Origin of the sequence: Gelidibacter maritimus (assembly GCF_014062315.1) — a bacterium.
Taxonomy (GTDB): Bacteria; Bacteroidota; Bacteroidia; order Flavobacteriales; family Flavobacteriaceae; genus Gelidibacter; species Gelidibacter maritimus.
Genome location: NZ_JACGLT010000017.1, coordinates 1 through 57,671, shown reverse-complemented (window position 1 = coordinate 57,671; position 57,671 = coordinate 1). Strand labels below are relative to the sequence as shown.

Below are 57,671 nucleotides of genomic sequence, written 5' to 3'. Positions count from 1 at the left end.
TCAAGTTTTAAAGATTTTGTTTGGTTCCCGCCGCCTTCTTTAACAATGGTAAGACCTCCTAAAAGTGTATCCAAAAAAACAACAGGTACTTTTACTGGTGTTGCCCACGCTTCACGATAATGTTCGCCTTGCATCAGTTTTTTTAAGGCGTTGGCTTCGTATAGCGAGCTTGCAGAAATTGTCAGTGAGTCATACTCCTTAAAATTAATTGAATCAACGTTGTCAAGATTGACGATGGTTGAGGTTCCATAAACTTTAGGGGTGCTGTTTAACGACCAATACAGCAGAATGATAAAAATAACAAGCACCGCGCCAATTATTATGAGAATTTTTTTCATGCCTGTTTATTTTATGAGGTTTAAAGGCGTTAGATTAATCAGTTCAGTGATGGGATGCTTGTGTTTTTATGAGGTGCGCCATTTGATATTGCAGCCAATACTGGGTTTTTGATCTTCAGAAATAGGCTGGTTGTTCAACAGGGCGTTAAGGGCATTTACAATATCTTTTCCTGTTACCGGAATGTCGTTGCCGGGTCTGGAATCGTCAAGCTGACCTCTGTAAACCAATTCCAAATGCGAATCAAATACATAGAAGTCAGGGGTACAGGCCGCATCATAAGCTTTGGCTACATTTTGGCTGCTGTCATATAAATAAGGGAAAATATAAACTTCGTCTATGGCTCTTTCTTTCATAAATTTAGGACCGTCCTGAGGATATTTTTCAACATCATTACTGGAAATAGCAACAAAATTAATGCCTTTTGATTTATATTCTTTAGCCAATTCCACCAATTTGGAATTCACGTGAATGACAAAAGGGCAATGGTTGCATATAAACATGATGACCGTGCCTTTTACGCCTTTGCAATCATCTAAAGTCAGCTGTTCACCACTAACTGTATCCAATAATTTAAAACCTGGTGCCTTGGTTCCGAGAGGCAACATGTTTGAGGGAGTTTGTGCCATATTTATGTTTGTTTATCTTGTAGATGAGTATAAGTTTAACTACATTTTGAGCATGGAAAAGATAGTAACTTTTGAGGAGTTCACCAAAGTTGATTTACGTATAGGAACTATTATTGAGGTCAATATTTTTCCAGAGGCAAAAAAGCCTGCTTATCAATTGGTTATTGATTTTGGGACCTTAGGGATTAAAAAATCGTCAGCACAAATCACTTCACTTTATACTAAGGAAGAGTTGCTAAACAGGCAAATTGTGGCAGTTGTAAATTTCCCAAAAAAGCAAATTGCAAAATTCATGAGTGAATGTTTAGTAGTTGGTGCCGTACAAAAGGATGAAGTATTTTTATTGCGACCAGAGATTCGGGTTGAAAATGGTGCAATCGTAGCTTAATTTTTTAGGACTATTGAAAGAAAACGGCAAATTGAAATTACTATGGTTGCACAGTATGAGAGCATATCTCAGGTTGGCTTTGTTTTTTTATTATAAAAAGATCGAGTGCCATTATGAACAACCACTGCCTTCAAACCAACCGACCCTCTTTTTAGGAAACCATCAAAACGGTTTGATGGATCCGCTTCTTATTGCCACCAAAAAAGGCCAGTTTTCTTATTTTTTAACCCGGGCCAGTGTTTTTCAGAAACAATGGGTGAGCACGTTTTTAAAGAGTCTTTTAATGTTGCCCGTTTATCGGGTGAGAGATGGTTGGGATAGTTTGTCCAATAACCGGGCAATTTTTAAAACCTGTTCGGCATTGCTCTATAAAAATAATGCTATCGTTCTTTTTCCCGAGGGAAACCATAATATCAAACGTCAAGTGAGGCCATTGAGTAAAGGATTCACCCGAATTATTGCCGAAACATTAAGCGAGCATCCCGATATCAAGATTAATTTAGTGCCAGTAGGTTTTAATTATGAGCAAGCTGAAGCATTTGCCGATCATGTCGTCTTGAATTTTGGAACCCCGTTATCTGTAAAACCGTATGAGAAACCAGATTCTCATGCTTCCGTGCTAAGATTAAAGAAAGATGTATATAATGCCCTTACCAAACTCACAACTCACATTGAAGGTGAGGACTACGATACGGTACTCAATAAGTTAAACGATTTAAACGCCGATTTCCTAAACCCGAAAGCTGTTAATCAATGTGCAGCATCAGACTTTAAAGACTGCGAAATAAAATCTGAAAAAAAACAAAATCCCATAAAAGCAATCGCTAAAATGGGATTATGTACGGCTCTTTTTCTGCCTTATCTGGTTTGGAAATTAATTCTTGAACCAAAAATCAAGGAGCCAGAATTTATTGCTACGTTTCGCTTTGCAACGGTCATAAGTTTGGTGCCATTATTTATGATTGTCATGGCAGCTTTTTTATGGCTTAATTTTGGAATAGCTTATGGGCTGCTATACCTTGCTTCAGTTCTTGTTTTGGATTTGATTGCCGTCAAGTTATAACTCCTCTCTAAAAAATATAGCATTCATCATCAGTTTATTAGTCCCAAACCAAAATGCCCTGAAATTGGTATTATCAGTAAATGCTACTACTTTTCCACGCTTCATACGTTCCATTTTGTAAGGCACTGTCAAAGCCAGGCTGTCTAAGTTTTGTTTAGAAATATAGCCACTCAACAATGGGTTTTTAGTGTATTGTATTGGATTGTTGTAGCTCTGCTTGTCTGGATTGACAAATAGTGTGGAATTTCTGAAGATAGGAAGTGTCGCGTTTTTATATCCAAAATTAATAGGATGGGAGCGGTCTAACTTCACTTCAAAAATAGAACCTCCAATCACTTGTGCGCCACTATAATCGCGACGTTGCTCAAAGGTTATGTTTTTAGCCACACGTTCAGATTTTTTAATATCCAATTTCATGAATTTGTTCGTGTTCATCCAACGTAAAGCATTTTTAAATCCAATGAGGGTACCGCCATTTTCAACCCAAGTTGCCAGCTTTTCAGTATTTCGCTTGTCGAGACTTCCACTTGGCATAATGATGGTGTTGTAGCGACTCAAATCAGCTCGGCCCAGATGGTCAGTATCCAGTTTGGTTAAGATCATATCATAGCGCTGATCCAAAAGATGCCAGATTTCTCCCGCATCATAAGACGAAATGCCATTGCCAACAAGAAGCGCTGTTTTAGGAAGGGTCAAGGGTCTAAAATTATTGCTTCCTAAATTGATTCCTTCAGTTAAACCCGTTGAGACAGCGTCAATCTGTACATGGCTTTCTTTGGCCAGTTGGGTCAAAAATTGATAAAGTTGGTCAGCATTTTTAGATTGGTTTTGAACGGGAATCATTATTGTTCCATAATCATATTGCTTGCCGTTGCTACCGAACTGTTTCATTGCCACTTTAGCCCGTAGATCGTCTTTGAGAATGGCGTTTAACGCTTTCGGTGAATAATACTCATGCCATTCCATCAGATAAGCATAATCGCTTTTGGCGGATACCTTTCCGGGTTTCATTTTGAGCTCTGTAACTTGCGCACCCAGATGTGACGATGGGACACCTTCAACATAATCTAAATTAAACGCCAAGGGCAAGGTCCAGGCAGAAACGTCATAAAATAAACTGTCTTGAAACGATGTGCGCTTCTCGAACATGGCATTGATTAACCGCGTGTTTTTTTGATTTTTTGGCACTACATAACTGTAGCCTTTTTTAAATTGTTTGCCATCAATAGTGGCATCTTCTTTAAGCTCATAGATGTCAATTTGATGTCTTCTCAATATGTCAGCCAATTCGTAGGTTTTAGCAGCATCTTTAGCATCACCAAAAACGATGTTTTTGGCTTTTTCCTTGTTGCCTTCGCTCCGAGCCTCATTGAAAAAATCATGCTGGTAATTTAAGATATCCTCCCGCATATGGTAACCTGCCTCTAGAGTAGATAAGGCGGCCGTAAATTGATTTTTGATGGTAAACGGGAAAGTTAAAAGACCATTGTCACTCTCCTGAACATGACCTCTTGAGCTGGCCTGTTCAAAAAGAATGCCGATACCTCCATTAATGTCAGGAAAGGTGGAGCCTTTACCATAGTAGAAATCATCAAAACTTTCTTTAGTATAATAGAGTGAACCAATTTTATCAAAGGCTTTTGCATGATAATTGCCAATACGTTCAGTTAACTCCTGATTTAATTGTGGCGTCAATGGATGGGTTCTACTCGGAATTCCCGGTTGAAAGAAAAAGGTGCTATTGGTTCCCATTTCATGGTGGTCGGTCAGAATGTTTGGCAACCATTTGTGGAAGGTTTCCAATCTTGCTCTTGATTCTGGCAATTGAACAGGCAACCAGTCTCTGTTCATATCAAACCAATAATGGTTGGTTCTGCCCCTTGGCCAAACTTCATTATATTCACGATCGTTTGGATCTGGGTTTAGATTTTTACTTCTATTGGAATTTGCCCAAAATGCAAAACGCTGAAGTCCGTCAGGGTTAAAAGATGGGTCAAAGAGTACCACCATATTGTCAAGCATGTTTTTAACTTCGTTACTTTCTGCGGCAGCAAGATAATAGGCTGCTAAAAGTGCCGCGTTGGATCCACTGGGTTCATTGCCGTGAATTGAAAAACCTTGATTGATTACAATAGGCATGTTGCTGATGTTTACTGATGAATTATCTTCAGTGGCTGCGATGTGTTGCTCACGGATGGCATCAATGTTTTGGTGGTTTTTTGCTGAGGTAATGGTCAGCAAAAGCAAAGGTCTGCCTTCGTACGTATGGCCTCTGTTCTCAAGGGTAATCCTATCTGAACTTGCGGCCAATGCTTTCATGTATTCCACCAACTTGTCGTGAGTAATGTGCCATTCGCCCACCTCATGGCCTATAACCGATTTTGGCGTTGGAATTGATTTATCATAGATCGTATGTTGTGGCAAATAATAGGACAGGTCCGTTTGTTGTTGTCCAAAAATGAAACATGACGTTAAAAGACATAGGGTTAGTAGAAATCTCATTAGTTAAGTATTTTTAGTTAAAGCATAAATATAAAAAAACCGCTACGTAATGTTGCGGTTCTTAAAATAAATTTGTCGTGTGTTGGTTTAAATATCCTCAAATTTGATATCTGTAAACCTTTCAGCAGATTTAATTGGCTCTGCGTCTGAAGAACTGACTTCGGAATTTGAATCTTCTTTTTTGAAATCTTTTTGATGACGTTCGCTGATGACTTCGTTTCCTTTTTCATCGATGATATAGTCTGTCATTTCCCTTAAGATCTCATTAAATTCACTAAAATCTTCTTTGTAAAGGTAGATTTTATGTTTTTTGTAGTGAAAAGACCCATCGTCATTCGTGAATTTCTTGCTTTCCGTGACAGTGAGGTAATAATCTCCAGCTTTTGTAGCTCTGACGTCAAAGAAATAGGTTCTTCTTCCTGCGCGCAATACCTTAGAGAATATTTCCTCTTTCTCCATCATTCCGTGATCACTCATATTTTTTAATTTTAATTAGTAACGGTTTACGTACCAAAAATCTAAAAAAAAAGATTAGTAACCAACATTTTCCGATATTTCTTTTATTTAATGATAAACATAGATCTGACACTAATTTCCTGAAACTAGCTTGGGGCTTGGTAACAAGTAGCTTGTGTAGTGGGTACAATTTGATTATTGGTTTTCGGTAAGCTGCTTTAAGTAGAGTTCTTTGTAATAGCCTTCCACATCAATCAAGGTGTTATGATTTCCTTTTTGAATGATTTGGCCATCGTCAAGTACAACAATCTTATCGGCACTTTTGACGGAAGAGATCCGGTGGCTGACAATAATGGTGGTCTTGCCACTGGTGATTTTTCTAAGATTGTTCAGGATTTTCTCTTCAGTTTCAGTATCTACAGCCGATAGGCAGTCGTCAAACAATAAAATTTGTGGTGCTTTTATGATCGCTCTTGCAATAGAAATTCGCTGCTTTTGTCCTCCAGATAAGGTGATGCCTCTTTCGCCCAAAACGGTATCATAACCTTTAGAAAACCCTTTGATATTTTTATGAACATCGGCGTTTTTAGCGGCAGCAATGACCTCCTCTTCTGTTGCATCTTCTTTACCAAACATGATGTTATTTTTGATGCTGTCCGAAAATAGAAATGCTTCCTGTGGAACATAGCCAATATGCTCTCTTAAGCTGACCAAATTCAGTGCCTTTATTGGGGTGTCGTCAATTCTTATCTCGCCAGAAGTGACATCATACAGACGTCCAATGAGGTCTAAAATGGTCGATTTTCCAGAGCCGGTCTTACCGATAATAGCCATGGTTTCCCTTTGGTTGATCTTGAAACTGACTTGGTTCAAGGCTTGAATATTTGTATCGGGGTAGGTAAAGGATACCTCGTTAAATTCGATGGCTCCTTCAATTAGAGAAGGCTCAGTATTTTGATTCTTTATTGACGGTTCTTGCTTTAGGAACTCATTGATCCGTTTTTGTGAAGCTTCGGCCTGTTGAACAACTGAAGTGACCCATCCCACAGTAGCTACGGGCCAGGTCAATAAGTTAACGTAAATGATGAATTTGGCAATAACGCCTAAACTTTCAATTTCACCGTCTATATATTGTTTACCACCAATATAAATAACAATGATATTGCTCAAACCAATCAAAAAGATCATTAGCGGATAAAACAAGGCTTGAATTTTAGCCAAATCAATATTTTTTTGTCTGCTTTCTGCGGCAAGCACATCAAAGTCGGAATTCGTACTGCCTTCAATTCCGTACGATTTGATCACGCTGATTCCACTAAATGTTTCTTGTGTAAACGTAGAAAGCTTGGCCAACCATTGTTGGACAATAGTACTGCGCTTATGGATGGCTTTGCTTAAAATATAAATAAAATAAGAAAGAATAGGTAAGGGGATAATTGTGTATAAGGTAAGCGTCGGGGCTGACCTGAACATTAAAAAAATGGCAATAATAAAAAGCGTTACAGTGTTTATGCTATACATCAGCGCAGGGCCGGTATATTCTCTAACCTTACCTACGTCTTCACTGATCCGGCTCATCAAATCACCAGTTCGGTTCGATTTGTAAAAATCCAGAGACAATCGTTGGTATTGTTGGTAAACCTCATTTTTAAGATCATACTCAATCTCTCTTGACACATAAATAATGGTCTGACGCATGGCAAAAGTAAAGATACCACCAATGATTGCCGCGCCAATAATATATAGGATGTTTATTAGCAATTCACTTTTAACGACTGCAATATCCGTGGTGATCCCTTTTCTGTAATTATCAATAACATCTACAGAGTTCCCTATCAGCTCCGGTGTGAAAAGAAGAAAAATCCGAGCAACAATCGTAATTAAAATCCCTGCTAATAATTTATATCTGTACTTGTAGAAGTATTTATTGACGTGCTGTAATTCTCTCATTTGTTATTATTGGCCGCTTGAGACTTTCAGAATCTCATAAATTGCGACTATATTTTTGCTATTCCTCGAGGTATTGCTTTATTTTTGAAATATCTAATAAAAACGCAGAACTAATTTTAATCAAATGGATTTAAAAGTTATAAGTTCTAAAGAGCTTTCAAAATCGGACCCTGTTTTTGGCCAAATTTCTTTCGATAATCACGAGCAAATTGTTTTTTGCCACGACAAAGATACTGGTTTAAAAGCAATAATTGGCATTCATAATACGGTTTTAGGACCTGCTCTTGGTGGCACCCGGATGTGGAACTACGACACGGAATTTGAAGCCTTGAATGACGTGCTGAGACTATCAAGAGGAATGACCTTTAAATCGGCTATCTCTGGATTGAACTTAGGTGGCGGAAAGGCTGTAATTATCGGAGATGCCAAGACTCAGAAAACCCCTGAGTTGATGCGTAAATTTGCTGGTTTTGTAGATTCTTTGGGCGGTAAGTACATTACTGCAGAAGATGTTGGTATGACCACCAATGATATGGATATAGTCAGAGAGGTGACATCGCATGTGGTTGGTGTTTCTGAAGAAAAAGGCGGTTCTGGAAACCCATCTCCAAATACGGCGTATGGTGTTTTTATGGGAATGAAAGCTGCCGCAAAATATAAATATGGTTCTGATGCGCTGGAAGGGAAATCTGTACTTGTGCAAGGTGTCGGAAATGTAGGAGAGGCTTTGATTAAACATTTATTAAAAGAAGGTGCTAAAGTCACCATTTCAGACATTCACCGAGCACATTCGGAAGCTATTGCAAATACTTACAAGGTTGACGTTTATGAGGGTGACGATGTTTATAGCCATCCTATGGATATTTATGCACCCTGTGCTTTGGGCGCCACCATTAACGATGATACCATCAATAAGATAAAAGCCCAAATTATAGCTGGGTCTGCAAATAATCAGTTGGCTGAAGAGAGACATGGCCAGATGTTGCAAGAAAAAGGTATTGTTTATGCACCAGATTTTTTAATCAATGCTGGCGGTATCATTCATGTATATTCGGAAATTGAAAATTGGGACAAGCAGGAAATCAAACGGAAAACTGAGGATATTTACAATACTACTTTGGAAATTTTAGAGCGTGCAGCCAAAAATGACGTCACACCAAATGCTGCGGCTCTAAAAATAGCCAAAGAGCGTATCTCAAAACGGGATAATGAACAATTAAAATAAGCTTAAGATATCTTTATCATTTTTTTTTGAAGTTATAAAATAACCTTATTTTTGCACGGCGAAATCGCAATAATGCTTTTTCGTCTTTTTAATTTAATAAGTTCTTACAAATGCTAAACAGAAGACATATTCGTATTAAAGTGATGCAAACCCTTTATGCGTTTGATGGAGGAGAAGGTGACGATTTCAAAAATGATCAGAAATTTCTACTCCAAAGTATAGAACAGATGTATGACTTGCATCTTCTGATGTTATCACTTTTAATTGAAGTCCAAAAGCGAGCGGAAGATTATCAAGGCAAATCGCAAAAAAAGATTTTAGCAACACAAGAAGAGAAAAATCCCAATAGAAAATTTATCAATAATCAGGTTCTGCAAATCTTAAATGAAGATGTGGCGCTTCAAAATGCGTTTGAAAAGCGGAAGATTGATCATTGGTATTTGGATTTCGAATATGTGGATATTATTTTTAAAAGCATTCTGGAAAGCGATCTTTATAAGACCTATATGTCCAGTAGAGTGTCCGATTTTAAAGAGGATAAGAATTTTATTATTGATGTGTTCACAGAGATTATTGCACCAAACGATAAACTATATGAATATATAGAAGATCAGAAACTTACTTGGTTGGATGATTTGCCAGTGGTCAATACCGGGATTCAAAAGATGCTCCGTAAATTAAAAAAGGAGAATAAAGCCAACTACTTTACACCAAGCCTATTTAAGGATACTGAAGATAAGGAGTTTGCCACGGCATTATTTCAGAAAACCTTATTGAACAAATCTAAATTCAATCAAGAGATTGCCGCAAAAACCAAGAATTGGGACGCAGAGCGTATTGCTAATTTAGATGCCGTCTTACTTCAAATGGCGATATGTGAATTTCAGAAATTCCCATCTATCCCTGTAAAGGTCACTATTAACGAGTATATTGATATTGCCAAGGAATATTCTACGCCTAAGAGTAGTTTCTTTATAAATGGCATTTTAGATAAGATTGTTAAAGAATATAAGAGCAATGGCGAATTAAATAAAATAGGGCGGGGGTTGATGTAATGGGAAATAATTACTATTTTTACACCCTCAAATTTTAAGCTGAACAATTTAACCAAAAAAAATAAAACAATGAAAAGATTAATGTTAGGTGTTAGTGCCTTTTGCTTAGTTGCCTTTATGTCGTGTAAAGAAGATGCTACTGCAAAGATCAAATCAGAGAACGTTGCGGAAGCAGCACAAAGAGATGCTAATTCAGGAAATTTTGCAGCGGTATCATTTAATGAGACTGAACATGATTTTGGAACCATTAAAAATGGAACCCCTGTAGAAACTGTTTTTAAATATACAAATACAGGAAGTTCTCCTTTAGTGGTGAGTGATATCAAAAGTACCTGTGGATGTACAGTGCCATCCGATTGGACAAAGCAAGTAGCTCCTGGAGAAACTGGCGAATTTAAAGTTAAGTTTGATGGTAAAGGAAACGGTGTGGTTACTAAATCCATCACTATGACCACCAATACTGAGAAAGGTGCTGAAACCGTAAGAATCAAAGCCATGGTTGAAGGCGGTCCTAATGTATCGGGACAGCCTGCACAACAAGGAGGTGCACAATCTATCATGCAACAACCGGCGCGTAAATATAGCACACAGCCAGGTCACGAAGGCCATAATCACGACTAACTAATTATAATTTAGAATTAATGGGAGAAGGAATAAGTTCGTTTTTACCTTTCATAGCGATGTTTGCTGTAGTGTATTTTTTTATGATTGCACCACAAATGAAACGCGCCAAAAAGGAAAAAAAGTTTGCAAGTGAATTAAAAAGAGGGGACAGAGTGATTACTAAAAGTGGAATGCACGGTAAAATTGTTGACCTTAATGATAAAGATAACAGTTGTGTTATTGAAACTATGGCAGGAAAAATCAAATTTGATCGCACTGCAATTTCAATGGAATTGAGTACCAAGCTCAATGCAGATGCTGCAACTACTACAAAATAAATCTTTATATAAATATTTTAAAAAAAGTCTTTTCAATGGAAGAGACTTTTTTTTTGTGCTTTTTGATAAATTTAAGATGTCGCTGCGCTGCAGCTCTAATGGATATTGAATAATTGTTCTACAGAGGTGTCGCAACTACGTTGCTACAGAGATGCCGCAACTACGTTGCTATAGAGATGTCGCAATTACGTTGCTGTAAAGAAAGAATGATTATTTTGTTATTAAGAATGCCAATTTCGGTGATGGTGCATTTACCTATTCGAAATCGCAATTAGATACGGTGATAAAATATATCCTAAGGCAACCTGAACATCATAAAAAACAATCATTTAAGCAAGAATATGTGGATCTATTAAGTTTGTATGAGATTGAATATGAAGAAAAATATCTTTTTTAGTGGTATGAATGAACAATGTTAACGTATGATTCTGAGTGAATTTGTTATTTTAAAACATTAATTTGGCTACGGTTTTCTATATTCATCATGAAGTCCGATTCCTTTCAAAATCATAGGTTTGATCTTGTCCAACCTGGAAATTTTTGTGGTCTGGCGTTTTGCAGTTTCAATATACTCTACGTATTCCCTTTGTCTTCCTAAGGTGAGTTGTCGGAAACTAAATTCAAACGATGGATTGGTGGTAAACGCTTCATTTAAAACTGTAGGAACACTCACCATTTTTCCTTTGCGGCTAACTTGTAATCCCTTTCCAAGCTTTTGATTTTCTATCGCCTCTTTTACATAGGCCAAGACTGTCGGTCTGTTAATATCATCAATTGATTTAAATCGCATTTGACGCAATGCCTTGGTCTTTTCATTAGCACTCACCAAAATATTTCTGTCATCTTTCAGGAAGACCCCATTAAAAAACCAAATACTGAAATGATTTTTAAAGGCACCCAATCCCAAAACGTTTTTACCGTTTAAGGTGTAAACTGGGGCGTTCCATTTCAAGGTTTCAACCAGCTCTGTAGCATTGATTATTTGTCTTAAAATACCCAATGCTTCAGCAAAATGTGAATTGACTTCGAGGTACTCCTCAATGGAATTTACTTTTTGCATACTTCTTTTTACTTAAAAAATGCTATTTGTTGTTAATTTCTTAATCCCGGTCTATACTAATGGCCAGCGATAAATAAAAAAAGTAGTCTACTTTTTCAAAGCCACTAACTCCGCAATCTTACAAATAACTTGGGTCGCTTTGATCATACTTTCAACAGGAACATATTCATAACGGCCGTGGAAATTGTGGCCCCCCGCAAAAATATTAGGACATGGCAATCCCATATAACTTAATTGAGAACCATCCGTACCACCTCTTATCGGTTTTATAATAGGTTTAATATTAAGTGTTTTCATGGCTTCTTCTGCAATATCCACAATATGCATGACCGGTTCAATTTTCTCTTTCATATTGAAATATTGGTCTTTGATGTCAATTGATACGACTTCCCTTTCGTATTGCGTGTTCAAATCGAAGGTCATTTGCAGCATCGCTTCTTTCCGAGCTTCAAACTTTGCCATATTATGGTCTCTTATAATATATTTCAAAATCGTTTCTTCCACAGCGCCTTCAATACTCGCCAGATGGAAAAAACCTTGATAATCCTCAGTATGTTCTGGAGTTTCAAGCATTGGTAAGGAGTTAATGAACTCCGTAGCGATATACATGGAGTTGATCATTTTCCCTTTGGCATATCCTGGATGCACAATTTTACCTTTAACTTTTACTGTAGCGCTGGCTGCATTGAAATTTTCATATTCCAATTCGCCAATTTGGCTACCATCCATCGTATAGGCCCATTCGGCACCAAATTTCTCAACGTCAAATTTATGGGCCCCGCGACCAATTTCTTCGTCTGGGGTAAAACCAACACGTATTTTACCATGTTTGATTTCAGGGTGTTGTATCAAGTATTCCATGGCAGAAACAATTTCCGTAATGCCGGCTTTATCGTCCGCTCCCAATAACGTGGTACCGTCTGTGGTAATCAACGTTTGCCCTTTATATTGCAACAAATCATCAAATAGATCTGGCGATAAAATAATATTTTCTTCTGCATTTAAAACAATGTCCTTACCATCATAATTATTAATAATCTGAGGCTTAATATTCGCCCCAGTAAAATCAGGAGAGGTGTCAAAATGAGCCACAAAACCAATCACCGGAACTTCATGGTCAACATTCCTGGGCAACGTTGCCATGACATAAGCATTTTGGTCGATGGAAACCTCCTTCATACCAATGTCGGTTAGTTCCTTGACGAGTGCATGTGCCAAATCCCACTGTTTCTCAGTGCTTGGAGTGGTGTCTGAATTTGGGTCTGACTCAGTATCAATGGTGATATAACTAATAAATCTATCAATGATGTGTTGTTTCTCAATCATAACTTTTAATTTAATTATGCAAAATACGGCATATTAACAATAACAACAATAGACTTAAATGTAATTTTTGATGTCGGTTGAGATTAGGATTTTCATTTAAATCTTCAATATATTACCAGATTGATTATTATTGAATGTATAATTTGATATTTGGGAATTGTGGTGTAAAAACCGCGTTCTTTTTAGCTATCCATAGAAATAATCGATACTTTTAACCTACATGTATTCGTATGCTTATCAAATAATTGGTTCGCGACAAGCTGTTCTTCAACAATATATAATTTTGGCCTATGGGCCCATTATAGTTTGATCACAAAATATTAATTAATTCTTAAAACCACTCATTATGAAACAGAACTACATTCTAATTTTTTTAGCGCTCTTGTCATATTCTATTTTTGGACAGAATGTTTCGGGAAAAGTTAACGATGAAAACAATGAGCCTTTAGCAGGTGTGACAGTGATAATCAAAGGTTCTTCTGAAGGTACAATTACCGATTTTAATGGTAATTATGTAATAAAAGCAGCTATCGGTGAAATCTTGATTTTTTCTTATGTGGGATACAATACTGTTGAAAAAACGGTTGAGGGTACCACACTCAATTTGATGATGGAACCGGGTGTGTCCTTGAGAGAAATCACCTTAATTGGAAGTAGGAATCCTTCCAGAACCGCTCTTAATTCCTTATCACCGGTTGATGTAATTGACGTTACGGAACTTACCACGAGTAATCCACAGGTCAATCTTAATCAGATTTTGAATTTTGTTGCCCCCTCATTTAACGCAAACACCCAAACCATTGCTGATGGTACAGACCATATTGACCCTGCCTCCCTAAGAGGTCTTGGACCAGATCAAGTATTGGTGCTCATCAATGGTAAAAGACGCCATACTTCGTCGCTTGTCAACGTTAATGGGAGTTTCGGTAAAGGTAGTGTAGGTACAGATTTAAACGCTATTCCAACAGCATCTATCAAACGGATTGAAGTGTTGCGAGACGGCGCTTCTGCTCAATATGGTAGTGATGCCATTGCAGGTGTCATAAATATTGTTCTGGAGAATGCTACGGATGAGCTTAAGATAAATGTAACCACTGGAGCTAATTTTAGCAAAAACGCCAACGAACAAACGGGTGGTGTTGATGGTGCTACCACTAACATCAATGCAAACTATGGGATAAAACTCGGAGATAACGGAGGTTATATCAATTTTACAGGAGATTTTGATTATAGAGATTCCTACAACCGCATGAAAGAATGGGAAGGCAATATTTTTAATAGATACAATACTATTGAACGTGTAGCATCTAACGACGGCTATGACATTGCAAAACTATTGGATGATGATGTTAGTGATGTTATTAATTACGGAAATCAGGCAGGTTTCAATCTAGATCCCAATGCAACAAAAGCCGATTTGCAGGCCATACTTAGCGGCGATAATACCGAAGCTGAATTAGCCAGCAGAAATCTAAGTCGATCAGATTTTAACATGCGTGTCGGACAATCGGAAGTAAGAGGTGGCCGGTTCTTCACTAATATGGCCCTGCCTATAGATGATCAGGGTTCTGAGGTTTACGCCTTTGGAGGCTTAAGTTCCCGTAAAGGAAGCTCAGGAGGTTTCTTCCGGTTGCCACGGGAAAGCAGAACCTATACGCCGATGTATATCAATGGATTCTTACCGGAAATCAATTCGAAAATATCAGACCAATCCTTGGCGGTTGGCATTAAAGGTAAAATAGGCGAATGGGATGTTGATTTCAGTAATACCTATGGTAAGAATAGGTTTGAATATATTATTGGGAACACGTCCAATACATCTATGCAGAATGCATCGCCAACTAGCTTTGACGCCGGAGGATTTAGTTTTGCACAAAACACGGTCAACCTCGATATCAATAATTTTTATGACGACATCTTTGCGGGTCTTAACGTCGCATTTGGAGGAGAATACCGCATTGAAAATTACGAAATATTTGCTGGCCAAGAATCTTCTTATTCACGATATACGCCTAAGGGTGATTTGATTGTTTCGGTAGATCAAAACCCTGCGCAAGACTTTTTTGGAAGTGAAAGACCTGGTGGTGCACAAGTATTTCCTGGATTTAATCCGAACAATGAGCTCAACCGAGATCGTAATAGTATTGCAGGATATATTGATTTAGAAGCAGATATTACAGATTCATTTTTGCTGAGTTTTGCCTCACGTTTTGAAGATTATTCTGATTTTGGATCGACAATTAATTTCAAATTAGCCTCATTAGTGAAGGTAAATGAAAACCTAAATCTGAGATTGACCGGAAATACAGGATTTAGAGCGCCCTCTTTACATCAAATGTATTTTAACTCGACGTCTACTGTATTTGATGCTTTTGGTGTGGCTCAGGAAGTTGGAACTTTTACGAACGACAGCCGAGCTGCTCAACTGTTGGGCATTCCTCAGCTTAAAGAGGAAAAATCCAGAAGTGTGAGTTTAGGAGTGACGGTAAAAATTCCTGATGCCAATATGAATATTACGCTTGATGGATATTTTGTTGGTATCGATGATCGTGTAGTTTACACTGGTCAATTTAAAGGTCCGGGAACAGATAGTGAGTTGGATCGGTTATTATACCAAGCCAATGCTACTGCCGCTGCGTTTTTTGCCAATGCGATTGACACAGAATCTAAAGGCCTCGACTTGGTAATTACCCATAATACAAATATTGGGACCAATATGGTATTGAAAAATGATTTGGCTGCCACTTTTTCGAAAACCAAAAAAGTAGGACCAATTAAAGCCTCGCGAGTCCTTGAAGATGCAGGATTGGTGGATACGTACTTTCAAGAAAATAGCCGAGTTTATCTTGAAGAAGCGGTGCCAAGAACAAAAATCAACTTATCCAATACTTTGAGCGCTGGTAATTTTCATTTTTTCTTGCGAAATGTTTATTTTGGAGAAGTGACTGAAGCGACATCAAATGTCAATTTACAGCAAGTGTTCAGTTCAAAAGTGGTGACCGACCTTTCGGTAGGGTATCATGTGTCAGATAGTTTCTTGTTAACGGTTGGTGCGAATAACTTATTGGACATCTATCCAGATCTTGCTAAGGAATCTATTACTTGGACCGATGCCAATGGCGCCACACAATCAGGAAACAACCGTAGTACTGGACGATTTGATTGGTCAAGAAGTGCGCAACAATTTGGTGTTGCAGGGCGATTTTTATTTGCAAGATTAAGCTTTACGCTTAAATAATATAATTTAATTAATTCAATAAAAAAACTACCCTATATTTGGGTAGTTTTTTATTTTGACATCTATGTATAAACTATTACTTCGTCCTATTCTCTTTTTGTTCGATCCCGAAGCTGTGCATCATTTCACCTTCAAACTTATAAGATTTACGCATGATTTAGGATTTGCTGGCCTTTTCAGAAGCACATATCAAGTTCGTAATAAGGTACTTGAGCGTGAGCTATTCGGATTAAAATTTCCAAATCCTATTGGTTTGGCGGCTGGTTTTGATAAAAATGCCATGCTTTATAAAGAGCTTTCTAATTTAGGTTTTGGCTTTATCGAAATTGGAACGGTCACACCAAAGGCACAGGCTGGCAATGAACAGCCACGCTTATTTCGTTTAAAAGAAGATGCTGCAATCATCAATCGGATGGGGTTTAATAACGGTGGTGTTAAAGAAGCTGTTGAGCGACTAAAGGCAAACCCTATAGCAGGAAAAAAACACGTTTTAATTGGAGGAAATATAGGTAAGAACAAAATTACCCCTAATGAAGATGCCGTGAACGACTACATTTTTTGTTTTGAAGCGCTTTTTGACTATGTGGATTATTTTGTCGTCAATGTGAGTTCTCCAAACACTCCAAATCTAAGGGCATTACAAGAAAAAAAACCATTGACTGATTTATTGCAAACCCTTCAAAATAAAAATAAAACTAAAGAGCAACGAAAACCGATCCTTTTAAAAATTGCGCCCGATTTGACCAATGAGCAACTTCTGGACATTATTGATATTGTTGCAGATACTAATATAGATGGCGTTATCGCTACCAATACGACCATTTCTCGAGATGGATTAAAAAGCAGTAACAAAGATGAAATGGGTGGTTTAAGTGGTCAGCCATTAACGCAGCGATCCACAGAAGTTATTAGGTTTTTAGCTGAAAACAGTAAAAAAGCATTTCCGATAATCGGTGTCGGTGGGATCCATTCTGCTGAAGATGCGTTGGAAAAATTGGATGCCGGTGCAGATTTGATCCAACTCTATACAGGCTTTATTTATGAAGGTCCTCAATTAATAAAGGATATCAATAAAGCCATTATAGCAAAACAACAACAGGCTTAAGATAGACGGTAATCTTTTAAAATGAAAAGTAATCATTATCCGTATTCCTTTAATGTGAATCGTAAATCTCCCGTCTAATAGCGCAACGGTTTTAGATCTTCTTCTATGATAGAAACACTTATCTCTTTTTCAATAGCTACGCTCGCCTTGGCTATTTCACCAGGTCCGGATAATATTTATGTACTGACCCAATCTTTGGTCAATGGCACTAAAAGCGGAATCGCTACCACAGCGGGACTTATAAGTGGCTGTATTGTGCACACTACACTCTTAGCATTTGGTATTTCAGCTATCATCACAGCTTCAGACGAGCTCTTCTATGCGATCAAAGTTTTGGGAGCTTGCTATTTACTTTACTTGGCCTTTACCGTATATAAAAGTAATGATCAAATTTCATGGTCTGAAGATGCCCCTCAAAAATCTTATTTACAGCTTTTTAAAACCGGCGTTATCATGAACTTGGTTAACCCAAAAGTCATGATTTTCTTTTTGGCATTTTTTCCAGGTTTTCTTTGGAATAAAACAGAAAACACAGTAGTACAATTTTACATTTTGGGAATAACTTTTATGCTCGTTTCCTTTGTTGTTTTTAGTAGTATTGCATTATTGGCAGGGCGTATTTCTCAATTTATACTTAAAAGAAAAGGAGTCGGTACGTTCTTAAAATGGCTCCAGATTATTGTTTTTGTTGGTATTGCACTCTACATAATTGCAGCGTAAATATGATATCGGTTGGGATGATCCTTATCCAAGTTAAGGCCCTCGGAAACCTAAAGCCGGGGGCGGATAAGCCCAGGAGGTATTATTAGGGAAATGTCTTTTTAATGGTGACATGTCTTGAGGGATGAAAATCCACTGGTGGAAATAAAATACACTAATGAGCTGATCCATAGATGAATTGCTCGTTTTGAACGATGTAAGTTACAGTAATACCTGTAATTTATCAGTTAACCAAAATGAGTTTATTATGAAAAAAATAGCATTTCTTACAGGATTATTTTTTGTGCTTATCTCATGCAACAATGAAAAGAAACAATCTTCAGAAACCAAATCTGATAATAATTCGGAGACGGTGGCCAACAAAAGTGATGGTAAATCTTATGATTGTTTAAAAGACTATAATGACAATTACGAAACGCTACTGACAAAGGAAGAGATGGCCACAGTCTTTCCGATAGAAGAAAATGCCAAAGTGAATTTACGTTCAGGCAGCTATGGCGAACATATTTATAGATGGGATAGTGATCGGCCTACTTTTACGATGGAGGTGAGCAATATGAAAATGGATGTCCCAGACCAAAATACGATAGGCATAAAAAACCTTTCTTTTCATTCTGATAAAACAGACTTGAAATCCATTGTCGGAACTTTTGATATGGGCTATAAAAAGCTATCGGATGAGGAATTGGCGCAAATTGAGAGTAATCTTGAAAAGGCAAAGGATGAAATAAAGGAAGCAGGTAAAGATTTAATGAAAGTAAGGGCTAAATCCTCATGGGAGGCCGTTGATGATTTAGGGTCAAGTGCCTGGTACAAGTGGAGTGAGCGATGGGGCGGTGAATTGGTGGTGCTTGCCGGAAGGGCCAATTTTACAATCCTTACAAAAATCAGTAATGACCCAAATGAGAATAAGCAACTGGCCAAAGAACTTGCCAAAAAAGTCATGGCCAAATGCAAGTAATAGTGCAAACTTTTAAAATGGAATTTCGGAAAAACACCTATTTTTCCGTTGGATTAAAGTCACAAATTTTTGAACCTTCTTTTTTTTGAATGGAAAGATTTCTGCATGATTAGGAATTCATATCTTTGATGCATGCAACAGGTTAAGATCATCGAATGTCCACGTGATGCCATGCAGGGCATTAAAGAGTTTATTCCCACTGAAAAAAAAGTTCAGTACATTCAGGCATTATTGCGTGTAGGCTTTGACACGATCGATTTTGGGAGCTTTGTGTCTCCTAAAGCTATTCCGCAGATGGTGGATACTGCTGAGGTGCTTTCCAAACTCGATCTTTCTAAAACCAAGAGTAAACTGCTGGCTATTATTGCTAACACACGAGGCGCAGAAGATGCGTCTAAACATGCTGAAATAGACTATTTGGGCTATCCTTTTTCAATTTCAGAAAATTTTCAAATGCGTAATACCCACAAAACAATTGCCGAATCTGTGGTGACTTTAAATGAGATTCTTGAAATTTCAGATAAAACCAATAAAGAGGTGGTTGTTTATATCTCCATGGGATTTGGTAACCCGTATGGTGACCCGTGGAATGTGGATATTGTGGGCGAATGGACTGAGCGATTGGCAGCTATGGGGGTTAAAATTCTCTCTTTGAGTGATACGGTGGGCACGTCCAATCCAGAGAATATAAACTATTTGTTCTCCAGCTTAATTCCAAAGTATCCACATATTGAATTTGGTGCGCATCTCCACACGACCCCATCATCTTGGCACGAAAAAGTGGATGCGGCGTTTAAGGCGGGCTGTGTTCGATTTGATGGGGCTATTCAAGGTTTTGGGGGATGTCCTATGGCAAAAGATGAATTGACAGGAAATATGCCCACCGAAAAATTACTTTCCTATTTTACTACAAAACAACGTAACAGCCTCGATGCCTTGAGTTTTGAAAGCGCATACAATGAAGCGACCAAAATTTTCACATCCTACCACTAAATACTTTTCAAAACAATTATTTTTTGCAAGATGCTCATTCTCAATATTTGACTTTGATAAGCAATTCCTTATTTTAAATTAATCTAAATAAGCTTTGGAGGTTTTGAAATCCTAACTTACTTTTGTAGTCAAATCAAAACAATTATTTCTATTAAAACTAAATAAGAATGAGAAAAATTTTATTAGGAATAGCGATAACTTCAGCGCTATTTACATCATGCTCTAGTGATGATGACAATTTCAATGAAAACCCACAAGTGGAAGCTCCATTAACCTACAAGTTTATGCGAGATGGAGAATCAACTGTAAATTTTAATGGTCAGACCACCAGAATCAAAATGGCTATGGAATTTCGTTCAGCCTTAAAAGACAATACAAAATCTGCCGCTGATTTACACGGTATGTTTGCACACGTTGAAGGTGATAATGACTTTTCGGATGCCGATTTAAATGCTTCAGGAAAGAATATCCGTAGTAAAGTGGCGGCTTCCAAAGAGTATTTCTCTGCAAATACTACGGTTTCCAATCAGATTAAAGGGTTGCTGGATACTTGGATTGAAGATCAAGCCACTACAGTTTTTCCAAATTGGGAAACTATTGCAACTGCAGGTACGGCCGGTCAATTGCAACAAGCTGGTGGCGGAACCGTAAGATATGTGAATGGTAAAGGTTTAGAATTGGATCAAGCTATTGCCAAAACATTGATTGGTGGTTTGATGACTGACCAAATGTTGAACCACTATTTAAGCACCTCAGTATTGGATGAGGCCTCAAATATTCAAAACAACGACGCCGGTCTTGTAGAGGAGGGAAAATCTTATACCACTATGGAGCACAAGTGGGATGAGGCTTATGGCTATTTATACGGGAATGAAGATGAGCCTTCAGTTCCAGTTTTAGGAGCTGATAGTTTTTTGAATACCTATTTAAAGCAAGTCGATTTAGATCCTGATTTTGAGGGGACAGCTTCGGCGGTTTATGATGCCTTGAAATTGGGTAGAGCGGCAATTGTAGCAAAAAACTACGAGGTAAGAGATGCGCAAGTGGCCATCATTAGAGAGAACATTTCAAAAGTGCCTGCAGTTCGTGCGGTTTATTATTTACAAGCTGGAAAATCGAAAATGGCTGCCGAAGATATGGCAAGTGCCTTCCACGCTTTATCTGAAGCCTATGGATTTATCAATAGCTTGCAGTTTACCAGAGAACCGAATTCAAGCGAACCATACTTCAGTCATGATGAGGTTACAGCGTTTATGGATACCTTAATGGAAGGGCAAGGCTTTTGGGAGGTTACTCCGGAAACATTGGATGCGATGTCTGAAACTATTGCTGCCAAATTTGGATTTACAGTAGCAGAAGCGGCTAATTAAAAAAGACAGATTCAGTGATGGTTCGGTTTAACGGGCCATCGCTGAAACTTTCTAATTGTTTAAATAAAAGAAAATCAGTTCAAATGATTAAAAAGATAGCTTTAGTTTTTGGCCTTATACTTATGATTGGCTGTAGCTCGTCCGATGATTCAGGCAACGGTGGTGATGGTGCTTCGGACAATTTTGACCGTGCAACCTTACTGCAAAACTTGGCCGATAATATCATCATTCCTTCTTACCAAGATTTTGGTCCTAAATTGACCACTTTAAAAGCATCTATTGAAAATTTTGTGGCAACGCCAAATCAAAGCAATTTGGAAACGGCCAGGAATCATTGGCTTACTGCTTATAAAGCTTGGCAGCACGTTGAAATGTTCAATATTGGAAAGGCAGAGGCTTTAAATGAGTATTACTTTTTTATGAACATTTACCCAGTCACAGTTGCGGATATTGAGAATGGTGTCAGTTCTGGAAATTACGATCTCAACACGCCCAATTATCATGATGCACAAGGGTTTCCTGCTTTAGATTACCTATTGTTTGGTGTGGCTGAAGATGATGCTGGTATTTTAGAAAAATTCACGTCCGACCCTAACTCACAAGGTTATAAGACCTATATCACCGATGTGATCAATCAAATGGACAATTTGACGCAGCAAGTCATCACCGATTGGACCACTGGGTATCGCGACCAATTTGTAAATTCTTCAAAAAATACGGCCACCAGTTCATTGAACAAATTCGTCAATGATTTTATTTTCTATTATGAAAAAGGCTTGCGTGCCAATAAAATCGGTATTCCCGCAGGTGTTTTTTCTACTTCGCCTTTACCGGATAGAGTGGAAGGGTATTATAATAGTGAAGTTTCAAAAGCATTGACTCTTGAAGCTTTGAATGCCGTGCAGGATGTGTTCAATGGAAAAGCGTTTAACGGTACCACTTCAGGTGCGAGTTTCAAAACCTATCTGGAATATTTAAAAGTGGATCGAAATGGGCAAAATTTGAGCAACATCATCAACGCACAATTTGATGAGGCGCGGACAAAAATTCAAGCGTTAAATTCCAATTTCAATGAGCAGGTTATCACGGATAATACTAAGATGACCACCGCGTATGATGCGCTTCAAAGAGCCGTCGTGTATCTCAAGGTAGATATGGTTCAGGCTTTTAATATTAGCGTGGATTACGTTGATGCTGATGGCGATTAATTTTTAAAATAATATTTATATCAAAGAAGATTCTTTAAATGCCTTGAAGAATCTTCTTTTTGGTTAAATGGACAATCGATTTAAAACATATCTCAACACACACATACATCCGGCGCCATTGGCGGTTTTTAGGATTGGCTTTGGTGTGATGATGTTACTCAGTATCGTGCGTTTTTGGAGAAACGGTTGGATTGAAACGCTTTATGTTTTACCCAAATTTCATTTTTCCTATTACGGCTTTTCATGGATCAAGCCCATAGGCGATTATACTTATCTGATATTTGCGCTGTGTGGTATTTCGGCATTTTTGATAGCCATCGGATTGAAATATCGTCTGGCCATCATCATGTTTTTTCTGAGTTTTACCTATATCGAACTCATGGACAAAACAGCCTATCTCAACCATTATTATTTTATAAGTGTACTGAGTTTCCTGATGATTTTTTTGCCTGCAAACGCTTATTTCTCCGTGGATAATCTCATCAAAAAGAAAACCTATACAAGCATCCCCAAATGGACTGTTGATAGTATTAAATTGTTGGTGGGCATTGTCTATATCTATGCAGGTCTTGCCAAAATAAATTCCGATTGGTTGTTTAAAGCCATGCCCCTAAAAATCTGGCTTCCTTCTAAATATGATCTTCCGTTTATAGGAAACTCCTTAATGCAACAAGACTGGTTCCATTACGCTATGAGTTGGTCTGGAATGATTTACGATTTGATCATTCCGTTTTTATTGATCACCAAGCGTACCCGATTGTTTGCCTTTGGTCTCGTGGTCTTTTTTCATGTTTTTACACGGGTTTTATTTCCGATAGGCATGTTTCCTTACATTATGATTTTGACCGCGCTTATCTTTTTTGATACGGACTTTCATCTTCGTATTATAAATGTATTTAAAAAAGCGTTGCGACCATTAAACGTTGATTTCACAGCGTTGAAATCTGAAGTGTATCACTATAGGAGAAAAAATCTGGTGCTACCAATCATGACGTTGTTTTTTGTTTTTCAGATTACTTTCCCATTCCGATACCTTTTATATCCAGGTGAACTATTCTGGACAGAAGAGGGATTCCGCTTTTCATGGCGGGTCATGCTAATGGAAAAAATGGGCAATACCACATTTAAAATCGTCGATGCTGAAACCGGACAAGGTTTTTTGGTTGATAACTCCGACTTTTTAACCTCATTTCAAGAGAAACAAATGAGTTTTCAGCCCGATTTTATTTTAGAATATGCCCACTATTTAGGCGATCATTTTAAAAGCCAAGGCCATAAAAATATTCAAGTATTTGCAGAAAGTTATGTGGCGCTCAATGGCCGATTGAGCCAACCATATATTGATACAAATACTGACTTATATAAAGAAAAAGAATCATTCCGGCATAAAAACTGGATTTTACCATTTCATGATGAAATTAAAGGATTTTAGTGTAATTATAATGTGTTTGATAGGCTTTTCTGCACTGTCACAAATTACTGTTTCGGGAGTTGTCAGCAACGCACGAACGCAATTGCCAGTTGCCGATGTGGATGTTTATGACAAAGCTTCTGGCTTACTGACCAAAACTGATGGGTCTGGGTATTACGAATTTAGCACCACAAAAAGCGATCTTATTTTGGTCTTCTTTTCTTATGAATTTGAAGCGAAAGAATTGCCACTAAACCTTACTGAGAACACCAGGTTGGATGTGTCCATAAACGAATTGGGCATTGCTTTGTCAGAAGTGGAAATCACGGCTCGGAAAGCAAAACTATTTGAGTTATCCAGGTTAAAGGATGTCGAAGGCACGTCCATTTTCGCTGGAAAGAAAACAGAAGTCGTTTTGGTGGAGCAGTCCATGGCGAATTTAGCCTCCAATAACGCACGCCAAATTTACAGTCAGGTGGCGGGTTTGAATATTTATCAAAATGACGACGCTGGACTGCAGCTTCATGTTGGTGGACGTGGATTGGATCCAAATCGTACCGCAAATTTCAACACCAGACAAAATGGCTACGATATTAGTGCCGATGTTTTGGGCTATCCTGAAAGCTACTATACGCCGGCCGCTGAAGGCTTAAGCGAAATTCAGATCGTCCGTGGTGCGGCCTCGTTACAATACGGGACACAGTTTGGAGGCTTGATCAACTTTAAAATGAAATCTCCCAACCCCAATAAACCCTTTGAACTGATTACCAGAAATACGCTGGGCAGCTATGGTTTATATACCAATTTCACCAGTATTAGTGGGACAAAAAATAAGTGGAGTTATTATACTTTTTTCAATTATAAGAAAGGCAATGGCTTCCGTGAAAATTCTGAATTTGAATCTAAAAACGCCTATGCCCATATCGGCTATCAGTTCAATAAAAACACCTCATTGACTGGAGAATTGAGCTATATGCGCTATCTGGCACAGCAAGGTGGTGGCTTAACCGATTATATGTTTGATAACGATCCGTACCAAAGCAACAGATCACGAAACTGGTTTCAGGTGGATTGGCTATTATATAATTTGAAATTTGATCATAAATTTTCTGAGAACACTAACTTTAGTTTCAACGCCTTTGGTTTAAATGCTTCGCGGTATGCCCTTGGTTTCCGAACCAATCGTGTGGATCAAATTGATCCGATGGAAGAGCGTGACTTGATTAAAGGCGATTTCAAGAATTATGGTTTTGAAACTCGAATCTTGAGTAAATATGAAATATTCAATAAAGCCTCCACCTTTCTCCTAGGTACTAAATTCTACCGTGCCAATAATGCGGAGGTGCAAGGTCCGGGCAGTGATGGGATAGGACCTAATTTTGATATCCAATCGGAGCGTTTTCCAAATTATCCAAATCAGTCCAACTTCGATTTTCCAAATTTGAATATGGCTGTTTTTGGAGAAAATATTTTGTATGCAACGGATCAATTCTCAATTACGCCCGGTTTTAGATTTGAATATATAAAGACCCAAAGTGAAGGGTTTTACAAACGTATCAATACGGATGCGGCGGGCAATGTCATTTTTGAGGAATTGGTGGAAGACAATCGCGATTTTGAACGCTCCTTTGTGCTTTTGGGATTAGGTTTGAGCTATAAGCCCCACACCGCATTTGAAATCTACGGTAACCTCTCACAAAATTACCGATCGGTAACCTATTCTGATATCAATATCAATAATCCAGCGTTTGCCATCAATCCAAACATTACCGATGAAAAAGGATTTACCACAGATTTGGGCATCCGTGGTAATCTGAAAAATATAGTATCATATGATCTGGGCGTTTTTGGATTGTTTTATAACGGACGGATTGGTTTTATCCAAAAGGAATTTCCAGATGGAAGGGTCATCAGTGAACGTGGCAATGTCGGGGATGCTGTGCTCTATGGCGTTGAAAATTTATTCGATTTTAATCTGAAGAAACTATTTAAACTTAATAATGAGTTTAGCTTAAATTATTTCATCAATTCATCGTTTATCAAATCGGAATACACGGCTTCTAAACAATCAAACGTTAAGGGCAATCAGGTGGAATTTGTTCCCGATGTCAATATCAAAACAGGGTTAAAATTTGGGTATAGAAATTTTATGGCAAACGTCCAGTACACTTATCTTTCACAACAGTTCACGGATGCAACCAATTCACAATCGGCAAATATCAGTGGTGTCATTGGAGAAATTCCGAGCTATGATATTATGGATGTGTCTTTGTCATATACGTACAAGCGATTTAAACTGGAAACCGGCATAAATAATATGTTGGATAAAGCATACTTTACGCGACGCGCCACAGGATATCCAGGTCCTGGGATTATCCCATCGGCGCCACGTAATTGGTATATGACCCTACAGATTAAACTCTAAATTAGCGTCGTTTTTACGAGAATTTATTAAGAGATTTTAATGGAATTGGACTGTAGACTTTAATCTATTGTACTTAAGTGGTCCCTTCACAAAAAAATCAACCTATTCGCGAATGGTTTTGAGGTGAAATACTATCAAGGTAACTTAAATTTTACACTTATTTTAAATAAATTTTCCGTAGATTTGCACGCAATTAAACCGTAATTGCAATGAAAGCACACGAAAGCAAAATAGTAGGTGAGGGATTGACCTATGACGACGTTCTACTAATTCCTGCTTATTCAGAAGTCCTTCCTCGAGAAGTCAATATACAGACACAGTTTACACGCAACATCACCATTAATATTCCTATCATTTCAGCAGCCATGGATACGGTTACTGAAAGCGCAATGGCAATTGCCATGGCTCGAGAAGGTGGTATTGGTGTTCTACATAAAAACATGAGCATTGCGCAACAGGCCAATGAAGTGCGCAAGGTAAAACGTGCCGAAAGTGGGATGATTATAGATCCTGTAACTTTGCCTATGACGGCAACGGTGTTGGATGCCCAACGCAATATGGCTGAACACAGTATTGGTGGTATTCCTATTATTGACGATAACGGCATTTTAAAAGGTATTGTAACCAATCGCGATTTGCGTTTTGAAAAAGATGGTACCCGTCCCATTGTGGAAGTGATGACCAAGGATAATTTGGTAACAGCCCCCGTCGGGACCTCGTTGCAGGAGGCCGAAGTGATTCTTCAAAAAAATAAAATAGAGAAACTTCTTATTGTTAACGATAATTATAATCTTGCCGGGTTAATTACCTTTCGAGACATTACCAAATTGACCACCAAGCCAATTTCAAACAAAGACACCTTTGGACGTTTGCGTGTGGCAGCGGCTATTGGCGTTACCGCGGATGCGGTTGAACGGGCAGAAGCCTTGGTAAAATCAGGAGTAGATGCGGTGATTATCGATACCGCTCACGGCCATACCAAAGGTGTGGTGACGATGCTTAAAACAATTAAAAAGCGCTTTCCTGATCTTGAAGTGATTGTTGGTAATATTGCTACCGGCGAAGCCGCTAAATATTTAGTGGAAGCTGGTGCTGATGGTATTAAAGTGGGTATTGGACCTGGATCTATTTGTACAACACGTGTGATTGCGGGAGTGGGCTATCCACAGTTTTCTGCAGTTTTGGAAGTTGCCGCAGCCATAAAAGGTTCTGGTGTTCCGGTGATTGCCGATGGTGGCATTCGTTACACGGGTGATATTCCTAAAGCACTTGCGGCAGGAGCAGATACCGTGATGTTGGGCTCTTTATTGGCAGGAACCAAGGAGGCGCCAGGAGAAACCATCATTTATGAAGGTCGGAAATTCAAATCCTACCGAGGAATGGGGTCCGTGGATGCCATGAAACAGGGCAGTAAAGACCGATATTTCCAAGATGTGGAAGACGATATCAAAAAATTGGTGCCAGAAGGTATTGTAGGCCGTGTACCGTATAAAGGTGAGGTTATTGAAAGCATCCACCAATTTGTGGGCGGTTTGCGTGCAGGTATGGGCTACTGCGGAGCCAAAGATGTGGCAACCTTAAAGGAAACTGGACAGTTTGTAAAAATCACGTCATCAGGAATTAATGAAAGTCACCCGCATGATGTCACCATTACGGAAGAGTCGCCAAACTATTCAAGATAAATGTTTTATATTCTGTAGAAACAGAAATTTTAAACAAGAAAACACGACTTTATTGGGTCGTGTTTTTTCTATGAGATATTCCGTATTTTAAGTAGGATACACAATGTCCATAACTTTAAAAGTCCGATCTTCTTTTGTCAATTGCAACACTGCTGTTTCGCCAACTTTCTTATCCGTCAAAAGGCGCGCAATTGGTGAAATAAACGAGATTTTTCCTTTAGAAATATCGGCTTCATCAACACCGACTATCTGATATTGTTGTAATTTCTTTTCGTTCCCGATTTTTAAGCTGACCAAAGCTCCAAAGCGGACTTCGTCTTGTGGCTGCTTACTAAGATCAACAACTTTAGCAGATAAAATACGGTTGTTCAATAATTGTAATCTGGCGTTAATATGATTGGTAGCGATACGCTTTTCCTTTTCATCCGTAATATCAAGGCTATCCCGTTCAGCAATCAATTGATCATTTTCAGCTAATAAGGCATCCATTCCTGCTTGGGTCACATAATTAATGACACCTTCAGGCAAATCGGCTCGTGGTGCTACAAATGGAACTTCCTCTTGGTCATCTTCTTTTACGAATCCTCTGCTCATGGTTTATTGAATTTAGTTTAAATATCAATTTTAATAAAATTAAAGAATATTAAGTTGGTTGCAAAATGCTGCTAAATCCCAAAATAATAGATGCTTCAAATTTCAATCTTTAATAGGTCTTTCATAGGAATCCTGTATTGTGGAAAAAAAGAAGGTTGGTGAGCCGTTCTTTTAGGACATTGAGAGTATATTAGCCAACTCAACATTGCCTACAATAAAATAGCATAGTGCAGTCTTAAGATATGATATAAGTAATATGAAACGTTTATTTTCAAATCTATTGTTCAAGGTTTTTATAGCCATAGTTTTAGGGACGGTTTTCGGACTCTATTTACCGGAATCCATTAATAGAATATTCACCACTTTTAATGCGTTTTTCGGACAATTTTTAAGTTTCTCCATCCCATTAATCATTATGGGATTGATCATGCCCGCCATTTCTGATTTGGGTAAAGGCGCTGGTAAACTGTTGTTGCTCACCGCTGCCATTGCTTATGGGTCTACTTTATTTTCTGGCTTTATGACCTACTTTGCAACCTCAAGCATATTTCCACAGCTTTTGGAATCGAGTGTCAATAGTACGGCTGAAATTGCTGATTCCGGTCCTGAATTAATGCCCTACTTCAGTCTCACCATCCCACCTGTATTGGATGTCATGACGGCATTGGTTTTGGCATTTGTTATTGGTTTGGGACTTTCATATCAAGAAAAATCAAGTTTAAAACTGGTTGTTAAAGATTTTGAAAAAATCATTATGCAGTTAATTACTTACGTTATTGTGCCATTATTACCACTTTTTATTTTAGGGATATTCGTTAGCATGGCTTTTAGCGGACAGGTGTTTTCAATATTTACCGTATTTTTAAGTATTATAGGCGTCATTTTTGCCCTGCACATTTTATTGCTGTTGCTACAGTACACCATAGCCGGGATTTTTACCAAGAAAAATCCGCTAAAGTTATTGGCCACCATGATGCCCGCTTACTTCACGGCATTAGGAACCCAATCTTCGGCGGCTACCATTCCTGTTACGCTGGAACAGGCTTTGAAAAATGGCGTTTCGGAAAAAATAGCAGGTTTTGTCATTCCTCTGTGTGCTACTATTCATTTGTCTGGAAGTATGATGAAAATTACGGCCTGCGCCATGGCCTTAATGATTTTACAAGGCGTGCCGTTTAGTTTTACCCTCTTCGCAGGATTTATATTTGTTTTGGCAATTGCTATGATTGCGGCACCAGGAGTACCTGGGGGCGCGATTATGGCTGCTGTTGGTATTTTACAGTCCATGTTAGGTTTTAACGAGGAGATGATGGGCTTAATGATTGCTTTATATATTGCAATGGATAGCTTCGGCACCGCATGCAATGTTACCGGTGATGGCGCAATTGCTCTTGTAGTAAATAGGGTAACAAAGGAGAAAATGATAGCCTAAATTCTTTTGAAATATAAAGAGGATAATTAACACTTAATAATCCTCTTTATATTTTAAAGCTCCTGTTTTTAGATGCTTGTTGCCCCAGCTTCTGCAACGGCATGATCATTTTCAACCGAACTGCCACTAACGCCTATGGCACCAATAATTTCGTCTTTTGAGTTTTTAATTGGGATACCACCTGGGAAGGTGATCAATCCGTTATTGGAATGTTCAATATTGTAAAGTGACCCTCCTGGTTGTGATAATTCGCCAACAACGCCTGTATTCATATCGAAAAAACGCGCTGTTTTAGCTTTTTTGATGGAAATATCAAGTGAACCTAACCATGCACCGTCCATTCTGGCAAACGCTACTAAGTTTGCTCCTGCGTCAACAACGGCAATGTTCATTTTTGTGTCAATGGCAACAGCTTTCTTTTTTGCAGCTGCAATGGCTTTTTCTGCTTGATCTAATGTCATATTCATAATGTCTTTTTTTTATTCGTGTTATTATTCAAATGCAAATTTACGACCAAGGTTGAGGTATTGAGTTACTATATGAGTTCATTGACTTATGAAAACAGGTCAAATTTTAAATAGAAAATGAGAAGCTAAATTTGTGAAGAGATTTCGCTTGGGCTAAAACCGAATTTGTTTTTAAAGGCAATACTGAAGTTGGACAAATTGTTGTATCCAAAATCCGAGTAAATTTCAGAAGGCTTTAAAATACCTTCTTCCAAGGTTTCTTTGGCTTTTTGAAGTCGTTTCTCCTGTAACCATCTCCCAGGAGACACCTTATATTCACGTATAAAATGACGTTTAAATGTGGAGAGGCTCATATGGCATAAAAATGCAATTTCTTCTAACCTGAGATTGGAATGTATCTTACTTTCGACAATTTTTTTAAAGGGTGAGCGCCCATCCCCAATGAGCGATTGCAAATAGTGTTTAAATTTCCGACCATATTTTTGGATGAGGTAGAGCATCAATTCTTCAAATTTCACAGAGAGGAGGTTGTCCATGAAAATATCTGGAGCATTCCCAATCGTGTTTAAAGAATTTAAATAGGAAGTGATGTAGGCATCATTTCGAATAATAAAATAAGGAATGTCGTCGTTTACCATCGTCTCATTGTCCATATGCTTCTCTAAAAACTCTTTCAGTATTTTTTCCGAGAAGAATAAAAGCTTACAATAATAAACAGCTTCGGTTTCGAGTAATTCTGTCCATAACCAATTCCCTCTTTTTAGTAATAAGGATTGGTCCTTGTTTACGGCAACGGAGGTGCCTGCAAAGTGAACCTGCTTTTTGCCTACTTGTAGAAAACTGAACATATGCATGCTTAAATTCACCTTGCTTTTAACGACGTCACTGGTCATTTTGAAGTCATGGACGAATAAATCTGGCCGCTCAGCTGACTTCGGAAGGTAAATCTCAGGAATGTTTTCTATTGGCATGTACAGCTGTTTTCAGTTTTGGTAAAATACAATTTTATAAATTATAACTGTGGGTTTTGGAGTCCTCTCGCTGTCTTCTTAACACTATTTTGCGCCCATAACCTATATTTTCATCTCAAACAGACTAAACGGACCGGTCTTATAATGTTCGGGTAAATCGCTTGTCCATTCAATGTCGCGGATGCCTTTATGTGTAAAACCGGAGCTGATATAATAGTTATTTAATCTGTCATTTCCACTATACGTGTCCATTCTGATAAAATCGATAGTCCTTTCCTTTGCTAAGGCTTTGGACCATTCTATAATTTTTTTCAAATATGATCGGCCTCTATATTTTGGGTGGGTTGCAATCCGATGTAAGTAAATGGCCTTATCCTGATCTGAATTTTCCCAAACAATAGGATCATCAAATGTAATGACGAAGGTGGAAGCCAATTCATTGCCTTCCATAATCTTAAAATGCCGATTCTCATTGATTTCCTTTTCGATGAGTGCCCGATCAAATCCTTGCCAACTCTTATTATTTATCGTTTTTTGATAGGTGGTTGCAGCATCGTATAAAGTGAATATGTTGTCAATATCTGCGAGAGTACTTTGTGTAATATTCATTACTAAATTATTTATAGGCTCTTAAGAACCGAGTTCCATGATTAAACCACAATATATTAATTTGATTTATTTTTTCTGTGATCTCTAATTGTCAGAATCATTGAGATTATTAAAAGCACACTACAAGTAATTAATAGCCAAAATTTAAAGCTCTTTGGTTCAAATTCAAAAACGGTGTAGAAGGTGGTCGAAATAAAGCTAAGAACTATAATAAGTAATGGTGCCACAATTTTTCTCATCAGTTCAATATTTAGCGTCTAATACATTGAGATTCGACCGACATGAAAGTGTCTCTTCGTCAAGCATTAAATGTACGAAACTCTCCTGGAAAATCATAGTTTCAAACGCTTGGAAATTTCATAAAACCTGGCCCAAGCAAAGGTGTTTAAACGGTCTGCCATTATGAGCGGGCATGAACTCTTTTAAAATGAGAGAATATTAAAAGCGGAACTATTTTAGGTTTTAATTTTTGAACATAAGTTTATAGACCCAAGTTCCGAGATAATAAAATACGACCAAATAGCCAATGAAAAGCAAACTTCCCAAAATCCACCCCAAAGTGCCCAGTGTAAACACAAAACTAAAAATGTAAGTTTCAATACTTTCAATGGGTTTAAAAGATACTGGAATTTGGTCAGGTTTTGATATGGCATCAATTAGCAATATCATGATAATGTATCCGACCAATAACCCAATACAGCCTGAAATTATTTTGTTTTTATTTAGTGTCCTCCGCCTCATATTTAGGTGCTCTACTGCATCAAATGATATTAATTAACCGCTGACTTTGAAAAGACGTTCATCACAAATACTCCGGCTACAATCAGTGTGATGCCAATAATGGCAGGCAGATCTAAGGATTGTTTAAAAATGACTATTGAAATTATTGCGGAGAGCACAATCCCCAATCCGCCCCAAATGGCATAAGCAATTCCCAGCGGAATTGATTTTAAGGCATGTGAAAAAAAGAAGAAACAAATGGTATAGGCTACTATCGTTAAAATGGTGGGGATGGTCTTTGAGAACCCGTTTGAGGCCTGCATAAAACTAGTGCCTATGAGTTCAAATACGATAGCTAAAGATAAAAAGAGATACTTCATGAATGGTGATTTTATACCTGCAAAGAAACAACAAATCTGAAGGAAGTCAAACCCGAGATTTCGACAAAATAATAATGTAATCAATAGGTTTTTCAAACGAATAAGCGGCATCAACTACTGATGCCGCTATTCCTATAAACTGCTGAACCCTATTTAAAAATGCTTTGAATCCATAAGATTCCGAAGCCGGTTTAATAAAATGTGGGATACAAATTAAAGTTTTTCCTTAAAAGAAAATCGATGAGATCAGAACTATTCGTTATAGGCTTTTTCTAAAGCCTCCAAAAACACCTCTTCGGGCTGTGCTCCAGAAAGCGCATGTTTATTATTGAAAACAAAAAAGGGAACTCCAGTAACGCCTATTTGTTTGGCTTGCATCTGGTCTTCGGCAACATGTTTATCCAATGCCGAATCATTGAGTTGTTTTTCTATGGCTTCTGCTTCAAAGCCTAAGCTTTCGCCAATTTCGACTAATACCTTCATGTCATCAATATTTTTACCATCGGTAAAGTGTGCTTTCAGCAAGAGCTCTTTGGCCTCGTTTTGTTTATTGATCTTTTTTGCGGCATGCATTAACTTATGTGCATTAAAGGAATTAGCAACCACCGCATCCTTAAAGTTAAAATCTATACCCACTTCCTTTGCCATTGCGGTCGAGTTTGCCAACATTTGTGACATTTGGTCCTTGTTTGCACCTTTGTTCACGAAATAATCGATAGTAGATATGTCCGGATTGGTGCGTAAGTTGGGATCCAATTCAAAACTTTTCCATTCTATCGTGATGTCGTCCTTATGTTCAAATTGCGATATGGCATTTTCTAATTTCCGTTTTCCGATATAGCAAAAAGGACATCTAATGTCCGACCAAATTGTAATTGTCATAGTCTGTGTATTTTTAATGAATATTTTTTATCGTCATGTTAAATCCCATCAACGAAGTCCCTAAAGACTTTTTTATGAAGCTCAAGATCGACTTCCGGCGCCAATGAAACCCGTACAATATAGTCTTTGTCGCCTTCTTTGGTAGTTCCTTGCGTTGAGGTGGCGGGAATGGTCCAATAACACCCTCTAAGTTGCCCGTAACTCACACAGAACTTACTTTCATGGGGGATCTCAGTAATCATTAAATTGATTAATTTCAGGTTCAGGGCTCTTTTGTAAGCTTCCCGTTCTTCGTTAGAAGCTCCTTTGGTGGGAAGATCCAATGAAAATACCGATGGGGTAAAACCTTCTTCGGCCAATTCCTCAGATACAAAATTGATTTTCGCCGCAGGTAAGACCTCATGGATATAGTTTACAAAGTCTCGTGTGTTTTTATAAGCATCTTTAATGCGCTGATTCATTGAAGGCAATTGCTTGGCCAATACCTCCATTTGAAGGTCTGTAGCCTCATTATCGCACAGGGAAAGATGGAGTTCTATCTTGTCCATCAATGCTTCAGTTTTTTTATTTCCTACACAGTAACCCGCTGTACATAGTCCACCACTGGGGAATTTTGATCCGCTGGCGTAAGATATGGTGCGTACCGTGGAGAGGATGTCCTCGTCGCCCAAAAAGTGGACGTTTGGACAAAAGGTCTGGTCTAAAATAAACACCGGGTCGATAGCCAAGTCGCCATTTGTTGTGTGACGTTCTCGACTTAAAACCTCTTTTAATTTTTTGAGATCTGGAACTTCAACTCTTGGGTTTGTCGGAATTTCAGCAATGATGTAAGGAATGGCATCTTCTTTGGCAATATGGTCTAAAACGCTGGCGATGCTTTCCACCATATCGTTATCACCATCCACCAATAGATCAACTACATCCACCTTATCAAGGCAAGCAGCAACGCGCCTTGCTTGGTCGTTGGTGCCACCATAACAGTTGGGAGGTACAATAAATTTGATGTCTTTTCCCGGATGTTGTTCCTGGGCATTGTGAATGAGTCCCATCATAATGGCATACTGCATGGATAGTCCGCTTGAAGCCACTAATACCTTTGAGGTACTATTCGTAATCTGATTAATGGTCTTCTCAACCTGCACTTTGTTGGCTTCCACATCAGTGTTTTGCGGTATGATAAAGGCGGTATCGATCATCATATTTAAGGCCGATAGACAATTGGCAGGTGTCATGGCAATGGTTTCTCTTCGTCTGACATGCTGAATCTCTGAAATATAATTGTCGTTTTGATCCCCATTGACTAAGATCACACTACCAAGCTGTGGATGCGTAGTCATATAAAAATCGATGTTAGGGGAGAGGGCAACATTCAAAAATTGGTCGTGTTCTGAAATAAAAATTGTACTGCCCTTAAATGGCGCAATGTTCTCAGTGTTTTTTACCTGTATCAATTCAAATTGATAACCATAAACGCGTCTTAGTAGTTCAGCATCAAAATGATCAGGTAAAGTCTCGGAATAAAGAATCTGAGTGTTTTTACCTGCTAATAAGTTTTTTCTTAGAATGGCTAAAATTGGGGCTATTTTTGACGAAAAACTAATGACATTCTCGGGTTTGAGATTATTTGAGTGTGCAATTTTCCATTCCAGAATGCACGATAGCGGATGGCCAAGCCGAATATAATCGTAAGCCGTAGGAAGGTTGTTTAATGCTGATGTTTCATAATTGTTCTCCTGAAACAAACGCTCAAATTCATTCAAGAACTGAGTTTTGGCCAAATCTTCATCATAGATATCAAGGCGATGCGTGGTGGTGGTCAACCAGCCGGTGGGCATGTTTTTCAGAACATTTTTTATATAGTCACTTCTTTTTATGTCTTTCATTAATTTGTCTTTTGATAGGGCGAGAATATACAATAATTCGTCGGGGTTTGAAAAGTCTTATCGGTGGATTTGCGATAGTATTTTTCACCGTTTTGTATCGTAATAAGTGGCGCTAGTTGAGTAAGTTTTTTAAAAGAAAATCCTCTCTGTCTTATTTTTGGACAAAAAGGATTTTTGTTATTTAGTCTGCTCGAACACTTGATTATGCACGGCAATAGAACAGAAAGTCTTAGTTCTTAAATACTAATTCTCCGTCTTTTTTCAACTCAAGATTATTCCCTTTGCCTCTGAGTTCGTAGTGCTCATTTTTGTACCAAATTCCTGAGGCAGGTTTTTGACCAACCAATTCAATTTGGTCCCCACCATCTAAATAAGCCTTTACTTCATTGGTGGTGTTGTTAAAGGTCAAATCGAGTGTCTGTCCTTTTTCGTTTTTAAGCGAAGTCTGAACAATGTCATCATTATGCTCATATATAACTTCACCATCTTTGGTCAACGTGATGTCATTGCCTTTTCCTCTAAGTTCATATTGGTCATTTTTGTACCAAATCCCCGAGGCTGGGTTTTGTCCTTTTAAATCAATTTGTTCACCACCGTCTAGATAAACTTTCGCCGTATTGGTGGTATTATTGATGGTCATATCGAGGGTTTGCCCTTCCTTGTTTTTCAAAGAGGTCGTTATGATAGCGTCATTATGGATAAAGACGAGCTCGCCGTCTTTTTTCAACTCAATATCGTTGCCTTTTCCTCTCAATTCATAATGCTCGTTGGTGTACCAAATTCCAGATGCCGATTTTTCTGCAACCAATTCGATGGTTTCTCCTTTGAAATTTAAAGTGGCAGTGCCTTTTGTATTATTAAATATCATTTCTAACTTGTTGCCGTCTGCGTCGATTGAAGTGCTTGTGACGATATCGTCAGCAACTTGTTCTGAAGATGTTGTTTCAGTGTTTTCTTGTTTTGGAGATTCTTTACAAGAGCTTAAGAACAATGCGGTTAACATTGTCATTGTTAAAATGGATTTTGTCATTATATTCTAATGGTTATTTGGGTTTTTATTTTCCCGTGGGAAATTGTTAATTTAATTCGTTCCTATTTGTGCAAAATCTATGCCATTGCACCCGATTTTTAATAGTGATTTTAATTGTTTTTGTCGATTTATTTCAATCTCTGATCAGGTGCAACTTACAAGTGATTGGCGTATTGGATTGCTCACATAAGACCTATAATGGGCTCTAATTTAATTTAATGGATGTCGAATAAATTTTACTCAAGCCGTTTGGATTGTTTTGTATGTAACTTTTAAAATCGGTAATGTCCTTAAATTTCTTTGGGGTGATTGTTTCCCGTCTGCTTGTAAAATATAAAAGCTGATTATTTTCATCATAAAAAGGACAGAATTCCATGTATTTTGAGTTTATGGGAAGTCCCATATTGGTCGCTTTCTGCCATTCGCCGTTCTTATCTTTTTTTGAAATGTATAAATCACCACTGCCGTGGCCATCTTTCTCATTATATTTTGTGAAAATTAGGAAATCTTCCTTTTTAGAGATGAAGGCATTGAATTCATAGCCATCACTGTTGATGTTTTCGTTTAAAAGTACGGGCTCTGAATAGTGTCCATCTTCCCATTTCGAAAAGTAGATATCGTCTTTTCCGAGACCGTCGGGAGCGTCCATCGTAAAATACAGATTGTTATTGTCGCTTAGGGTCGGGTAAAATTCATCCAAATTGGAGTTGACCGGCTTTCCCATATTTTTAGGCTCAGACCATTCAGCATCTCTATGGAGTCTGTCAACATACCAAATGTCGAAATCCTTTTTCTCTTGGGAGGATTCATCCAAAGGACGATCAGAAGCAAAAAACAAGCGATTGCCATCACTCGATAAAAACGGTTCCAAATACGTAAACCCATCACAAAAAGGTAATAATTCAGGACCAAACCAGTCGTTGTTCTCTTTTTTAATGACCGCTATCTGTGAAATGGCTGTGCTTGGACTCTGTAAGGTGAAAAACGCTTCATCCGCATCTCTTGAAATACAAAAATCTCGCACATTAAGAAACTCATTCAATTTGTTGTCAAAATGTACCAGCCCAGGTTCAGTTTGCGCTGATAAAGAATTTAGAAATAGAAGGAATACGATAACGATGTTGACTCTGACCATGAATAAGCGCTTTAAATTGTAGTTTTATTTATGTCACCTCCCGATGAGGTGGACTTTTTGATTTTTGGAGGATAAAGATAAAAGTAATCTTATTCTGTCACATGTTTTTTCTGAATTTTCAGATCGTTTTTTCAAGCGCGACATAAAGCTATCTGTCAGGATTTGTAAGTGTGGAGGTCAGTAGTCGAGAATTTGGCAGAGTAGGTCAGAAGTGCTTCAATATCTCGGCTGTTCCGGATCCCAATTCATGCTGATGTCCAGAATTCTTTAATACGGTTTCAATAGCGCCTATGGTAGCCAATAAATCACCTTTATTTACTGATCCCATATGTCCGATTCTAAAATACTTGGATTTCAAGTCTGGCAAGAGGCCTCCTGCGAGTATAATGCCTTCCTGGTTTATTCCTTGTAGGAATGCTGAAGGATCTATTTGACTTGGATAGTACGGGGCTGATAAAGTGTTGGAAGCAATATCGTCACTTTTTGACAATACTTCAAGTCCGATAGCTTTTAGTGCAGCCCGCATGGCTTTACCTGCTCTTTGGTGTCGTTCAACGCGCTTGTCAATGCCTTCCTTTACAATAGCTTTTAAACTTTTCTCCAATGCTATGATAAGATTGACGGGAGGAGTACCAAAATATGAAGCTTGTTTGTTTTCGTAAGCTTTCATTATTGGCAACCAATTGGCCCAATCGGCATAGTAATTGGCCACGGGGCTTTTTCGTTGTTCAAAGGCTTGCATCGCTTTTTGAGAAGCGACTAAAAGTGCCAATCCCGGAGGCACACCTACGGCTTTTTGTGAGGCAGTAAGCACGACATCAATGCCCCATTCATCTTGTTTGATGTCTTCACCGGCAACCGAACACACACCATCAAGTACTGTCAAAACCCCATGTTTTTTGCCTAAGGCACCAATCTGTTTGGCATCATTCAATACGGCGGTGGAGGTGTCCACATGAGTGAAGGCCAATAATTTATAAGTTTTGGCTTGGAGCTGTTGCTCGATACGTTCCATAGAAACGATGTCGCCCACTTCAGTTTCAAGGAGGTCAATGTCAGCGCCATAACGTTTAAGGATTTCGGCAAAGCGCAACCCAAAGTAGCCCGTAGAGACCACAAGGGCTTTATCACCTGATTCTATGAGGTTGGCTGCCGCCATGTCCATGGCCAATGTGCCTGTTCCTGCTACAATGAATGCTTGGCCGGATGGGCTTTGGCATACGTCTTTGAATAACTCTAAGCAATTGGAAAAAACGGAAATAAAATCTGGGTCAACGTGGCTTGGCGTGGGGATTGCCATACTCTGTAGCACATCGTTTTCAAATTCTATTGGACCCGGTATCATTAGTAATTTTCTCGATTTCATATATTCTGATAGGATTATTAACTATGGTTTGATCGTTGAAACGTAGCGCGTTTCACTACTGAATTCCTTTGCTATTGATAAAGGAATGGTTTAACAAAAAGATTTGATTTTTATTTAATGGGTTTAAAGTCTTGATTGCTTGAAGGTGGCGTATCGGGTGTTTTTACGACAATAAACTCCATTTCTACGGCCTTATGACATGCGTTGCAAGTGTTGGTGAGTGTGTTGTAACTACTATTGAATAAAGCAGCATTTTTTTGGTCAATGGCCTTGCTAATACTATCTATTGGTGGCAAGATCATACCAATTAATTCGGTTTCTTTTCTTCCTTTATGATATTCTTCAATATCTTCAATGGCTTCCATCATTTCGTGTACTTCAAAGTCGGCAAGATCCCAGTTTTCGTTTTGCCCAGCAAACCATAGTTTGGCGTGATGTGCCTGTATGCTCCCCATGAAATCTCCGAAACCAGGTTTGTAAGTATTGGTAAGTTTGATTTCCAAACTGTTGATTTGGTCTTGTAATTCTTTGGTTTTATCGGTCTGCTGGTTACAGGATACAAGACCTAATGACAATAGGAATAAAAGTGTTTTTTTCATTGCAGTGTTTGTTTTTGGGTAGTTGCTTATATAATGACGCCTGGCGGTTGGTGTGTACTTCACTTAAGGTAAAACACCTAATGTAATAATTATAACATAAAAAGAGAAATAGATGTTACCAAAAAAATAGGCATCTGAGGTATTTGATGGATTTATGAAAATTGAATCCTATTAAACGGTTATCGGGTGGGAAGGACGATATACCATAGCGTTTTTTATTGGTTGACATATTGTGTTTTTCCACATTGGCCAAAGCTTTTTTTACGCTCAAAGTCTATCTGGTTATGGTCTATCTGGTTGTGCTATGCGAAATCTGTAATTAGCAAAGCAAATTGCTCTTATGTAGTAAAACGCGATGTGGTCACGTTTTTTTAAAACATATACTGATTTTTTTATATGATGGATAGGAGGGTGACAGGGGATAAATCAAGTCAACACAGTGCAGTTATTCTTTGATCAATTCTTAATAAACCTTCTGAAATTGGCTCACTGTACCCAGACGCAAAATCTTTTGAACATTTGCCCAGAAAGTTAATAAAGCACTGGAAGGCTTTTCAGTCAGTTTTGAAAACAATAGCAAGTCGTTTACAAACTTTTCTTCGTTTTCATTCTCCGGTCGGTAGAAGGCCATGTGCCATTCTTCAAAAAACCGGTGTTCGACCTTATTATCCCACAACAAGGTTACCGATTGGTGCCGGGCATCGGTTTTGATTTTTCCATAGACATGTAGTACGTCCTTTTTTTTCCCTTCAAGGATTTGTACAAAGCTATTGTTGTGGTAAATGAGACATCCAGAAATATTCAAGGCTGAATTTGTAGCTATCGCCTCCGCTAATATGGCTTCTAAATCTTCAAAGTTTAATAATGGACTCGCAATGGAGCGGTAGCTTAACTGATACATATCTATTTTATTCCCACCAGTGGGTTTTAATACCCCGAGGTCTTCTCCGAGGTTTTTGGTTAACCTTGTGATAACTCAGGCGTTAATATAGAACTGCATACGTTAACCTAAATCAGGGACAAAAATAAAACCTTTTTTAGAAAACGATCATTATTGAAGCTTTTTTTCCAGATTTCTGATCTTAGGACACAACACCTGCAAATCACAAATAAATGTTTTAAGTACCTTCATTTTAATCAGGAACTTTTTCTTCCAATCTATAAAACAGGAGTCGGCTCTGTTTGTTCATAGGCAATAAAAGTAACTTCTTCTCTTGTATATAAGCAATATCGCCAACACTTTGTCCCACCTGAAGTACTTGTTGGGTTTGACCTTTGGCATCAACTAAATGAATATTTCCACTGTTCCAATCCGAGATGATCAAACGGTCTTGGTCATAAGGTCTAATCCCATCCAAATTACCAATGATGGTCGTTACTGAATCAATCGATTTTGTGCTCATATCTATTTTAGACACTCTACCGCCTTGTGGTTGGCTGCCCCAAGAAGCAACATACATCATGTTGTCTTGTATCAATAGACCATTCGGACGATCTAAATCTTCATGCGCTAACCACAAACCAAAATTACCATCGGTATCCAACTGATATATTTTTGAGGTGCCTGTATCGGAGACAAAAACATTTCCAGCAGAATCAATGGCAACATCATTTAAAAACTGTAAACCTTCAAGACTATATTTTTTTATTATTTGCCCAGTCTTCAAATCGGCCTCAACGAGTTCGTTGATATCAGATACATATAATTTATCTTCAGTAATGGCAATTCCTTTTGGGTCGTTAAGATTGCCAATAAACGCCTCGTCAATGAGCGTTCCATCGATTGTTATGGTGGCAATGGAACCATCACCATTCTCAGTGCCACCGATTAAAGAAGCATAAATAACATCGTTTTTAGCATCGTAAACTGCCGATTCGCAATGGGTGAGTCTCAAGGTTTCGGTAATAAAAGTTGCCGTAGGTGGTTTAAGGATTTCTGGGGTAGATTGCGCTACTGCGCTACTGAATTTGCAACTGCTGCCAATAAGCAATACGCATACGGTGTAGATAATGTGTTTCATGATTGAGTGTGTTGACCTATTAATTTACAAATTGCAGTGCGGACCCTACTTAACGTTAGTGTTCTTATCCAAGTGGAAAAGTGAACTTTATTAGAGGAGGTTGCAAGAATTGGTATTAAAGATAAATAATTTTTATTTGTAACGACTCTTCATCTGAAATAATGGCCACTAACCTGACAATCGGTTCCATTGTAAGATGGATGAACTATGTAGCGAATTAAATTTAGAAATTATACTTTGACATACCAATCATCCCATTTAGAAAGCGCCTTGTATTTTCTACTATAACCTTTTGCTTTTAAAAGCTGGTATATTTTTTCTCTACTTTCAGTAAAATTATGTTCAACTGTAATGACTTTGAAAGCGTACTTATTGAAATCGAAATGAGAGAGGATTTCATATTCGCTTCCTTCCGTATCAATAGAGAGATAATCGATGTTATTTGGCGCATCATATTTATCCAATAAATCGATCAGCGAAATAGAATTGACCTGATAACTCTTTCCGTCGGCTCTCCTTTTTTTGTGCCGATCGCTATTGTTGAACTGCTTAATGGTCGAAAGCTCCTTGTGCTTGGTTTCGTTAAAGTTTAGCACTGTTTCTGAATCACTCCAAACGCAATCGGTTTCTATATTGCAATTTCTATTCGCTTTTAAATCGTCATGCCAATCCTTTGCAGGTTCGGCCAAGATTCCGTTCCAATTAAATTGATTTTCCAAAAGATGGGTATTGCTCAAATCAACACCATTGGTAGCACCAAATTCGACGAAAAAGCCGTTTTCCTTAAAGTCTAACTGGTGAAGCACAAAGATATCCTGCTTTAATTGTGATTTAGAATGCTCGTAAGATGAGATGTGTTTAAGGACATCTTCTTTTTTAAGATCTAAAAAGTCGCCTCTTTTGAGTCCCTTTAAAAGTTTGTGATTTTCGTAAGCTGTTGTAAGTGTATTCGAGTTTAATTTTTCAAGGATTTTTTCAATCATTTAGGTCGTTTTTATTTAGACTTGGAGTGCAATAGCCGTTAGATGCCACTGCTTTATTTAACTTTTAGAAGCACAAATTACAACCATTCACTAAGTTTTTCTATAAATAAAACTATAAATTTTTAAAAATATTATGTTCAAGATCCTAGCCGATGACCCAATGCGCGGGATATTTGGGCTTTTAAGTTTGTCCAAAAACGGTATCACGAATCCTAATTAATACTATGCGTAAAACTTTTAAGTAGCGAGCCGTAGGTAGGATAAAGTTGAGACTTCAAAATGAATGGCGGCTACAAAATTGCAATTACTCCTAATTTTATAAGATATCTTTTCGTTTTAAAAGGATCGCTAAAATTATGGGAGAAAGCAAATGATCTCCATCATAGTATTAATGATATTAAAGTATTAATTTGTTTTTTCAGAGGTTCAGATTAAATATTTGAACCCCTATATATTGTTCTAATAATTTCAAAAACTAATAATTACATATGCAAATATTAACAAAATCAGCCGATGTGCTGGCGGCAAACACAACGGTAGACTTACTTATTGTAGGCTCGGGTACTGGAATTGCTACGGCATTAGCAGGCCATGAAAGAAAATTAAAAAGCTTGATCGTTGAAAAAACACCTTATGTTGGTGGCTCCACTGCATTATCTGGTGGTGCTTTTTGGATTCCAGCCAATCCTATCCTCACTGAAAATGGCTCGGAGGATACCCTTGAAAAAGCAGAGACATATCTCAAGGCCGTCGTTGGGAACGATTCCCCTCCTGAGCGATGGCAGGCTCTTCTTAAATATGGAGGTGCCACTGTGGAAATGCTGCAACGTACCACCCCAATGTCGTTTTTTTGGTCTAAAGGATACTCAGACTATCACCCAGAAGAACCGGGAGGTGATGCTTTAGGTAGGACTTGCGAGTGTAAGCCTTTTGATCTTAATCGGTTAGGGGATGAAATCTCAAGATTTAGACCAGGTCTGATGGAATCATCCTTGCCTATGCCAGTAACTGGGTATGATTACAAATGGTTGAACCTGATGATGCGCAAACCCTTAAAGGCTTTTCCTATTATTTTCAAAAGACTTTTTCAGGGTGTAGGTGGTAAGATTGTTGGGAAAAACTTGGTGGCGGGAGGTCAGGCGATAGCTGCTGGTTTATTTGCTGGAGCAATTGACAACAATATTCCCGTAGCAACTGATACAGAATTAGTGGAATTGCTGATGGATGGCGATCATGTTGTTGGAGCGGTTGTAGAACACGAGGGGAAAACGATAGAAATAAAAGCGAAACGAGGCGTAGTATTGGCCGCTGGAGGATTTGATCATAATATGCCTATGCGCCAAAAATACCAATCCAAGTCATTGGGTGAAAACTATAGCTTTGGAGCAGAAGGAAATACCGGAGATGCAATTTTGCTTTCCCAAACAATTGGCGCAGATCTAGATCTTATGCGGGAATCATGGTGGTTCCCAGCCATTTCACCTTTAAAGAAAGGCGAAAATCCAAAGGTTCTCTTAGCGGAGCGTTCGTTGCCAGGAAGTTTTATGGTGAACGCCACCGGTAAGCGGTTTATTAATGAAGCTACGGACTATATGAGTTTTGGTCAAAAGCTCTTGGCCGAAGAGAAAGCAGGAACACCCATTGGAGATATGTGGTTGGTGTTTGACCAAACCTATCGCAACAGGTATATCCTTGGCGGATCTGTTTTCCCGAGAGCTGAGCTCCCACAGGAATGGTATGATGCCGGAATTGCTGTTTCAGCTGATTCTCCTGAAGAAATTGCAAAATTGACAGGCTTGCCTGTAAGTGATTTCAAAGCTTCTTATGATCGGTTCAATGCTCTTGCAGAAACTGGTAAAGATGATGATTTCCAAAGAGGAGAGAGTGCTTATGACAGATATTATGGAGATCCAACAATTAAACCCAACCCTAATTTATTAGCGCTTAAAGGAAAACTTTATGCCGTTAAAGTGGTGCTGTCCGACTTGGGGACCTGTGGCGGTCTCGTGGCAGACGAACATGGCAGAGTTTTACGTGAAGATAAATCTGCAATTGAAGGATTATATGCCGTTGGAAACACAGCTGCCAATATATTTGGAAGGGTCTATCCGGGTGCTGGTGGTACAATCTGTCAAGGTTTGGTCTATGGCTATATTGTGGCAGAACATGCAGCGGGTAAGGTGACAGCTTAGGAGAAACCGTTCAACTGGAAGATTTGTAGAACAGCCAGTGGGTAAATAGATGTCACCCATTTTCTCTATACCTTTATTTATACGTGTTGATAAGACCAAAATCAAATGGGGTCCAAAGGCATGCCTTTAAGCCGCTTTCCTTAAAACCGGTGTTGACCCATGTATTACAGGTGTTGAATATCGTGTAGTTGCCATGCGCTTTATAAAAATCATCCGATGGCGTATACCCTTGATTGGGAAGGATGATTTTATGCCCACTCCCATCTGTTTTAAAACTATTGCGCAAGTAGCGGTTGAGCTGTTTTAATTGGATATTGGATAGTTTAACTTCAGTCCAATCGGATTGTTTGGTGCCATATCTGGAAATATGGATTAAGGTGGAGCTCTTTATGAACAAGGCCTTTAGGGCATTTTTAAGAGTTAAATCGCTCCAGTTGGGGGTGTTGATATAAAAGTTTTCTTCACCCCAGCCGAAAGATAAATAAGAATCACCATTATCGTATTTGATATCCTTAAGCAGCGGTTTATCGATTTGTGTGATCGGAAGAATGATGTTTAAATGAACGCCATTGGTGCTTAAGTAAATTGTTTCCGTATCTATTTCAGTTTGATGGCTGTTGTTTACGGTAATAAATGTCAGTAATAATGAAATAATGATGTACGAAAAGGGCAAGAGAAGCAACCATAAGACCCCTTTTACCAGCTTTTTTAAACATTTCATTTTTTGATATTTCATGATGAATACTAAGATATGGCAAAGATTTCAATAGCAAATTGCATCTCACTATTTCCTCATCTGTTACGAATCCATAGGTCAGTCTTGATCACTTGAAGATTTAGGGCTACAAACAACAATGTTAGTACAAACAGGCTGCTTATTCCGATTTATAGAGTTCAGGGGTCACCGCAATATCCAATACAAAATCGCCATTTCTATCATAATATTTATAGTCCAACGTAATATTGTTGTCGCGATAGATCTTTAATTCCGGACTGTTTTTGATATTCTCAATGATTTCCGGTCGGACATACTTATTGACCGTGTCTAAATTCACTTCTGATTTTGCCATATCAATAAGTGTATAGTAATAGATGAGATTCGTTTTTCCGAGACTCGATACACTGTCCAATCTTGTAAATTGATCAATTTGCTTCGGCCCCTGTTTGTTCATTTCCGTGACCACTTTTTTCAGCTCCAATTCTAAATCGGATTTAAAGAACTGTTGTACAACATAAAAAGAAATGGCAAAAGCAATGATACCTACGATGATACCGATTATTTTTCCTTTTTTGGTTGATTTGTTTTGATCCATTGTTAATTAAGATTTGAGTACACTTCTTTTTTGTCGGGCCATGAAAGGTGCAGCGGTATTATCTTTTAAACTTACTGTTTAGGTGGCTAAATCTACCACCTTTCTGGAAATTGTTGTAGATGTACCATTGCAAGTTTTCAACAAACTCAGAAATATGGGCTTGGTGCTCATTTAGTTCTCCCATGAGGATGCTGAGGTTCCTGATAAAAAGGGGAGCGTATTTTTAAAGGGCACGGAGGTACGACTGATTTTTATTGGGTTCTTGGTGCACTGCTCCTTCGATCAGAATACGGGCGACAACCAGAATCATGTACTCCCACCATAGGGCTGTCATAGCACGAGTCCTCCCTTTAGCATCCCATGCTCATAGTTGGTGGACTTGCCGACCCTACCGCTCAATCGAAACTCAATTTTTTAAACTAGCGAAGCCATTCATAAAAAATTGATAGTTGTCCCGATTGTTATCGAGATTGGCGGGATCTTTGGGTTTTGTTTCTCGAGGCTCTGCGTCGAAGTAAAAAAAGTAAGTCTAATTTGATACCTCGCACCCTCGGGTCGAGGTAATTTATTGTTATGGTGTGCAATGACATGATAAAAGCTTGATGTGGTAGCCTAAGTAAGATAGGCGAATAGAGCCTACATTCTAATTTATAGGTGTCAGCGGATTATCTTATTTTTTTGCTCAATTTTGCCATTTTATCAGATAATTCAACCAAATCAGTAAGTAACATATGAACAGCATCCTCGCTCAATACACCTCGTTTGAGATCTTGTGGGATTTCCTTGTTTTTATCTGCCATAACATCTTTTATATACTGCGATTCATAATAGGTTTTTAAGGTATTTAAATCGATTAAAGAGTCTTCCAGATCGTTCATTGCCTTATCAGACTTTTCAACCACTAAAGTGAGTTCGTCCAATATTTTTTCCATTTTCATAATTCGGTCTATCGTATTTTTCATAAGTAGATATTGTTTTATATAATCTATTTTAAGCGAAACGTGTTATTTATCGTTCCAGTCTTTCAACCGCTAATCTACTATCTTTGCGCAATAATGCAATAAATAATGGGTTAAAGTGATTCGTTGTGTTAATGAGAACCAGTAGAATGCCTGCGCCAACGGGCTCTGAGTTTCCTATTTCGACCAGATAATTGTAATCCAGAATTAATGTTCCTAATGATCAATCCCAAATTCACAGCGCCAATTAACAACTCCATTAGTTGAACATACAAAAAAGTGTCATCAATGGTTTTGTAAATTGCGTGATAGTAAAGATAAATTGCCAACGACATTAAAATGATCCCGTTAAAAGCAATACATTTCATTCGCTTCATTTTTTTCGCAACAATCGGATGCTTTGAATTCCCTGCGAGTTTTTTTCCTGATATTGCTAATACCGGCATTGCAATTAAAAGCAGGGGAAGGCAGTATAGTATCCCGGTTTTTACTTGTTTTATAAACAAATCTTTTCCAGTGATTTCTGCGACTAACGAAAAGCTGAAAAAACAGCTAATTGTAACTGTAGCAATTATTGTTGCAACAATGTGGACTGTAACTATTTTTGACCGTTTCATTTCCTAAGGTTTTAAGAATCAAAACTATGACTATAATTACTCTTAAAATTGCAAGAATCGGAAATCGGGAATGTTTTCACGTATTTTTTTTGGTGACTTACCTGTTATATTTTTAAACGTATTCGTAAAATGAGCTTGGTCAGCATAGTTCTGTGAGTACGATACAGAGGTCAATGAGTCGGTGGAGTGTTTCATTTGGAAAATGGCCTGTTTCAATTTTACCAAATGGATATATTCTTTTGGCGAACAACCAATTGATTTGTTAAAATGATTTCGGAGTGTTCGGCTGGAAACTCCAATACTATCAGCGAGCATTGAAATGGATATAGTGCCTTTATGAGATTCAATATGGCTTATAGCTTCCACAACAATGTTAAGGTCTTTGACCAAAATGGTTTTTAAAAAAATGTTCTCAACTTCTATAAACATTTGCTGTGGATTGCTGCATTTAGTTATGTTATCCTTAAAATTTTGTGCGTTGTTTCCAAACAAATCTTTTGTTCTGATTAGCCAGGGCATTTTAGAAATATTTTCGTCGGTCAAATAAGCTAAAGTAAATGGTCTGACGTGGGCACCAATAATCTTAACCCTGTCTGTTAATGGTTTAACGGAAATTTGATTTTTAGATATTCGAGAAATAATCATATCCGCTATAATGGTTTCTTCGGTGGAATGATTGGTAACTGAAAATGGATGATCAAAAAAATATCCAAATGTAATTCTCGGAAAGGGAATGACATTTTCCTCTTTTAATGCTAATGCGCTAATCGGAATATCAATAAAAAAGTAGTAATCTACGAGTTTTTGTAGATGGGAGTTGAATGGTTTCTGTATGATAAAGTCATTATTCAAATGGAGGATTTTTAATAGGACATAACAAATTATGTCTCAAGGTCATCATAATGTCCCTCAGGACAACACGAGAGGCCATTGTGTTTTTTTAGCTCAACTGAACCCATACACCACCCTAATCTAACACATTTCTTTAAACTATGTTAAATTAAAATCAGTCATTTTTTAAGTTATTGTCAAGGTGAGTGGATTCAACATTTGTGATTCACACACGTGCAAAGTGTGTATCAGTTGAGAATTGGATGATGTAACTAGCTGCAAATACTACAATTCCCAGCTTTGATAGTGTCCTATGCTGGATTACAATACTTAATATTTAAATGCTGTGAAGCGTAAGTTATTGTTATTAAACTGAGGCACATCATTATCCTCTTTATCACCAATGGTTTGAAGCACTTGCTACGGCCAAGACCTTGTATCTGAGTTGTATGAATTAAAAATGTAAATTCTTTTATATAGCAGAATGTAAAGAAAACAAAGTACAGTGCGCCACAAGCCTTAAAATCCATCTTGAAATTACTACCTTTGGTGCCGCTTATAAAGTGAGTTTATTCCCAAGAAGTTTTTTGAACAAGGACTTTATTCCTATACTTTTAATATTTAGATTGACAGCAATCACAAATGTTTTTTTTTTGCTTGCTAAGCATTTGTTCAGAGGCCAAAATAGAAAAGACACCATGGGCAGTGTTTCTTTAAAAATAAAAAATGATTACGACAGATACCACTTTAGAACTTTTAAAAACCCATTTCGGATATCGCACATTTCGGCCTAATCAAGAGCAAATTGTCAACGATATCATCCATGGAAATGATGTTTTGACTATTATGCCAACGGGTGGAGGGAAATCGGTCTGTTTTCAGTTGCCTGCCCTGGCACTTTCAGGAACTGCTATTGTCATTTCGCCGCTGATTGCCTTAATGAAAGATCAAGTGGATGCCCTGTTGACCAATGGCATTCCTGCGGCATATTATAACAGCAGTCAAGAGGCTTCTGTACAAAATGACACCCTTAAAAAATTGCAAGACGGCCATTTAAAATTGATTTATGTAGCACCGGAAAGCTTGCAAAACCTTGCGCCGTATTTTTCTGCAATAGAGGTCAGTATGATTGCTGTTGACGAAGCGCATTGCATTTCATCTTGGGGCCATGATTTTAGACCCGCTTATACGCAATTGGGCTACCTGAAAAAGCAATTCCCAAATAAACCTATTGCCGCCTTTACGGCCACGGCCGATAGCGCAACGCAACAGGATATCCTTAAACAATTGAATATTCTGGATGCCAAAGTACATATGTCTTCTTTTGATCGGAAAAACCTCTATCTGGAAGTGCGTCCCGGGAACGATCGTATCAATCAGATCATAAGGTTTTTGAAAACCAGACCCGATGAAAGCGGCATTATTTATTGTTTGAGCCGAAGAAGTACGCAAGAGGTTACCGCAAAGCTTAAAAAAAGCGGATTTAAAGCCAAAGCGTATCATGCTGGTCTTTCGGCCGAAAAACGAAATAGCATTCAGGAAAGTTTTATTAATGATAAGACTCCTATTATCGTGGCCACTATTGCCTTCGGAATGGGTATTGACAAAAGTAACGTCCGATGGGTCATCCATTATAATATGCCCAAAAACATCGAGGGGTATTACCAAGAAATAGGACGTGGTGGACGGGATGGACTACCTGCCTATAACATTTTGTTTTATTCCTATGCCGATGTGGTTCAGTTGAGAAGGTTTACGGAGAATGCCTCCAACGCCGACTATCAAATAGCAAAATTGAACCGCATGCAGCAGTTTGCTGAGGCTTTAAGTTGCCGCCGCATTGCACTTCTCAATTACTTTGGAGAACACCATACCGAAAACTGCAACAACTGCGATGTTTGCAAAACGCCACCACGATATTTTGACGGAACTATTCTCACCAAAAAAGTGTGTTCAGCGGTTTATCGGCTTAAACAACAAGAATCAACTGGGATGGTCATAGACGTTTTGCGGGGAGCCCAAAACGCTCATGTTTTTGAAAAAGGATACCAGAACATCAAGACTTACGGCATTCTTCATGAGATGTCCTGGTTGGATTTGCAGCAATATATCATTCAGATGTTGAATCAAGGGATTTTGGAAATTCGCTTTCATGAAAATGGACGTTTGGTACTGACGCCGTTGGCCAATGCCATTTTATTTGATGACCACCCAGTACGTTTGGCCAAGCCCAGAAAGCAACTGCAGGCAGCCAAGTCCGATCGTCCTAAACATGCCACGGGTTCCAAACTGTTTCAAAGATTACGTGAACTTCGCTCCGCAATTGCCAAAGAAGCGAAAATCCCGGCTTATGTGGTTTTTAGTGATGCAACATTAAAAGATATGGAAGCAAGACGACCTAAGACAAAATCAGAATTTAAAGAGGTGTTGGGCGTTGGAAAAGTGAAGGCGGAGCGGTACAGTCGCTATTTTTTAAACGCCATAGCTGTATATGAATCGGAGGAGACTTAAAGTTGTGTATTGTTAACCCATGAACACAGCATCAGTTGGAGGTTAAGGCCTGCGCATCAATTTCTATACCCATTAATTTTGCAGGAATTTTTATTTTAATAGGACCAAGGGAGGTGTTGAATTTTTCGTTGGAAAGATATAAACGATGTCTTGTTGGCGTCATTTCAAAAAGTGCAATGCCTTCAATTTGATGCCCTAAAGTAACGATATCGGCCATTTTTTCTGAGACTTCGCCCGAAAACAGGTCCAAGCTGTCTTTAGGTATATTATGGATGGTGTAGAGAAATGGAGCTTCGTTAGCGCTATATCCAATAAAATAAGATATATGATGGCTTCATCAGGAGCATTATCAGCCCCGGTAATTAGTCCGTTGGTGTTGTAGCTACTCACTAAGGTAGCACTATGGATCCCACCGGATTTTGGAATGGCATACACATTCGTTTTATGATCCACCCAGTTTTTGGTAAATATTAGTAGACAATCACCATACGAAATAAGACCTTCCGCATCCCAATTCGTGTTTTTTGGATTAGGCGTAAAATCAAGTTGATCAGCATAACTGTAGCTTATAATTTCGGCGCTAACCTCACCATCGGAAGTGTTGTAATCTGCTTTAGATATTTTATAGATTTTAAGATCTTTCCTGTTGCCTGAATTATTGCCAATATCGCCAATATAAATATAAGCCGCGTCTTGGGCTATATCTTCCCAATCGACATTGGTAGCATTACTTATGGCAACCGTTCTTATCACGGCACCTGTGGTGGCGTTAATTTCGTATAATTGGGCTTTTCCACCACTGTCGGTATGTGTAATCAGGGTATTGTTATAAAAGAGAAGACCAGAAGTTTCGTCCAAAACGGGGGTTTCTAAGCTTGTGATAGCTTCGGCAATTTGTGCGTTGGCCGGTAATAAGCCAATCCAAAGAAGTAGGAGTGTAGCTATAAGCTTCATGAATTATAAGTTGTGATTGTGCGTATTTAACTCTGGGTTCTTATGTTAATAACTCTGTTTATAGCACTTGTATTGTTGTGGGTCAGGATTTAAATGTTGTAACAATGTGTTTTACTCCAGGTCAAATCAGTTATGGCACTTGTTTCAAACGAGCGCCAGAGATGCTGAGCAATGCCTTATCCTCGGTTTGATACCTACCAGTGGGTTTTAATACCCCGAGGCTTGCCTTGATTGAAAAGACTATTCCTTATTCATACCTCGTGGGCTTGCCCGCCAGCCGGTCCAAAGGGCACCCAGGTTCTTGATTATAAGTTATCTTTGTTTATCGCACAATTTATAGACTTCATCATGGTATTATATAATTGGCTTGATAACTTAGTATAGGTGTCTTCTGTCTCTTTTTTCTCAAACGACAGATCATTCCAAGAACCCATTCCGCCAAACACAAACGCTTTGCTCGCCGACATCAACAGTTGCTTGTTCTCCAAATCATAATTATTCCAAATGATTAAGTCGTAATGGTAGAAGTCAGATTCTGGATTTTCATTTTCAAGAGTTTCTTTGGCATTTTTAAATATTTTCACCCAATTTTCTGTGGTTTCTTGATGGGCAAAATCAATTATATTTTCGAGACAGGTTTTCAGATCTTCTATTGTTTGGCTTACGTCAAACTGTTGATTTAAGATAGGTCGGTTTTCCATGGCTTTTATATAAGTAACTTGCCAAGGTTTTTCGGCTAAATTCTTATCATGATTCCATCTGCTTATCCAAAAATCGGAATGTGTCGGGTAAATCGTTTCTATGTACCAATGTCCACCACCTCCAACCATCCCAGCCATTTTATGTCCATCCTCTTTAACTTTTTGATAGTAAAGACGAAGTTTTTTACAATTATTGGATTTTAGATGCTCGAACCATTCCATTGGATTTTTGGAAACAACAATTTCTTTTTTAGAAGCGAAAAAATTCTTTTTTTTTAGTTCTCTAAAGTCAACAAAATTACAATGTTGGAACGTGGAGTTTTTGGGATAAAAGCTTATCGATTTGCCTGTTTTTAAATAATCATTCCCGAAAGATGTCATTGCAATAGTTTGTGCTAATATTCCTGTCATTTGCGATTATATTTAGCTTGTGAAAAACAAAGAACATGAGTTATCTGTGTTTTATAAGATTGTTTTAGTGGGCTTCAAATCTGGACCTAATAGTAATGGTGTGGTTTGTTGCCGACCATTGTAATTAATGCCAAGAACGATCCATAGCTTATTTTATCATTGTAAGTCGACATTATTTTTCAAAACGATGGTTTTATCTTCTTAAACTTTTTAATAATAGGCCTAATTTTTTCTTGTCCACTGTCCCTATTTTGAAAATCGGAAGTGGATAAATAATATTGAAGTTCGGTTCCGACGGCCTTTGCTATTGCTTGGCCGAAGGTGAACCGTATGGGAAATGACAGAAATGTTTTCATAGGTTTCGTAGTTCCAACAAACGTCAAATTTAATTAAATATGGTGTGTCAAATCTATCAATTTAATCAATAATGAAACTTATTTTTTAACCTAAGATTGCGTAATTGGGATGCAGTAAAAAGAGAACCATTTTGAGTTTTAATACACAGGCAAAAACGGCGTAATTTGAACCGAAATGCCTGGCACTATGACACCGAAATCAGTGACACAAATCGAACCCAAACATATAGTTGTTGTGCACGAACGGGACTTTTGATGCCAGGGTGTTTGAGTTTCAGAGCCTTAGATAAAGACACTGATTGCTCACGAGCATCAACGGTGAACCCTAAACAGTTTGAATGAATTCATTACGAATCAGTATTTTTTTCAATAGTTTTATAATAATAAAAATTTATTTTAGCCCTTTCCTCTGTTAGGTTTATTTCTAATTTATTGTGCACTCCATCAACACTTTCAGGGAGATGTAATTTGTGCACTACTTCAGAGTTATCGTAAAGAATCGTACCACGTGGTTCAAATTGGAATGAACTGACTATCGTAATTTGACCCTCTAGGATTTCACTGAGAACACACTCGTTATTATTGTTCAAGATGAAAAATTTTTGTTTGAACCTTCCGTCTGGACTAATCACAAGATCAATTGAACTGATATCATTATTATAACAGTATTTTAAATTGTCTACGAAATTCAGCCTATAATTACCACTAAAATCCCCTAAACCTGCAATCCTAATTTCATCATCATTCGAACAGGAAAAAAATAATCCTGTTATCATTAGGAGTTTAAATATCGTTTTTGTCATAATTATATAAATTAATAGATAGACATGCCAACGTATGTCTTGTAGGATTAGTGGCGTGATTAATGACGAAATATAGGGAATAAAAAGCAATTAGAAAGTGGATTGCTGAGGTTTTTGTAAGTAGTATATAATGAACTGATTGTAGAGACGCGACGTAGGTAAATCGTTATTTGTTTAGACTAAATTTCTCCATCAGTAGGCTAAATTTTTCTTCTAATTCATCTAAAATCATTGTATATGATAAAAATCCCCTCTTGAACAAGAGCGTTTCTTTCGGTGTTCTTTTTAAGATTTTTCCGATTAGAGTTGGTTTCTTGTATCTTATATATGCTCATCAGGTTAGTTTAAATTGAATGGCGTTTATGTGTAAGAATAGTTGCGGTGACAAGCACTTCAAATACTATACATTGACCCAGCCTGAGGAAAAACCGAAGACATTTTCAAGTAGGCGAGAAATAGCCATTAATTATACACTGCTTTGTTGTGGTGTCGTTTTTTTATTTTTTCAAGGTTCGTTAATGTTTCTATTTCAATTCCATAGTTTTTAAGAACCAGTTCTATTTCCTTTTTATCAGATTCCAGTTTATTCAATTCCTTTTTATATTTATTGAATGGGTAAAATCCCATATATAATAAAAGGATTCCAACAAATTCGAGAAGAAGAATTAAAGAAAAGTACTTCCAGTCAGAATAGCTAAATTCTGGTTCAAATGCTTTTTTTAGATATTCAGTCAGATGAGGATAACTTCCGAATATTATTAGTAAACCGATTACTACAAAAAGTCCGAAATTAAAATATACAGATGTTTTTCTTTTTTTTATCTGTCCGATTTGATTTAATAATTCAGTCAGTTGTTCTTTAAATGAATCACTGAATTTTATGTCAGAACAGAAACCTCTGAAATCAGGTTTTTTGTCCGTCAAACCACAAGTCAGTCCGTTTTTCAAATTCCTTTTCGGAAACTCACATAAATCACAATGTTTACTTTGAATCATTCTACTTTACGGTTTGTTCGGAAATGCACCACAACGTTTTTGTGTATGATTTCGTTGCGTGGTTTAAGCACTAAAGTTAGCAAATAAATCACAGATAGAAAGTCCGCGAGGACTTTCGTAAGTAGGCTATAACTAGCAATGAATTATACACGGCTACCTGTAGTTTTTATTTCGCTATTTTTTTTAATAATTCCGCTGTTTTCGGTTCAATTTCTCCATTGTATTTTAATTCAGACGCTTTTTTGTCAGTAAGCATCTGGTAAAAAACACAAGCGTTTAAAAAAGCTCCATATTTATTCGGATGAATATCGTCTTCATAAAGTTCAATTTCTGGATGAGATGTTCTGATTTCATAGAATTTATTTCCATTGTCAGATTTTATAATGTTATTCGATTCTGAAAGAAAATTATATGATTCATTGATTGTAGTAATTTCTTGTTCTAAATTCTCCATAATCGGTGAGCAATAATCAATATCCTTAATTGATTTGTCAATAGAATAACCAGAATAGCAATATTTCTTTGGATATTCTCTTTTAGATGGCCACGTATTAAATAATATAAATTTACAGTCCTTATTCGTAGTCAATTCTTTGATTCTCGATATGGCTTTATTTACTTTTAATTCTCGATTTTTTGGAATTAAAACGCTTACAGTTCCAGTTTGTAGAATTATTATATCCCAATTTTTTTCCACTATCTTTTTCTCGGTAAGAGTTATAATTCTGTTTTCAGATGTCGATTCGGGTTTGCGAGATAAATGCTGAGACAAAGAATATCCTGGATAAGTGCTTTGGTCAATCGTAATATTCGAATTTGTTTCATTCAGCATCATTTGAAGAGTTTGAGGCATTTCGTGATAGTAAGTCAAACTGTTTCCAATAAAGAGTACATTTAATTCTTCAGAAAGTTCTGTTTTAAGAGATTTGCAACTTGTAATTGCAATAGCCAAAATGATTAGCAAAAAGTTTCTCATAAATTACAGGTAACGGTTTTGTGTATGATTAGTGGCGTGTTTAAGCACCTAATTTAGCAAATAAAAACCGAATAGAAAATCCGCGAGGATTTTCGTAAGTAGGCGAGAACCAGCCATTAATTATACTTGTTAGCCACTGGTTTTTTTAATCATAATTCTTTTCAAATCCTTGAGTAAATGTTCTTTTATTCCAAATTCCAGACATTCGGAACTTCCGCGAAAACTCATTTCAGGAACGTAAGGAATTTTCAAGTATTTAGATTTTAGTTTTTTTTCAATTTCTATTGCTTTTTCTCCGTCCGAAAATTTCTCGTCGAATAGAATTTTGTATTGATATAGAATTTGTCCTTTAATTATCCTTTCCTCAACTTTATTGCTCGTTACTCCAAATTTTAAGAACCGTTCTCCATTTCCACTAAATTCAATCAGATATAATCTTTTGGTTTTTTCGTACCACGGACTTTTATGAAATCCACTTTTTCCAGTTTTGTCACAATTCGGACATCCTCTTTGGTCAGCATAATGAGCACGTGGACGCATCAGAAATTCTCCGTGTTCTTTACAAATGATTATTACTTTTTTTTCAGTCGTTTGATAGTCAACTTTTGAATAATCGTATTTGTCTCCGTGGACTTCTTTGGCTCTTGCTAAAAATGTATTAACGTTTGTTCTCATTCGTGTTCGATGCTCAACTTGTGGCTAACGTTTATGTGTACGAGCTGTTGCGTATTTATTAACCAAATTTTCTAAGTCTATCCGAAGTTTCAAAATTCGCAAGAATTTTGTGGACTGGATGGGTTTGAGCAATGGCTTGTACACGGTGTTAGTACACGGCTTTTAACTTTTCCGTTCGAGTATAAATTCGGACGTAATGTTGTTTAAAAGACTAATTTAAACAATTCAGATGGATTGTTGTTAAGTTTTTCCGCGCGCAA

At 37.8% G+C, this 57,671-nt stretch carries 53 protein-coding genes and 1 pseudogene (1 of these 54 running past the window's edge); 20 read left to right on the top strand and 34 right to left on the bottom strand.

What is annotated here, in order from left to right; genetic code table 11:
- Both H3Z82_RS16500 and H3Z82_RS16495 read right to left on the bottom strand, forming a co-directional pair.
- Positions 1 to 338: the start of a hypothetical protein gene (locus H3Z82_RS16500; protein WP_182206606.1), read on the bottom strand. The gene continues 934 nt to the left of window position 1, outside the view; the window shows 338 of its 1,272 coding nt (coding positions 1-338); its start codon is at positions 336 to 338; its stop codon lies off the left edge, out of view.
- A 66-nt stretch (positions 339 to 404) separates the two neighbouring features.
- Positions 405 to 965 carry a thioredoxin family protein gene (locus H3Z82_RS16495; protein ID WP_182206605.1) on the bottom strand — a complete coding sequence of 187 codons (561 nt, stop codon included), beginning with the start codon at positions 963 to 965 and terminating at the stop codon, positions 405 to 407.
- 52 nt (positions 966 to 1,017) lie between these two features.
- Here H3Z82_RS16495 and H3Z82_RS16490 point away from each other — a divergent pair, with 52 nt between their 5' ends.
- A complete protein-coding gene (locus tag H3Z82_RS16490) occupies positions 1,018 to 1,353 on the top strand; it encodes a tRNA-binding protein (RefSeq protein WP_182206604.1) in 336 nt (111 codons plus the stop codon).
- 13 nt (positions 1,354 to 1,366) lie between these two features.
- On the top strand, positions 1,367 to 2,416 hold the full coding sequence (locus H3Z82_RS16485; RefSeq protein ID WP_235982474.1) for a 1-acyl-sn-glycerol-3-phosphate acyltransferase: 1,050 nt from the start codon (positions 1,367 to 1,369) through the stop codon (positions 2,414 to 2,416).
- On the opposite strand, the gene H3Z82_RS16480 is transcribed toward H3Z82_RS16485, so the two are convergent.
- The 3 genes from H3Z82_RS16480 to H3Z82_RS16470 form a co-directional block, all read right to left on the bottom strand.
- On the bottom strand, positions 2,411 to 4,918 hold the full coding sequence (locus tag H3Z82_RS16480) for a M14 family metallopeptidase (RefSeq protein WP_182206603.1): 2,508 nt from the start codon (positions 4,916 to 4,918) through the stop codon (positions 2,411 to 2,413). The two genes, H3Z82_RS16485 and H3Z82_RS16480, sit on opposite strands and share 6 nt — an antisense overlap.
- 87 nt (positions 4,919 to 5,005) lie before the next feature.
- Entirely contained in the window at positions 5,006 to 5,395 is a 390-nt protein-coding gene (locus H3Z82_RS16475; protein WP_182206602.1) for a PUR family DNA/RNA-binding protein, read from the bottom strand.
- Positions 5,396 to 5,569: 174 nt separating this feature from the next.
- Entirely contained in the window at positions 5,570 to 7,324 is a 1,755-nt protein-coding gene (locus H3Z82_RS16470; protein WP_182206601.1) for an ABC transporter ATP-binding protein, read from the bottom strand.
- Between the two features lie 124 nt (positions 7,325 to 7,448).
- Between H3Z82_RS16470 and H3Z82_RS16465 the strand changes: the two genes are divergently transcribed.
- From H3Z82_RS16465 to H3Z82_RS19875, 5 genes and pseudogenes are all read left to right on the top strand, one after another.
- Positions 7,449 to 8,549 (top strand): Glu/Leu/Phe/Val dehydrogenase, encoded by a 1,101-nt coding sequence (locus H3Z82_RS16465; protein ID WP_182206600.1) that lies wholly within the window; start codon positions 7,449 to 7,451, stop codon positions 8,547 to 8,549.
- A 110-nt stretch (positions 8,550 to 8,659) separates the two neighbouring features.
- The gene (gene nusB, locus H3Z82_RS16460; protein ID WP_235982473.1) at positions 8,660 to 9,604 is read left to right on the top strand and encodes a transcription antitermination factor NusB; all 945 of its coding nucleotides are present in this window, start codon (positions 8,660 to 8,662) and stop codon (positions 9,602 to 9,604) included.
- Between the two features lie 69 nt (positions 9,605 to 9,673).
- On the top strand, positions 9,674 to 10,225 hold the full coding sequence (locus H3Z82_RS16455) for a DUF1573 domain-containing protein (RefSeq protein WP_182206599.1): 552 nt from the start codon (positions 9,674 to 9,676) through the stop codon (positions 10,223 to 10,225).
- A 20-nt stretch (positions 10,226 to 10,245) separates the two neighbouring features.
- Entirely contained in the window at positions 10,246 to 10,545 is a 300-nt protein-coding gene (gene yajC, locus H3Z82_RS16450; protein WP_182206598.1) for a preprotein translocase subunit YajC, read from the top strand.
- Positions 10,546 to 10,783: 238 nt separating this feature from the next.
- Positions 10,784 to 10,942 (top strand): annotated as a pseudogene (locus tag H3Z82_RS19875) (IS200/IS605 family transposase); the annotation flags it as partial.
- 66 nt (positions 10,943 to 11,008) lie between these two features.
- Here H3Z82_RS19875 and H3Z82_RS16445 read toward each other — a convergent pair.
- Complete coding sequence (locus H3Z82_RS16445) at positions 11,009 to 11,605, bottom strand: YdeI/OmpD-associated family protein (protein ID WP_182206597.1); 597 nt, start codon at positions 11,603 to 11,605, stop codon at positions 11,009 to 11,011.
- Between the two features lie 87 nt (positions 11,606 to 11,692).
- Entirely contained in the window at positions 11,693 to 12,931 is a 1,239-nt protein-coding gene (pepT, locus tag H3Z82_RS16440) for a peptidase T (RefSeq protein ID WP_182206596.1), read from the bottom strand.
- Between the two features lie 346 nt (positions 12,932 to 13,277).
- Here pepT and H3Z82_RS16435 point away from each other — a divergent pair, with 346 nt between their 5' ends.
- The 10 genes from H3Z82_RS16435 to guaB all read left to right on the top strand — a co-directional run bounded on the left by H3Z82_RS16435 (position 13,278) and on the right by guaB (position 28,044).
- On the top strand, positions 13,278 to 16,169 hold the full coding sequence (locus H3Z82_RS16435) for a TonB-dependent receptor (protein WP_182206595.1): 2,892 nt from the start codon (positions 13,278 to 13,280) through the stop codon (positions 16,167 to 16,169).
- Between the two features lie 64 nt (positions 16,170 to 16,233).
- Positions 16,234 to 17,274: a quinone-dependent dihydroorotate dehydrogenase gene (locus tag H3Z82_RS16430; protein ID WP_182206594.1), complete on the top strand. Its 1,041-nt coding sequence runs from the start codon at positions 16,234 to 16,236 to the stop codon at positions 17,272 to 17,274.
- A 105-nt stretch (positions 17,275 to 17,379) separates the two neighbouring features.
- Positions 17,380 to 17,994, top strand: a complete 615-nt coding sequence (locus tag H3Z82_RS16425) for a LysE family translocator (protein WP_182206593.1) — start codon at positions 17,380 to 17,382, stop codon at positions 17,992 to 17,994.
- Between the two features lie 247 nt (positions 17,995 to 18,241).
- The gene (locus tag H3Z82_RS16420) at positions 18,242 to 18,955 is read left to right on the top strand and encodes a hypothetical protein (protein WP_182206592.1); all 714 of its coding nucleotides are present in this window, start codon (positions 18,242 to 18,244) and stop codon (positions 18,953 to 18,955) included.
- A 132-nt stretch (positions 18,956 to 19,087) separates the two neighbouring features.
- Entirely contained in the window at positions 19,088 to 19,948 is an 861-nt protein-coding gene (locus tag H3Z82_RS16415; protein ID WP_182206591.1) for a hydroxymethylglutaryl-CoA lyase, read from the top strand.
- Positions 19,949 to 20,115: 167 nt separating this feature from the next.
- Entirely contained in the window at positions 20,116 to 21,318 is a 1,203-nt protein-coding gene (locus H3Z82_RS16410) for a DUF4856 domain-containing protein (protein WP_182206590.1), read from the top strand.
- An 83-nt stretch (positions 21,319 to 21,401) separates the two neighbouring features.
- A complete protein-coding gene (locus tag H3Z82_RS16405; protein WP_182206589.1) occupies positions 21,402 to 22,526 on the top strand; it encodes an imelysin family protein in 1,125 nt (374 codons plus the stop codon).
- Positions 22,527 to 22,593: 67 nt separating this feature from the next.
- Complete coding sequence (locus tag H3Z82_RS16400; protein ID WP_182206588.1) at positions 22,594 to 23,958, top strand: HTTM domain-containing protein; 1,365 nt, start codon at positions 22,594 to 22,596, stop codon at positions 23,956 to 23,958.
- Entirely contained in the window at positions 23,939 to 26,362 is a 2,424-nt protein-coding gene (locus H3Z82_RS16395) for a TonB-dependent receptor (RefSeq protein ID WP_182206630.1), read from the top strand. Before H3Z82_RS16400 ends, H3Z82_RS16395 begins: the two co-directional genes overlap by 20 nt.
- Positions 26,363 to 26,571: 209 nt before the next feature.
- Positions 26,572 to 28,044: an IMP dehydrogenase gene (guaB, locus tag H3Z82_RS16390; RefSeq protein ID WP_182206587.1), complete on the top strand. Its 1,473-nt coding sequence runs from the start codon at positions 26,572 to 26,574 to the stop codon at positions 28,042 to 28,044.
- Positions 28,045 to 28,131: 87 nt separating this feature from the next.
- On the opposite strand, the gene H3Z82_RS16385 is transcribed toward guaB, so the two are convergent.
- On the bottom strand, positions 28,132 to 28,638 hold the full coding sequence (locus tag H3Z82_RS16385; RefSeq protein ID WP_182206586.1) for a GreA/GreB family elongation factor: 507 nt from the start codon (positions 28,636 to 28,638) through the stop codon (positions 28,132 to 28,134).
- Between the two features lie 256 nt (positions 28,639 to 28,894).
- Between H3Z82_RS16385 and H3Z82_RS16380 the strand changes: the two genes are divergently transcribed.
- Positions 28,895 to 30,070, top strand: a complete 1,176-nt coding sequence (locus tag H3Z82_RS16380; protein WP_182206585.1) for a dicarboxylate/amino acid:cation symporter — start codon at positions 28,895 to 28,897, stop codon at positions 30,068 to 30,070.
- 68 nt (positions 30,071 to 30,138) lie between these two features.
- Here the strand turns inward: H3Z82_RS16380 and H3Z82_RS16375 are convergent, their stop codons facing one another.
- The 14 genes from H3Z82_RS16375 to H3Z82_RS16310 form a co-directional block, all read right to left on the bottom strand.
- On the bottom strand, positions 30,139 to 30,537 hold the full coding sequence (locus H3Z82_RS16375; protein ID WP_182206584.1) for a GlcG/HbpS family heme-binding protein: 399 nt from the start codon (positions 30,535 to 30,537) through the stop codon (positions 30,139 to 30,141).
- 125 nt (positions 30,538 to 30,662) lie between these two features.
- Positions 30,663 to 31,508, bottom strand: a complete 846-nt coding sequence (locus H3Z82_RS16370; protein ID WP_182206583.1) for a helix-turn-helix domain-containing protein — start codon at positions 31,506 to 31,508, stop codon at positions 30,663 to 30,665.
- A gap of 102 nt (positions 31,509 to 31,610) precedes the next feature.
- The gene (locus tag H3Z82_RS16365; protein ID WP_182206582.1) at positions 31,611 to 32,117 is read right to left on the bottom strand and encodes a GNAT family N-acetyltransferase; all 507 of its coding nucleotides are present in this window, start codon (positions 32,115 to 32,117) and stop codon (positions 31,611 to 31,613) included.
- Positions 32,118 to 32,579: 462 nt separating this feature from the next.
- On the bottom strand, positions 32,580 to 32,858 hold the full coding sequence (locus tag H3Z82_RS16360; RefSeq protein WP_182206581.1) for a hypothetical protein: 279 nt from the start codon (positions 32,856 to 32,858) through the stop codon (positions 32,580 to 32,582).
- A gap of 29 nt (positions 32,859 to 32,887) precedes the next feature.
- The gene (locus tag H3Z82_RS16355; RefSeq protein WP_182206580.1) at positions 32,888 to 33,217 is read right to left on the bottom strand and encodes a DMT family transporter; all 330 of its coding nucleotides are present in this window, start codon (positions 33,215 to 33,217) and stop codon (positions 32,888 to 32,890) included.
- Between the two features lie 252 nt (positions 33,218 to 33,469).
- Complete coding sequence (locus tag H3Z82_RS16350; RefSeq protein ID WP_182206579.1) at positions 33,470 to 34,099, bottom strand: DsbA family oxidoreductase; 630 nt, start codon at positions 34,097 to 34,099, stop codon at positions 33,470 to 33,472.
- A gap of 38 nt (positions 34,100 to 34,137) precedes the next feature.
- Positions 34,138 to 35,982, bottom strand: a complete 1,845-nt coding sequence (locus H3Z82_RS16345; RefSeq protein WP_182206578.1) for a PLP-dependent transferase — start codon at positions 35,980 to 35,982, stop codon at positions 34,138 to 34,140.
- Positions 35,983 to 36,211: 229 nt separating this feature from the next.
- Entirely contained in the window at positions 36,212 to 36,991 is a 780-nt protein-coding gene (locus tag H3Z82_RS16340; protein WP_235982472.1) for an MliC family protein, read from the bottom strand.
- Positions 36,992 to 37,217: 226 nt separating this feature from the next.
- The gene (locus H3Z82_RS16335; protein WP_182206576.1) at positions 37,218 to 38,147 is read right to left on the bottom strand and encodes a TolB-like translocation protein; all 930 of its coding nucleotides are present in this window, start codon (positions 38,145 to 38,147) and stop codon (positions 37,218 to 37,220) included.
- A 205-nt stretch (positions 38,148 to 38,352) separates the two neighbouring features.
- A complete protein-coding gene (locus tag H3Z82_RS16330) occupies positions 38,353 to 39,492 on the bottom strand; it encodes a pyridoxal-phosphate-dependent aminotransferase family protein (protein ID WP_235982471.1) in 1,140 nt (379 codons plus the stop codon).
- A 131-nt stretch (positions 39,493 to 39,623) separates the two neighbouring features.
- A complete protein-coding gene (locus tag H3Z82_RS16325) occupies positions 39,624 to 40,112 on the bottom strand; it encodes a hypothetical protein (RefSeq protein ID WP_182206574.1) in 489 nt (162 codons plus the stop codon).
- A gap of 463 nt (positions 40,113 to 40,575) precedes the next feature.
- A complete protein-coding gene (locus H3Z82_RS16320) occupies positions 40,576 to 41,013 on the bottom strand; it encodes a BLUF domain-containing protein (protein ID WP_182206573.1) in 438 nt (145 codons plus the stop codon).
- Positions 41,014 to 41,245: 232 nt separating this feature from the next.
- Entirely contained in the window at positions 41,246 to 42,133 is an 888-nt protein-coding gene (locus tag H3Z82_RS16315) for a Vgb family protein (protein ID WP_182206572.1), read from the bottom strand.
- A 230-nt stretch (positions 42,134 to 42,363) separates the two neighbouring features.
- Entirely contained in the window at positions 42,364 to 43,116 is a 753-nt protein-coding gene (locus H3Z82_RS16310) for an FkbM family methyltransferase (RefSeq protein WP_182206571.1), read from the bottom strand.
- Positions 43,117 to 43,604: 488 nt separating this feature from the next.
- On the opposite strand from H3Z82_RS16310, the gene H3Z82_RS16305 reads away from it, so the two are divergent.
- On the top strand, positions 43,605 to 45,308 hold the full coding sequence (locus H3Z82_RS16305) for a 3-ketosteroid-delta-1-dehydrogenase (RefSeq protein ID WP_182206570.1): 1,704 nt from the start codon (positions 43,605 to 43,607) through the stop codon (positions 45,306 to 45,308).
- 73 nt (positions 45,309 to 45,381) lie between these two features.
- On the opposite strand, the gene H3Z82_RS16300 is transcribed toward H3Z82_RS16305, so the two are convergent.
- From H3Z82_RS16300 to H3Z82_RS16280, 5 genes are all read right to left on the bottom strand, one after another.
- Positions 45,382 to 46,029, bottom strand: a complete 648-nt coding sequence (locus tag H3Z82_RS16300; protein WP_182206569.1) for a TIGR02117 family protein — start codon at positions 46,027 to 46,029, stop codon at positions 45,382 to 45,384.
- A 154-nt stretch (positions 46,030 to 46,183) separates the two neighbouring features.
- Entirely contained in the window at positions 46,184 to 46,621 is a 438-nt protein-coding gene (locus H3Z82_RS16295) for a hypothetical protein (RefSeq protein ID WP_182206568.1), read from the bottom strand.
- A gap of 665 nt (positions 46,622 to 47,286) precedes the next feature.
- Entirely contained in the window at positions 47,287 to 47,583 is a 297-nt protein-coding gene (locus tag H3Z82_RS16290; protein WP_182206567.1) for a DUF4298 domain-containing protein, read from the bottom strand.
- 128 nt (positions 47,584 to 47,711) lie between these two features.
- Positions 47,712 to 48,197, bottom strand: a complete 486-nt coding sequence (locus H3Z82_RS16285; RefSeq protein WP_182206566.1) for a hypothetical protein — start codon at positions 48,195 to 48,197, stop codon at positions 47,712 to 47,714.
- Between the two features lie 42 nt (positions 48,198 to 48,239).
- Complete coding sequence (locus tag H3Z82_RS16280) at positions 48,240 to 49,049, bottom strand: helix-turn-helix domain-containing protein (RefSeq protein WP_182206565.1); 810 nt, start codon at positions 49,047 to 49,049, stop codon at positions 48,240 to 48,242.
- A 705-nt stretch (positions 49,050 to 49,754) separates the two neighbouring features.
- Between H3Z82_RS16280 and recQ the strand changes: the two genes are divergently transcribed.
- Positions 49,755 to 51,539 (top strand): DNA helicase RecQ, encoded by a 1,785-nt coding sequence (gene recQ / locus H3Z82_RS16275; protein ID WP_182206564.1) that lies wholly within the window; start codon positions 49,755 to 49,757, stop codon positions 51,537 to 51,539.
- 31 nt (positions 51,540 to 51,570) lie between these two features.
- Here recQ and H3Z82_RS16270 read toward each other — a convergent pair whose 3' ends face one another.
- The 7 genes from H3Z82_RS16270 to H3Z82_RS16240 form a co-directional block, all read right to left on the bottom strand.
- Positions 51,571 to 51,756 carry a hypothetical protein gene (locus H3Z82_RS16270; RefSeq protein ID WP_182206563.1) on the bottom strand — a complete coding sequence of 62 codons (186 nt, stop codon included), beginning with the start codon at positions 51,754 to 51,756 and terminating at the stop codon, positions 51,571 to 51,573.
- On the bottom strand, positions 51,735 to 52,493 hold the full coding sequence (locus H3Z82_RS16265) for a hypothetical protein (RefSeq protein WP_182206562.1): 759 nt from the start codon (positions 52,491 to 52,493) through the stop codon (positions 51,735 to 51,737). The genes H3Z82_RS16270 and H3Z82_RS16265 overlap by 22 nt, the downstream gene beginning before the upstream one ends.
- A gap of 305 nt (positions 52,494 to 52,798) precedes the next feature.
- Positions 52,799 to 53,605, bottom strand: a complete 807-nt coding sequence (locus tag H3Z82_RS16260) for a hypothetical protein (RefSeq protein ID WP_182206561.1) — start codon at positions 53,603 to 53,605, stop codon at positions 52,799 to 52,801.
- Positions 53,606 to 54,308: 703 nt separating this feature from the next.
- Positions 54,309 to 54,764: a hypothetical protein gene (locus tag H3Z82_RS16255; RefSeq protein ID WP_182206560.1), complete on the bottom strand. Its 456-nt coding sequence runs from the start codon at positions 54,762 to 54,764 to the stop codon at positions 54,309 to 54,311.
- 462 nt (positions 54,765 to 55,226) lie between these two features.
- Positions 55,227 to 55,760 carry a hypothetical protein gene (locus H3Z82_RS16250; protein WP_182206559.1) on the bottom strand — a complete coding sequence of 178 codons (534 nt, stop codon included), beginning with the start codon at positions 55,758 to 55,760 and terminating at the stop codon, positions 55,227 to 55,229.
- Between the two features lie 166 nt (positions 55,761 to 55,926).
- Positions 55,927 to 56,736, bottom strand: a complete 810-nt coding sequence (locus tag H3Z82_RS16245; protein ID WP_182206558.1) for a DUF4886 domain-containing protein — start codon at positions 56,734 to 56,736, stop codon at positions 55,927 to 55,929.
- Between the two features lie 129 nt (positions 56,737 to 56,865).
- On the bottom strand, positions 56,866 to 57,411 hold the full coding sequence (locus H3Z82_RS16240; RefSeq protein WP_182206557.1) for a hypothetical protein: 546 nt from the start codon (positions 57,409 to 57,411) through the stop codon (positions 56,866 to 56,868).
- Positions 57,412 to 57,671: the final 260 nt, after the last annotated feature.

Excerpts from the sequence above, each read along its gene's own strand:
- H3Z82_RS16405 (WP_182206589.1), top strand. The coding sequence starts at position 21,402 with ATGATTAAAAAGATAGCTTTAGTTTTTGGCCTTATACTTATGATTGGC.
- H3Z82_RS16250 (WP_182206559.1), bottom strand. The coding sequence starts at position 55,760 with ATGATTCAAAGTAAACATTGTGATTTATGTGAGTTTCCGAAAAGGAAT.
- H3Z82_RS16310 (WP_182206571.1), bottom strand. The coding sequence starts at position 43,116 with ATGATTGAAAAAATCCTTGAAAAATTAAACTCGAATACACTTACAACA.
- H3Z82_RS16370 (WP_182206583.1), bottom strand. The coding sequence starts at position 31,508 with ATGCCAATAGAAAACATTCCTGAGATTTACCTTCCGAAGTCAGCTGAG.
- H3Z82_RS16285 (WP_182206566.1), bottom strand. The coding sequence starts at position 48,197 with ATGAAACGGTCAAAAATAGTTACAGTCCACATTGTTGCAACAATAATT.
- H3Z82_RS16480 (WP_182206603.1), bottom strand. The coding sequence starts at position 4,918 with ATGAGATTTCTACTAACCCTATGTCTTTTAACGTCATGTTTCATTTTT.
- H3Z82_RS16430 (WP_182206594.1), top strand. The coding sequence starts at position 16,234 with ATGTATAAACTATTACTTCGTCCTATTCTCTTTTTGTTCGATCCCGAA.
- H3Z82_RS16315 (WP_182206572.1), bottom strand. The coding sequence starts at position 42,133 with ATGAAACACATTATCTACACCGTATGCGTATTGCTTATTGGCAGCAGT.
- H3Z82_RS16435 (WP_182206595.1), top strand. The coding sequence starts at position 13,278 with ATGAAACAGAACTACATTCTAATTTTTTTAGCGCTCTTGTCATATTCT.
- H3Z82_RS16455 (WP_182206599.1), top strand. The coding sequence starts at position 9,674 with ATGAAAAGATTAATGTTAGGTGTTAGTGCCTTTTGCTTAGTTGCCTTT.
- H3Z82_RS16475 (WP_182206602.1), bottom strand. The coding sequence starts at position 5,395 with ATGAGTGATCACGGAATGATGGAGAAAGAGGAAATATTCTCTAAGGTA.
- H3Z82_RS16270 (WP_182206563.1), bottom strand. The coding sequence starts at position 51,756 with ATGGCCGATATCGTTACTTTAGGGCATCAAATTGAAGGCATTGCACTT.
- H3Z82_RS16380 (WP_182206585.1), top strand. The coding sequence starts at position 28,895 with ATGAAACGTTTATTTTCAAATCTATTGTTCAAGGTTTTTATAGCCATA.
- H3Z82_RS16495 (WP_182206605.1), bottom strand. The coding sequence starts at position 965 with ATGGCACAAACTCCCTCAAACATGTTGCCTCTCGGAACCAAGGCACCA.
- H3Z82_RS16400 (WP_182206588.1), top strand. The coding sequence starts at position 22,594 with ATGGACAATCGATTTAAAACATATCTCAACACACACATACATCCGGCG.
- H3Z82_RS16350 (WP_182206579.1), bottom strand. The coding sequence starts at position 34,099 with ATGACAATTACAATTTGGTCGGACATTAGATGTCCTTTTTGCTATATC.
- H3Z82_RS16445 (WP_182206597.1), bottom strand. The coding sequence starts at position 11,605 with ATGCAAAAAGTAAATTCCATTGAGGAGTACCTCGAAGTCAATTCACAT.
- H3Z82_RS16340 (WP_235982472.1), bottom strand. The coding sequence starts at position 36,991 with ATGACAATGTTAACCGCATTGTTCTTAAGCTCTTGTAAAGAATCTCCA.
- H3Z82_RS16465 (WP_182206600.1), top strand. The coding sequence starts at position 7,449 with ATGGATTTAAAAGTTATAAGTTCTAAAGAGCTTTCAAAATCGGACCCT.
- H3Z82_RS16345 (WP_182206578.1), bottom strand. The coding sequence starts at position 35,982 with ATGAAAGACATAAAAAGAAGTGACTATATAAAAAATGTTCTGAAAAAC.
- nusB (WP_235982473.1), top strand. The coding sequence starts at position 8,660 with ATGCTAAACAGAAGACATATTCGTATTAAAGTGATGCAAACCCTTTAT.
- H3Z82_RS16375 (WP_182206584.1), bottom strand. The coding sequence starts at position 30,537 with ATGAATATGACATTAGATCAAGCAGAAAAAGCCATTGCAGCTGCAAAA.
- H3Z82_RS16295 (WP_182206568.1), bottom strand. The coding sequence starts at position 46,621 with ATGGATCAAAACAAATCAACCAAAAAAGGAAAAATAATCGGTATCATC.
- H3Z82_RS16385 (WP_182206586.1), bottom strand. The coding sequence starts at position 28,638 with ATGAGCAGAGGATTCGTAAAAGAAGATGACCAAGAGGAAGTTCCATTT.
- yajC (WP_182206598.1), top strand. The coding sequence starts at position 10,246 with ATGGGAGAAGGAATAAGTTCGTTTTTACCTTTCATAGCGATGTTTGCT.
- H3Z82_RS16355 (WP_182206580.1), bottom strand. The coding sequence starts at position 33,217 with ATGAAGTATCTCTTTTTATCTTTAGCTATCGTATTTGAACTCATAGGC.
- H3Z82_RS16395 (WP_182206630.1), top strand. The coding sequence starts at position 23,939 with ATGAAATTAAAGGATTTTAGTGTAATTATAATGTGTTTGATAGGCTTT.
- pepT (WP_182206596.1), bottom strand. The coding sequence starts at position 12,931 with ATGATTGAGAAACAACACATCATTGATAGATTTATTAGTTATATCACC.
- H3Z82_RS16245 (WP_182206558.1), bottom strand. The coding sequence starts at position 56,736 with ATGAGAAACTTTTTGCTAATCATTTTGGCTATTGCAATTACAAGTTGC.
- H3Z82_RS16365 (WP_182206582.1), bottom strand. The coding sequence starts at position 32,117 with ATGAATATTACACAAAGTACTCTCGCAGATATTGACAACATATTCACT.
- H3Z82_RS16410 (WP_182206590.1), top strand. The coding sequence starts at position 20,116 with ATGAGAAAAATTTTATTAGGAATAGCGATAACTTCAGCGCTATTTACA.
- H3Z82_RS16330 (WP_235982471.1), bottom strand. The coding sequence starts at position 39,492 with ATGATACCGGGTCCAATAGAATTTGAAAACGATGTGCTACAGAGTATG.
- H3Z82_RS16420 (WP_182206592.1), top strand. The coding sequence starts at position 18,242 with ATGAAAAAAATAGCATTTCTTACAGGATTATTTTTTGTGCTTATCTCA.
- H3Z82_RS16470 (WP_182206601.1), bottom strand. The coding sequence starts at position 7,324 with ATGAGAGAATTACAGCACGTCAATAAATACTTCTACAAGTACAGATAT.
- H3Z82_RS16255 (WP_182206560.1), bottom strand. The coding sequence starts at position 54,764 with ATGACAAAAACGATATTTAAACTCCTAATGATAACAGGATTATTTTTT.
- H3Z82_RS16300 (WP_182206569.1), bottom strand. The coding sequence starts at position 46,029 with ATGAAATGTTTAAAAAAGCTGGTAAAAGGGGTCTTATGGTTGCTTCTC.
- guaB (WP_182206587.1), top strand. The coding sequence starts at position 26,572 with ATGAAAGCACACGAAAGCAAAATAGTAGGTGAGGGATTGACCTATGAC.
- H3Z82_RS16260 (WP_182206561.1), bottom strand. The coding sequence starts at position 53,605 with ATGACAGGAATATTAGCACAAACTATTGCAATGACATCTTTCGGGAAT.
- H3Z82_RS16265 (WP_182206562.1), bottom strand. The coding sequence starts at position 52,493 with ATGAAGCTTATAGCTACACTCCTACTTCTTTGGATTGGCTTATTACCG.
- H3Z82_RS16325 (WP_182206574.1), bottom strand. The coding sequence starts at position 40,112 with ATGAAAAAAACACTTTTATTCCTATTGTCATTAGGTCTTGTATCCTGT.
- H3Z82_RS16335 (WP_182206576.1), bottom strand. The coding sequence starts at position 38,147 with ATGGTCAGAGTCAACATCGTTATCGTATTCCTTCTATTTCTAAATTCT.
- H3Z82_RS16320 (WP_182206573.1), bottom strand. The coding sequence starts at position 41,013 with ATGTATCAGTTAAGCTACCGCTCCATTGCGAGTCCATTATTAAACTTT.
- H3Z82_RS16415 (WP_182206591.1), top strand. The coding sequence starts at position 19,088 with ATGCAACAGGTTAAGATCATCGAATGTCCACGTGATGCCATGCAGGGC.
- H3Z82_RS16360 (WP_182206581.1), bottom strand. The coding sequence starts at position 32,858 with ATGAGGCGGAGGACACTAAATAAAAACAAAATAATTTCAGGCTGTATT.
- H3Z82_RS16240 (WP_182206557.1), bottom strand. The coding sequence starts at position 57,411 with ATGAGAACAAACGTTAATACATTTTTAGCAAGAGCCAAAGAAGTCCAC.
- H3Z82_RS16290 (WP_182206567.1), bottom strand. The coding sequence starts at position 47,583 with ATGAAAAATACGATAGACCGAATTATGAAAATGGAAAAAATATTGGAC.
- H3Z82_RS16425 (WP_182206593.1), top strand. The coding sequence starts at position 17,380 with ATGATAGAAACACTTATCTCTTTTTCAATAGCTACGCTCGCCTTGGCT.
- recQ (WP_182206564.1), top strand. The coding sequence starts at position 49,755 with ATGATTACGACAGATACCACTTTAGAACTTTTAAAAACCCATTTCGGA.
- H3Z82_RS16490 (WP_182206604.1), top strand. The coding sequence starts at position 1,018 with ATGGAAAAGATAGTAACTTTTGAGGAGTTCACCAAAGTTGATTTACGT.
- H3Z82_RS16305 (WP_182206570.1), top strand. The coding sequence starts at position 43,605 with ATGCAAATATTAACAAAATCAGCCGATGTGCTGGCGGCAAACACAACG.